Source organism: Streptomyces sp. NPDC060064 (genome assembly GCF_042736455.1).
GTDB lineage: Bacteria > Actinomycetota > Actinomycetes > Streptomycetales > Streptomycetaceae > Streptomyces.
The window spans coordinates 113,306-170,976 of sequence record NZ_JBHWWF010000012.1 but is presented as its reverse complement, the minus strand read 5'-3'; the positions used below and the strand labels follow the sequence as shown (position 1 = coordinate 170,976).

Genomic DNA, 57,671 nt, shown 5'->3' with positions numbered 1-57,671 from the left:
AGATGCGGTGAGCGGGGGGTGGGGCGGCTGCGCCCTGCTGCGGCAGCTTCGCGCCGCGGTAGCGCCCGGTGTCGCGGGTAGGCCCCCGCACCCCGTCGCGGCAGCTTCGCGCCGCAGCAGCCCCCTGCCGTCCCCCTCTGCGCCGGGGTCCGTGCGCCGCCCGCCCGCTTGGCTCGGCTCCGTGCCCCATCCGGTGTCGGGATCCTCCCCGCCCCGTCGCGCCGGCTTCGTGCGGCGCCTCCGCGAGGCAGAGCGCCCCCTGCGATGGGCCCTGCTCCGCTGACGCCCGGTGTCGGGGGCTCTGCGCCCGTTTCGGCGGCCTCGCGCGGCGGCTTCGCCCGCAGCTTCCCGCGGCGGCGGACTCTCCTGCCCCTGCGATGGGCTCGCGGCCCGCTCCCGTCCGGTGTCGCGAGTCCACCCCGGCCCGGGCAGCCGCGCCGGCAGCCCGCGGCACCGTGCCCCTTCCGTCGGGCTCGTACGCCCGGTGTGGAGAGGGTCCCGCCCCAGGCCCCTTGTGCAGCTTCGCACCGTGGCAGCCCGCCGTACCGCCCTGCGCCGGACTCGCGCGCCACCCCCGCCCGGTGTCGGGATCCTCCCCGCGCCCCTCGCGGCAGCAGCGGGCCGTGCCTCCATGCGCCAGGCTCCCCCGCCCCGCGGATCGGGCCCCGCACCGTCGCGGCAGCTTCCCGCGACAGCAGGCCGCGGTGCCCCCTGCGCGTCGAGCTCGACCTCGCTCCGCCCGCCCGGGCACCCTCCCCGCCAAACGCCGCCGTGTCCCCTGGGCAGGACGAGCCGGGGGAAACCGAGCGAGGCATGTGAGGTGTCCCTCACCGTAGCGGGAGGTTGACAGGCCGAAGCGCTCAATGCCCGCGTGAGCCTCCTGAAGCCCCTTCCCGGATATGGGGAGTCGGACCGATACGGTTCAGGGCGGCACATGCGGACTCAGCTACCGGCAAACCCCCATTCGGGTCGGCGGTACCGGTAGACTGATGGACAATCCCGCCCAGTCGCGGAACATGTCGAACGACGCAGCCGCTCCCGCTTGCCCGGAGAACGGCTTGTGCTGTGCCAGAAAGGGCGCTTCGTGGCCGATTCCGGCAACCCCAACGAGAACATTCCGTCCACTCCTGCCGGCGGCAACGGCGAGGTCAAAGCCTCGTACGACGCCAGCGCGATCACCGTCCTCGAGGGTCTGGACGCGGTCCGCAAGCGCCCCGGCATGTACATCGGCTCGACCGGTGAGCGTGGACTTCACCACCTTGTGCAAGAGGTCGTCGACAACTCCGTCGACGAGGCCCTCGCCGGGCACGCGGACACCATCGACGTCACGATCCTTGCCGACGGTGGCGTACGCGTGGTCGACAACGGCCGCGGTATCCCGGTGGGCATCGTCCCGTCCGAGGGCAAGCCGGCCGTCGAGGTCGTGCTGACCGTTCTGCACGCCGGCGGCAAGTTCGGCGGCGGCGGCTACGCCGTCTCCGGCGGTCTGCACGGCGTCGGCGTATCGGTCGTCAACGCCCTGTCGTCCAAGCTCTCCGTCGAGGTCAAGAGCGACGGCTACCGCTGGACACAGGAGTACAAGCTCGGCGTCCCCACCGCCCCCCTCCAGCGGAACGAGGCCACCGACGAGACCGGCACCACGGTCACGTTCTGGGCCGACCCGGACATCTTCGAGACGACCGAGTACTCCTTCGAGACGCTCTCCCGCCGTTTCCAGGAGATGGCCTTTCTCAACAAGGGCCTGTCCCTGACGCTGACCGACGAGCGCGAGTCGGCCAAGGCCACCGCGGGCGCGGACGCCCCTGAGGAGCCGGACGAGGAGCCGCCCGCCAGGACGGTCACGTACTACTACGAGGGCGGCATCGTCGACTTCGTGAAGTACCTGAACTCCCGCAAGGGCGAGCTGATCCACCCGACTGTCATCGACATCGAGGCGGAGGACAAGGAGCGGCTGCTCTCTGTCGAGATCGCCATGCAGTGGAACTCCCAGTACACCGAGGGTGTGTACTCCTTCGCGAACACGATCCACACCCACGAGGGCGGTACGCACGAAGAGGGCTTCCGGGCCGCGCTCACGGGTCTGGTCAACCGGTACGCGCGCGACAAGAAGCTGCTGCGCGAGAAGGACGACAACCTCTCCGGCGAGGACATCCGCGAGGGTCTTACCGCGATCATCTCGGTCAAGCTGGGCGAGCCGCAGTTCGAGGGTCAGACCAAGACCAAGCTGGGCAACACCGAGGCGAAGACCTTCGTCCAGAAGGTCGTGCACGAGCACCTCACCGACTGGTTCGACCGCAATCCCAACGAGGCCGCGGACATCATCCGCAAGTCCATCCAGGCGCAGACGGCGCGTGTCGCGGCCCGTAAGGCGCGCGACCTGACCCGTCGCAAGGGCCTGCTGGAGTCGGCTTCGCTGCCGGGCAAGCTGAGTGACTGCCAGTCGAACGACCCGACGAAGTGCGAGATCTTCATCGTCGAGGGTGACTCCGCCGGTGGTTCGGCGAAGTCCGGCCGTAACCCGATGTACCAGGCGATCCTGCCGATCCGAGGCAAGATCCTGAACGTCGAGAAGGCCCGGATCGACAAGATCCTGCAGAACACCGAGGTCCAGGCGCTGATTTCGGCCTTCGGTACCGGAGTCCACGAGGACTTCGACATCGAGAAGCTCCGCTATCACAAGATCATTCTGATGGCGGACGCCGACGTCGACGGTCAGCACATCAACACCCTGCTGCTGACCTTCCTGTTCCGCTTCATGCGGCCGCTGGTCGAGGCCGGGCACGTGTATCTCTCGCGCCCGCCGCTCTACAAGATCAAGTGGGGCCGGGACGACTTCGAGTACGCGTACTCGGACCGTGAGCGCGACGCGCTCGTCGAACTCGGCAAGCAGAACGGCAAGCGGATCAAGGAAGACTCGATCCAGCGCTTCAAGGGTCTCGGCGAGATGAACGCCGAGGAGCTGCGCATCACCACGATGGACGTGGACCACCGCGTGCTCGGCCAGGTCACCCTGGACGACGCGGCGCAGGCCGACGACCTGTTCTCCGTGCTGATGGGCGAGGACGTCGAGGCGCGGCGCTCGTTCATCCAGCGCAATGCCAAGGACGTCCGCTTCCTCGACATCTGAGTCGGTCTCAGCTGACCGCTTTGAAAGGATCTTGACCAGCAATGGCCGACGAGAACACTCCCGCCACCACTGAAGAAGAAGAGCAGGTGCTGCGGATCGAGCCCGTGGGGCTCGAGACGGAGATGCAGCGCTCGTATCTCGACTACGCGATGTCCGTCATCGTCTCGCGTGCGCTGCCCGACGTACGGGACGGTCTCAAGCCCGTCCACCGTCGTGTGCTCTACGCGATGTACGACGGCGGATACCGGCCTGAGAAGGGCTTTTACAAGTGCGCCCGCGTCGTCGGTGACGTCATGGGTACGTACCACCCGCACGGCGACTCCTCGATCTACGACGCCCTGGTCCGCCTGGCCCAGCCGTGGTCGATGCGGATGCCGCTGGTGGACTCCAACGGCAACTTCGGTTCCCCGGGCAACGACCCGGCCGCCGCCATGCGGTATACCGAGTGCAAGCTGATGCCGCTGTCGATGGAGATGCTCCGGGACATCGACGAGGAGACCGTCGACTTCCAGGACAACTACGACGGCCGCAATCAGGAGCCGACGGTTCTGCCGGCCCGGTTCCCGAATCTGCTGGTCAACGGGTCGGCCGGTATCGCGGTCGGTATGGCCACCAACATTCCGCCGCACAATCTGCGTGAGGTCGCGGCGGGCGCCCAGTGGGCGCTGGAGAACCCTGACGCCACCCACGAGGAGCTGCTCGACGCACTCATCGAGCGGATCAAGGGCCCGGACTTCCCGTCCGGCGCGCTGGTCGTGGGCCGCAAGGGCATCGAGGAGGCGTACCGCACCGGCCGTGGCTCCATCACGATGCGCGCGGTCGTCGAGGTCGAGGAGATCCAGAACCGCCAGTGCCTGGTGGTCACGGAGCTTCCGTACCAGACCAACCCGGACAATCTCGCGCAGAAGATCGCCGACCTGGTGAAGGACGGCAAGATCGGCGGCATCGCGGACGTACGGGACGAGACCTCGTCGCGTACCGGCCAGCGCCTGGTCATCGTGCTCAAGCGCGACGCCGTCGCCAAGGTCGTGCTGAACAACCTCTACAAGCACACCGATCTGCAGACGAACTTCGGCGCGAACATGCTGGCGCTGGTCGACGGTGTGCCGCGCACGCTGTCGCTGGACGCCTTCATCCGCCACTGGGTGCACCACCAGATCGAGGTCATCGTCCGGCGTACGAAGTTCCGCCTGCGCAAGGCGGAGGAGCGGGCGCACATCCTGCGCGGTCTGCTCAAGGCGCTGGACGCGATCGACGAGGTCATCGCGCTGATCCGGCGCAGTGACACGGTCGAGATCGCGCGCGAGGGCCTGATGGGCCTGCTGCAGATCGACGAGATCCAGGCCAACGCCATTCTCGAGATGCAGCTGCGCCGACTGGCCGCCCTGGAGCGCCAGAAGATCGTCGCCGAGCACGACGAGCTGCAGGCCAAGATCAATGAGTACAACGCGATCCTGGCCTCGCCCGAGAAGCAGCGTCAGATCGTCAGCGAGGAACTGAACGTCATCGTCGAGAAGTTCGGCGACGACCGGCGCTCCAAGCTGGTGCCCTTCGACGGTGACATGTCCATCGAGGACCTGATCGCCGAGGAGGACATCGTCGTCACCATCACGCGTGGCGGCTATGTGAAGCGTACGAAGACGGACGACTACCGCTCGCAGAAGCGCGGCGGCAAGGGCGTACGCGGTACGAAGCTGAAGGAAGACGACATCGTCGACCACTTCTTCGTCTCGACGACGCACCACTGGCTGCTGTTCTTCACCAACAAGGGCCGGGTCTACCGTGCCAAGGCGTACGAGCTGCCGGATGCCGGCCGGGACGCGCGCGGCCAGCACGTCGCCAACCTGCTGGCCTTCCAGCCGGACGAGCAGATCGCCGAGATCCTGGCGATCCGTGACTACGACGCCGCGCCCTATCTGGTGCTCGCCACCAAGGGCGGCCTGGTGAAGAAGACGTCGCTGAAGGACTACGACTCGCCCCGTTCGGGTGGTGTCATCGCGATCAACCTCCGGGAGACGGAGGACGGCAGCGACGACGAGCTGATCGGCGCGGAGCTGGTGTCGGCGTCGGATGATCTGCTGCTCATCAGCAAGAAGGCGCAGTCGATCCGGTTCACCGCAACGGACGATGCGCTGCGTCCGATGGGGCGTGCGACATCGGGTGTGAAGGGGATGAGTTTCCGTGAGGGAGACCAGCTCCTCTCGATGAATGTTGTCCGGCCGGGTACGTTCGTGTTCACTGCCACCGACGGCGGGTACGCGAAGCGGACCGCTGTCGACGAATACCGCGTCCAGGGTCGTGGCGGCCTCGGTATCAAGGCCGCCAAGATCGTGGAGGACCGCGGGTCGCTCGTGGGTGCGCTGGTGGTCGAGGAGACGGATGAGATCCTCGCCATCACGCTCGGCGGCGGTGTGATTCGTACGCGAGTCAATGAAGTCAGGGAGACGGGCCGTGACACCATGGGCGTCCAACTGATCAACCTGGGCAAGCGCGATGCCGTGGTCGGTATCGCTCGTAACGCCGAGGCCGGTCGCGAGGCCGAAGAGGTCGAAGCGGCCGCAGAGGTCGAAGGGACCGAAGAGGTCGAAGGGACCGAAGGGGCCGAAGAGGTCGAAGGGGCCGACATCGACACGGCCGAGGCGGCAGTCGAGGGCGCTCAGCCCTCGGCCGGGGAGCACGAGGAGTAAAGCGTGAGTGGAGCCACGGGCGCCGGATCGGCCGCTTCCGGAGCGAACGGTGCCCGTGGCCCTGCCGCGGACTCCCAGGGAGTTACGGTGACGGACACCCGGGGGCCTCAGCCCCCGTACGAGACGCACGGCGGCGAGCAGCCGGCGCCGCAGCAGCCAGCGCAGCCGTACCACCCGCCTCAGGCGTATCCCTCGCCGCAGGGCGTGGGTCAGATGCAGGGCGGGCAGCAGGCGGGCGCCGCTGTGCGGCGGCCGCGGACCGGGGCGCGTACGACGCCGCGTACCCGCAAGGCGCGGCTGCGGGTGGCCAAGGCCGACCCGTGGTCGGTGATGAAGGTCAGTTTCCTGCTCTCCATCGCGCTGGGCATCTGCACGGTGATCGCGGCCGCGGTGCTGTGGATGGTCATGGACGCCATGGGCGTCTTCTCCACCGTCGGCGGGACGATCAGCGAGGCCACCGGCTCGAACGAGAGCAATGGCTTCGATCTTCAGTCGTTCCTGTCGCTGCCGCGGGTGCTGGTCTTCACCTCGGTCATCGCGGTGATCGATGTGGTGCTGGCCACAGCGCTGGCGACGCTCGGGGCGTTCATCTACAACCTGTCCGCCGGTTTCGTGGGCGGTGTCGAGCTCACGCTGGCGGAGGACGAGTAACCGATTTTGGCGCTGCCAGGCACGTGCGCTAATCTTCAGAGGTCAGCGCAGAGCGCGGCGGGGCTATAGCTCAGTTGGTTAGAGCGCATCCCTGATAAGGATGAGGCCACAGGTTCAAATCCTGTTAGCCCCACAGTTGTGATTCGGCCCGGACGGGGATTCTCCGTCCGGGCCGATCGCTTTGTCCGAGACCGGAGTTGGCGCGTACGCAGGTCACCGATCGGTATCGGTCGGTGTGTATAGTCGGGCGCCAGAAGTCCTCATACGTCAAGGAAAGACGAGGTCGCGCGGTGAAGAAGCTTCTCCTGGTCGCACTGGCCGCCATCGGCGGGCTCCTCGTGTACCGCCAGATCCAGGCGGATCGCGCCGAGCAGGATCTGTGGACGGAGGCGACCGACTCCGTGCCCGCAGGTTCGGGTGTGTGAGACGCAGCAGTCTTGAATCATGGAGCCCCGGTCGCTGAAGCGGCCGGGGCTTCGTGTTGCCCGGGCCCGGGGGCCGGTGCCGTTGCGGGACCGTGATGCTGCCCCTCTTGAGTTCACCTCCGCAAATCGCTAGATTGCATAAGCAAACTTGGGGTTTCGGGGAGGGGACACGGGTGAAGGCACGACTGGGTTGCCGGGCGACGGGGGCAACGATCGGCGCGGTGCTGCTCGCACTGGCGGCCGGGCCGCTGTCCGCCGCAAGCGCGGCCGAGCAGGCGGAGCGGGCCGGGCAGACAGAGCAGCCCGGGCAGGCGCAGCAGGCGGAGCGGGCCGAAGCGCCGGACGGGAAGAGTGGCCTGGTGATGGTGCTCGACTCCTCCGGCTCCATGGCCGACGACGACGGCACGGGCCGGACCCGGATGGAATCCGCCCGCACGGCGGTCGGAACCGTCGTGGACGCCCTTCCGGACGGCTTTCCCACCGGCCTGCGGGTCTACGGCGCCGATCGGCCCAAGGGCTGCACCGACACCCGGCTGGCCCGGCCCGTGCAGCCACTGGACAGGGCGGCCATGAAGCAGGCCGTGGGCGCCGTACGGCCCAAGGGCGACACGCCCATCGGACTGTCATTGCAGAAGGCCGCCCAGGACCTGCCGAGGCCCGCGGACGGTGCGATCGGGACGCGCACGATCCTGCTGGTCTCCGACGGCGAGGACAACTGCGGCTCCCCGCAGCCTTGCGAGGTCGCCGAGCAGCTCTCCAAGGACGGTGTCGGACTGCGCATCGACACTGTCGGCTTCCAGGTGCGGGGCGCGGCACGGCAGCAGCTGGAATGCATCGCGAAGGCGGGCAACGGCCGCTACTACGACGCGCCCGACGCCAAGGCCCTCGCCCGCCAGCTGCAGCGCTCCGCACAGCTGTCCGCGGACGGCTACCGCTTCCGCGGCAAGCAGGTCGAGGGCGCCCTGAAGCGGGACGCGGCGCCCGCTCTCGTACCGGGGCAGTATCTGGACACCATCGGACCCGGCGAGCAGCGCTATTACGCGGTCGACCTGGATGCCGAATCGACTGTGGACTTCTCGGCGACGGCGGTGCCGCAGCCCGGGGCGGCGGTCGACACCTTCGACGTCCTGCGTACCAGCATCGCGTACGGCACTGACAGTTCCTGCGGGACCAGCACCGAGCGCTTCTTCCAGAAGGAGGGCGCGACCCCGCTCACCTCGGCGGTCGCCCGGATCCGGAGCGAGAAGGGCACGGATGGCTGTGACAGGGCGGGGCGGTACTGGCTGGTCGTCGGGCGGGAGAGCAAGAAGGGCTCGGACGCCGCACGGTGGCCGCTGGAGCTGACGTACGGGGTGGAGAAGCCGCTGGCCAAGGATGTGACGCCCGCTCAGTCGCAGCCGGAGTACGGGGAGGGCGACAAGGACGCCCTGCTGCCGACCGGGGACCCTCGGGACGTGACGGGCGGCACCGGCTTCAACGACGCCAAGGAGCTCGGACAAGGCGTGTGGCGGGACAAGGTCCTGCCGTCGCAGACGCTCTGGTACAAGGTCCCGGTCGGCTGGGGACAGCAGCTTCGGTACGACGTGGAGTTCGCCAACGAGCCGACCGTGGAGGGCTCTTCCTCGGTGTGGTCCTACGGAGCCACGCAGGTCTTCACGCCGGACCGGGCGCCGGTCGGCGGCGGCACCGGGGAGTTCAGCCCGCAGAGCATCTACAACGGCCGGCCCATGGCGCTGGAGATGGGCACCGTGCCGGTTGCCTGGACCAACCGCCACGAGTCCAGCCCCAACGTCGTCCCGGTACACACCATGGGCGGCTTCTACATCGCCGTCACGCTGGGTGCGAAGGCGGCCGAAATCGCAGAGAACCCTCACATCGGCGTGGTGGTACGGGTGGCGGTGCTGGGCGACGAACTGGCAGGGCCGCAGCACGACGCTCCCGCCCTGGCGAGGGAGACGGACAAGCAGGGTGATTCGGCCGCCCGCGCAGACAGCGAAGGGGCCGCCGGGGCAGGATGGACCGGCACTGCGGCCGCGGCGGCGGCAGGCGGCGCGGTCATCCTGATCGCGATCCTGGTACTCGTACTGGCACGACGCAGGTCGGCCACGGGTACGGCCACGGACACAACAAGGAGAAGCGCGTGAAGAGGCAGCGCGGCAGAGGCCGGGCGACGCTGGCCTGCATGGCGGCGATGTGCGCGGTGGCGGCGCTGCCCGGGCAGTCGTGGGCGGCCGGTGAGCCGAATCCGTACACCTTCGACAGCGCGGCGAAGCCCGTCCAGGGCACGGCGTCCAACACCGCCGGGCCGCCCCTGAAGGCCGGATCGACCTACAAGGACACGATCAAGCCCCGCGAGAAGCGTTTTTACCGCATCGATCTGGACGGCACGACCAACGCGTACATCTCTGCGGCGGCCGTCCCGAAGCTGGCCACGAAGGTCGCGTACTCGGACAAGCTCACGGTGAGCATCGAGGACCGCTCGGGCGCCAAGTGCAGCGACAACTATGCCCAGTTCGGCTCCGCAGAATACGCCCGGCCGGTCGCCGCGTACGCGGACCGGACGATCGCCAAGGAGAGCGGCAACTGCCAGGAGGCCGGCACGTACTACGTCCTCCTGGAGCGGACCAGCGACGCGACCTCCACGCCTGAGACATGGGACGTCGAGTTGCGTTTCGCCTCCGAGCCCGGGCTGAAGGAGGCCGCTCCTACCGCACCGCCCGAGACCTGGCCCTCCGCATCGCCGGCGGCACCCGCAGGCGGCCCGGAGAAGCGCCCGGGCGGCACGAGTTTCACGGACGCCACCAGCCTGAAGCAGGGCGAGTGGCAGGACGAGATCACCCCGGGCCAGACGCTCTTCTACCGGGTGCCGGTGAACTGGGGACAGCAGATCTTCGCCAGCGCCGACCTCGGTACGACCACGGCGGCCGACAGCGCCCAGAGCGTCAGCCAGGCCTTTGTGCTGTCCTTGCACAACCCGGCCCGCGGGTACGTGCAGAACAACGGGAACGTGTACTACGACGGCAAGCAGAAGTCGGTCGCGCTGGACCCGCTGCCTCCGGTGGCGTACGAGAACCGGTACGACTCCGACAGCGCCATCAGTGCCATGCGCTTCGCCGGCTGGTACTACCTGTCGGTCACGCTCAACCCGAAGATCGCCGAGGAGTACGGCAATAAGGCGATTCCGCTGACTCTGCGGGTGAACATCGAGGGCGAGGTGCAGCACGCCCCGGCATACGCGGGGCCGGCCGGGGACTTCGAGGTCACCGAGGACGACCAGGAGGCGGCGGACAGCGGGAAGAGCGCTCCCGAGGCGGCGAAGAGCGACACGATGAAGCTGGTCGCTGCTGCGGGGATCGGCGCGGGGACCGTGCTGGTGCTGGGGCTCGGGGCGTGGACGCTGCTTGCGCGGCGGCGGACGGCTGCGGTGCCGGAGGCATCCGCTCAGTCTTCGGCGCAGGGGCCGGCGCAGGGGCAGATGCCTGGGCAGCTACCCGGGCAGGTGTCGATGTACGGGCAGACGCCGGGGCAGGGTCAGGACCAGGCACCCGGCCAGGCGCCGGGGCAGTACGGACCGCCCCCCGCCTGGTAGTTCAGGCCCGGTGGTTCAGGCCCGGTGGTTCAGGCCTGGGTCAGCGCCCAGATGCCGACCGCGAAACAGAACAGCGCAATGAACAGCACCGGGACCGCAACCTTCGGGGGCGGTCCCGGTCGCTTGTGGGCCGCCTGCGGAATTGGTGCGTGCGAGAACGGAACCTGCGGGCTCTGAGCGGTGTAAGCACGAGTAAGAGCGTGTTCGTACTGCACCGGAGCAGTCGGGGCGGTCTGCGCGGTCGGGGACTGCGCGGGATGTTCGAGCGCCGGAGTGTGAAGGGGGGAGGCGCTGTGCACCGGTACGGGTGTGGGCGTGGGGGTCGGCGTTGGTTCCGCAGCCGCAGGCATGGGGGGAGGCGTGGACGGCTGTGCCGTGTACGGGAGTTGTGCGGGCGGCTGCTGGGGTGGCGGAGCCAGATGGAAGCTTCCCGTCTCCGACGGCGGGAGCGGCTGCTGCACGGGAGCCTGGGCGGACTGTTGTACGGGCGCCTGAGCGGCCTGCCGGCCTGCCTGGGGGTCCGTTGCGTGGCCGGTGGGGCCGGTGGGGCCGAATCCGGCGGGAAGCGGCCCGATCTGGTCGAAGACCTCGACCGGCTCTTCGTCGGCGCCGGCGTCCGGAAGCATCTCGACGGCGGCCGTGAGCGCCTTGCGCGCTCCCGTGGCGGTACGGAACCTGACCTGCGGATCGGGCTGCAGCAGACCGGCAAGCACCTGCCACAGCGGCTCCGGGATGCCTTGGGGAGCGCCCGGGGTGCCGTTGTTGGCGAAGTGCTCGACCAGAGCCCTGGAGTCGGGCTTCTGGCCCTGGAGGAGATAGAGCGCGACCAGACCGACCGCAAAGAGATCGGCCGTGAAGTCCGGCTCGGCACCGAGCATCTGCTCGGGCGCGAAATAGCCGGGCGTGCCCACCACGTAGTTGGTCTCGGTGAGGCGCGGCTCGCCCTTGCGCATGGAGATCCCGAAATCGGACAGCCGTAGATGCGGCCGCCCGGTTCCGGTCGCCTCGAGCAGGATGTTGGCCGGCTTGATGTCGCGGTGCACGACCCCCTCCGCATGCACCGCGGCCAGTCCGGACAGCAGCTGATCGAGCAGGGTGCAGACAAAGCGGGGCGGCAGCGGTCCGTAGTCGCCGATGACGTGCGCCAGCGATCCGCCGCTCACCAGATCCATGGTGAACAGCACCTTGTCGTCGTCCGCGGCCCAGCTGGCCGGGGCGAGGACATGCGGGTGATCGATCCGCAGGGCCTGCTCGCGGACGAAGCGCAGCAGCGTGTGCGCATCGCTCTGCTGCAGCACCTTGGCTGCGACATAGCGTCGGCGCCGGTGGTCCCAGGCACGCCAGACCGCGCCGACACCACCGCGTCCGATCGGGTCGATCAGTTCATACCGACCAGCGAAGACCTCACCCATTGCGCTGCGCCCGCTCCCCGTTCCCTAGTGAGGCCTTCCGCCTCGGTCAGCTCTGGTGCGACTCGTAGTGGGCGACCGCGTCGGCGGTGCGCCCCGCGCCGTACACCCGGAGGAACTCTGCCAGTTCCGGGTGGCTCGGTGCGAGGGAGTCCGCCGCATCGATGATGTCGCCCGCGGCCGCCACCGACCGCAGCAGCGACTGGATCTCGCGTACGACACGGCGCACCGTCGGCGCCCCCGAGCTGCTGGTGCTCTGGCTGGTGCCGGTCAGAACGGAGCCGCCCTGCGACTTCTTGACCTCTTCCATCCGGTCGGTGGCCTCGACCGCGCTGACACTGCCGTCGGCGACCTGACTCGCCAAGTCCTGCAGCGCCTGGACTCGTTGGACCACCGCGGGGTTGCCGATCTTGGCGCGCTGGCCGCTCATCAGCTGGGAGAGCATCGGAGCCGAAAGACCGAGCACCGCCGCGAGCCGGGCCTGATTCAGACCCAGATCATCGATGAGCCGGCGGAAGAGCGCCCCCAGCGGCTCTCCGTACCAGCTGCGCTGCAGCTCTCTGGCTCTTGCGGTCGTTTCCTGCTGAGCTGCGTCCATCGCGTCTCCCCATCGCTTCCCCAAGCGGGCTTCGCTGCTGCGAACCACGTCGAGCATCCTACGGAGAGTGGTCGCCGACCGGGAGTCCCAATCCTTTTGCAGAATCCCGGGGGTGACCCGGTACTCTGGTCTGCGGCGGTGGCCGAGGATGTTGTGCTCGGTCGTGCCCACCCATCCGGGGCCTTAGCTCAGTTGGTAGAGCGCTGTCTTTGCATGGCAGATGTCAGGGGTTCGACTCCCCTAGGCTCCACACCTTGAAAACCCCCTCTGACCTGCGGAAACGTAGATCGGTGGGGAGTTTTGCCCGATAGTGCAGACGTGAAACGGTCCGCATCATGATCATGATGCGGACCGTTTCGCTGTGTCCGGTGGCCTTTGGGCGATGTCCGGTGGCGCTGTTGCCCAAGCCGACTTCCGTGCGGTGGCCCCCGGGCCTGGGACGGGGGCGGCACGGTGATCAGCGGCCTGCGGGACTGCGGACCGTGCGACGTTGGCCCGCCCGTTCTGTCCAAGTCCACTTCTGGCCTGTCTCTTTGTGGACATCGCATTCCCGCGTCCCGTCCTGCCCATTGGTGACAGTATTTGGGCCAATTGCAATTCGCCGCTGTCGACAGGCGGCCAATTGATGGGGGAAACGCATGTCAGGTCGTATTCACCTGGCCGCGATCGCGGCATTCACGAGTGTGCTGATCACAGGCGGTGGCGCTGCAGCCTCGGCCGCAGGTGGCGGCACCGTATGGGGCAGTGTGCGTCCGGCTTCCGGGGGTGTTGTCGCTGATACGGGATGGGACGTTCCTGTTCCGCATTCCGGCGGATTCACCGATGACACAGGGTGGGACTGAAACACCTGAGGTTTCGGCGTGAGTGATCCATCGGCCCGGGCGGGGGGAATTCCGGCCCGGGCCGTGTGACGGAAACTCCGAGAGGGGCAGGATGGCGGCCGAGTCACCACGGTCGGAGCGAACCGACGAGAACTACGGGGGAATGGACCCCCGGGAAACGATGCGGGTCCTGCCCGGATTTCTGCAGCACCGGCTGACATTGTTCACTGGAAAACCAATTATTGGCCAGAAATCGCCCGGGTGGACTCCCAGCTACCACCTGATCGCCGCCGCGGGGGCGATGGCGGCCGGTGCCGCCCTCTCCGCCGCGGCCTGGACGCTGGCGGGCTGGTGGCTGCTCCTGCTGCCGGCCGGCTGGGCCGTCACGCTGCACGGTATGCGCAATCTGCGCATGATGATCTTCCACCAGTGTTCGCACCGCAATATGTACCGCCGCCGCACCGCCGACCTTGTCATCGGCCGGGCCGTCTCCTCCGTGCTGGTGATCCAGAACTTCGAGCGCTACAGCCGCGAGCATGTGGCCGACCACCACGCCGCGCACCACATGACGCTCCGCGACCCCACCGTGCAGGCCTTCCTGATCAGCCTGGGCCTGACGCCGGGGATGACGCGGGAGGCGATGTGGCGGCGGGTGCTGGGCAGGATGTTCTCGCCGCTCTTCCACCTCCAGTTCGCGGTGGCACGGGCGCGGTCCTTCTGGAGCGCCTCGGCGTCGGCCGAGAAGGCCACGGCGGGAGTGCTGTACGGAGGCCTGACCGTCGCCACCGCCGTCACGGGCACCTGGCCCGCCTTCCTGGTCGTGTGGTGCGTGCCGCTGATTCCGCTGTTCCAGATGAGCAACATCCTGCGGCTCTGCGTGAAGCACACCTTCCCCCCGGTCGGCACCGAAGTGCGGCGTGGCCGGGAGTACTTCGCGAGCCTGACCAACGCCATATTCATCGGCGAGGCCGCACCCGCGCGGCAGGGGGCCGGCGCGTGGTGCCGGTGGACGGTGCGGATGCTCTTCGTGCACGCCCCTGCCCGCTACCTGGTGCTCACCGGTGACACCGTCGTGCACGACTACCACCATCGGTATCCGGCGAGCAGGGAATGGCACGACTACCTCTTCGCCCGGCAGCGCGACCTGGAGACGGGGCACCACGGATGGCCCGCGTACGAGCACGTCTGGGGGCTCGTCCCGGCGATCAACAGGGTCTTCGACTCGATCGCCGTGGCGGACCCGGAGGAGTACGACGCCGGGCGCATCGCCTCGGTGAGCAAGCGGGAACTCTTCGCCGCGTTCGACGACTGACGGGCCGGCATCAGCCATCAGGAACGGATCACCATGACGGAGCAGCCGGTGCACCAGCACGATCAGAACCAGGAGCGACGGTCGGTCATCCTCGGCGTCGCCGCCAGTGACGCGCACGCCGTGGCCAACCATCTCATCGCCCACTCCCTGCGCAGTATCGGCTTCCAGGTGATCAACCTGGGTACCTGCACCCCCGTGAGTGAGTTCGCGGCCGCCTGCGCCGAGCACCCGGAGGCCGAGGCGGTGATCATCGGCAGTCTCAACGGTCATGCCCAGGAGGATCTGCGGGACCTGCCGGCGGCCAAGAAGTCCGGCGCCATCGCCTGCCCGGTCGTGCTCGGCGGGAACCTCTCGGTGGGCAGCCACAAGGAGACCGCCGCGCTGGACAGGCTGTACGCGCTCGGAGTGGACCACATCCTCGATGACCCCTCCGAACTCCCCGACGTACTCGACCGGTTGCGTGACGAGCGAAGGTCTGCCGCCGACGCAGCCGCCCGGTCGCGCGCCGCGTCATGATCGACGGAGCACGGCTGCCGCCCCTCGCGGAGTCGGTCGGCTACATCCGGTCGCTGGGCAAGGAGTCCGCAGCCGACGTACTGTCCCGGGCCCGGGAGTCCGGCCGCCTGGCGGTGCAGCCCCGCTGCGGGGTCGGCAGCCACGACGCCATGCGCGAGCTGCTGACGGAGCTGGCCGCGGAGGGCGCCCCCGATCTGCTCACCATCACCATCGACTCCCACACCCGGCTGGGCAACTTCGAGCGGGCCCGCCGGCTCGCCCATCTCAGCCCGCGCGAACTCAACGGCTATCCACTGGTGGCACACGGCTGGCAGCGCGGCCGGGAGCTCAACGAGTCGGTGGCCCCGCCGCTGCAGATCCGGCACGGTTCCCCCGACGCACGGCTGATGTTCGAGGTGGCGGTGGCCGCCGGCATCACCTCGTTCGAGGGCGGTGGCATCTCGTACAACCTGCCCTACTCCAAGGACGTCCCGCTCGCCGATTCGCTCGCCGCCTGGGATGTGGTGGACCGGCGCTGCGGCGATCTCGCGGAGCTCGGGGTCGTCGTCGACCGGGAGCTGTTCGGCACCCTCACCGCGGTGCTGGTGCCGCCCTCCGTCAGTCTCGCCATCAGCGTGCTCGAGGCAGTCTTCGCCGCGCGGGCCGGGGTGCGGTGCATCTCGATGGCGTACCCCCAGGGCGGACAGCTCGCCCAGGACGTCGCCGCGCTGCGGGCGATTCCGCTGCTGGCCGAGCGCTATCTGCCCGACGGCGTGGACGTCCACGCCGTACTCCATGAGTTCATGGGAGTTTTCCCCAAGGAGCGGGGCAACGCCGAGGACCTGATCTTCTACGGGGCGCTGGTCGCCAGGCTCGGGGGCGCGTCCAAACTGCTCACCAAGACCTACCAGGAGGCGTACGGCATCCCGGACGCCGCGGCGAACGCGGCAGGCATCCGGCTGGCCCAGCGCGCCAATTCCCCGCTGCTCGGCTTTGTCGCGCCGAACGAGGAGGAGACTGCCGAGGAACTGGGCTGGATCCTGGCGGAGGTGGCGGAGATTGTGGAGCCCGTCCTCGAACGGCCCGACACGAAGGCCGCGGTGATCGAGGCCTTCGCCGACGGCCGGCTGGACATCCCCTTCAGCGCCAGCAAGCACGCCCGGTCCGAGGTGATTCCCCGACGGGACGCCTCGGGAGCGATCCGCTACCTCTCGGCCGGCCGGCTGCCGCTCTCCGGACGCAGCCTGCGCCGCCATCGCGAGCAGCTGCGCGCCGGTCCGGGCGCGGCGCCCGCGATCGGCTCGCTGCTGGCCGAACTCACCGGTGACATCAACTACTTTCCGCTGTTGTTCGGTGAGACTTCCGGGAGTACCGGAGCGAAGCCGCGTGACAAGCCCTTGGGAGGACCCCATGAAAGCCGTCCGAGTACACCGGCCGGGAGGACCCGAGCAGCTCGTGCCCGAGGAGCCGGCGCCGCCCGTCCCTGAGCCCGGCCAGGTCCTGGTGCGCAACGACGCGGTGGGCGTCAACTTCATCGACGTGTACTACCGCGACGGCAGTTACCCCAGCGAACTCCCTTTCATCCCCGGGCAGGAGGCCGCCGGCACGGTCATGGAGACCGGCGAGGGTGTCACCGGCTTCGCGCCGGGCGACACCGTGGCCTACGCGACCCACCGCGGCGCCTACGCCCGGACCGCGGCGGTGCCCGCGGGCAAACTGGTCCCGGTGCCCGACGGGGTTGTGGCGCGCGATGCCGCCGCCGTGCTGCTGCAGGGCCTGGCCGCCCACTATCTGACCCATGACACCCACCCGGTCGGCGCGGGCGAGACGGTCGTGGTGCTGGCCGCCGCGGGCGGCCTCGGCCGACTGCTGGTGCAGCTGGCGGCGCACCGCGGTGCGACGGTGGTCGCGGTGGTGTCCGGTGCGGAGAAGGAGAAAGCGGCCCTGGAGTCGGGAGCCCGGCACGCCCTGCGCTACGAGGGCTTCGGCGAGCGGGTGCGCGAGCTCACCGGTGGCGCGGGCGCGCAGGTCGTCTACGACTCCGTGGGCGCGGCCACGTTCGAGGACAGTCTGCGTGCGCTGGGGCGGCGCGGGATGCTCGTGCTGTGCGGGGCGTCCAGCGGGCCGGTACCCCCGCTCGACACGGGGCTGCTGCGCTCCGGCGGATCTCTGTATGTGACGCGGCCGACGCTCGGCGACCATGTGCCGGACAGCGACGCGCTGCGGGCCCGCGCGGCGCAGGTCTTCGCCCTGCTCGCGGCGGGCGCGATCCGGCCGCTGGTCTCGCGGGAGCTGCCGCTGGAGCGGGCGGCGGAGGCACACCGTCTCCTGGAGGACCGCGCCACCATCGGGAAGCTGCTGTTGCTGCCATGAGCGCTGAGCGCTGAGCGCTGAGGTCTGAGCAATGAGCGCAAGAGGTCCGAGCGCCGAGATCTGACCGCCGAGGTCTGAAGACACGTGTGGCCGCCGGTTTCGCCGGCGGCCACCCGCTCGTTTCGGGAGGAAGGCGGGTCCGGATCAGTTGGAGTCGGCAGCCCCGCTGTCCATCTGCGGGCTGGGTTCCGGCTTGACCAGGCCCTGCGCTGCGGCCCGTACCCCGGCCTGGAAACGGCTGGTGGCGCCGAGTTCATCCATGATGCCCGCCATGTAGCGGCGGCAGGTGCGGGTCGCCATGCCCAGCTTGCGGGCGATGACGTCGTCCTTGAGCCCGGTCGCCATCAGCCGCAGTATGGACGTCTTGATCTCTTCCGAGGTACTGGTGTATTCGACATCGCGCGGGTCGTAGGGACTGGCGGAGAGCCACATCTTGTCGTGCATACGCCATAAATGGCCGACGGTGGTCTCATCCGTCACGATCGCGGCCCCCGGCGGGCGACCGCCCACCCGCTCCTGTGGAACGAAGGCCGTCGACCGGTCGAAGATGATTAACCGCTCGTAGATCTCCTCGGCCGTGCGCACCTCGGCTCCCAGGTCGGTGACCTTGCGGGTGTAGGTACGGGTGGCCAGGTTGGCGCGTGCGGTGTGCTGGTAGAGGATCCGCATGGTCACGCCCCGTTCCAGCATCGCCGTGTCACGGGCGACGGCCTCGTTGAGCGCCTCGGGGCTGCGTCCACCACCGGGCTGAATGGTGAACGCCTCACTGGTGCAGCTGCGGGTGGCGGCGGCCAGTTCGCGTCGCACTTCCGCCGGGTCCTCGACCAGCCGCACGGTGGGTGCGCTCTGATGGAGCTGCCGGTACTTGACGTAGATCGGGGCGATCGACCGCATCTGCCGGTGGATCTGGGCGAGTTGCTCGCGGCGTTCGCTGATGCCGGCCTCCAGATGGGCGGAGAGTTCGGCTTCGGCCACTTCCGGGTTGGCGGGGACCGGCGGCTGGTCCGTGCCGGGGAAGATCAGCAGTCTCATCTGGGTCAGTACGGTACGAATGCGCACGGCCTCGGCTGCATCGCACGAGAGTTGCTCGGCGATGTCGCTGTCGGTGAAGACGCCCCGCCGTACTGCGTGGTCGTACGCGGCTACACAGGAAGCGTCCAGTTTGGGAGCATTTTGCCGGTTTGATGTCGCCATATGCCCGTTCCGTCCGAGTCCACTAGTGGACTGGCCATCTTAGGACAGCGCTATACCGCCTGTATTCCTTTTGTCGTGGCCTCGCCGATGGCAGAGTTGCGCTCGGGCCCGCGGAATGTCGTCGAGTAATCCGGAATTGGAAGGAAGACGGCACAGGTATGCGCGAACTTGAGATATCAGACCGCCGAATAGCCGATGACACCGAGGCGTACGTCATCGCCGAGATCGGGCACAACCACGAAGGCAGCCTGGAGAAAGCGGAAGAGCTCTTCCGGCTGGCTGCAGCGGCCGGAGCGTCGGCAGCGAAACTTCAGAAGCGCGACAACAAGGTGTTGTTCACGCGCGAGATGTACAACCAGCCGTACACCGGCCGCAACAGCTACGGCGCCACTTATGGCGCACACCGTGAATTTCTGGAGTTCGGGCGCGACGAGTATCTGCACCTCGCCAAGCTGGCCCAGGAGCTGGGCATCGATTTCTTCTCGACCGCATTCGACATGCCGTCTGTGGATTTCCTGATGGAAATCGATCTCCCGGCGATCAAGATCGCCTCCGCGGACCTCACCAACACCCCGCTTCTCGCCTATGCCGCCAAGACCGGCAAGGCACTGGTCGTCTCCACCGGCGGTGGGACGATGGACGAGGTCAGGCGGGCCGTGGACACGATCCTGCCGATCAACGACCGGCTTGCGCTGCTCCAGTGCACCGCCGTCTACCCGGCCGGCGCCGAGGATCTGCATCTGTCGGTGATCGAGACCTACCGGCGGGAGTTCCCCGACGTGGTGGTCGGCTTCTCCGGCCACGATCTGGGCAACGAGGCGAGCTGCCTGGCGTACGCCGTCGGCGCCAGGGTGATCGAGAAGCACTTCACCCTCGACCAGACCCGTCCCGGCAGCGACCACCACTTCTCGCTCGACCCGCCACTGCTGGCCGATCTGACCGCGTCCCTGGAGCGCACGCGCCGGACGCTCGGTTCGCCGGAGAAGATGTGCAGCGAGCGCGAGGCCCCGGCCGTGCGCAAAATGGGCAAGAAGCTCGTGGCGGTCCGCGATCTGCCGGCCGGCCACACGGTCACCGCCGAGGACGTCATCGCCAGGTCACCGGGCGACGGCATGAAGCCGTACCGGCTCGACGAGGTGCTGGGCCGCACGCTGCGCGAACCGCTGTCGGCCGACGGTGCCTTCGCGCCCGAACTGCTCGACAGAGCCGACACGGCCGCCGGCGTAGGACGGGCGGGCTGACGCCGTGCTGTCCGACCTGACCGGCAGAACCGCTGTGGTCGCCGGGGTGGGCGGCAAGCTCGGCAGGGTGTGGACCAAGGCGTTTCTGCAGGCGGGTTCCGATGTCTTCGGGTTCGACCGGGTCGAACCCGAAGAAGAGGTGCTCAAGGAGTTCACCGAGCACAGCCAGGAGGAGGGAGCCGGCCGGTTCGCCTTCCACTACGGGGACGTCACCGACCGGAGCAGCGTCCAGCGTGCCCTCGACGAGTGCCTCGCCCGGCACGGCCCGCCCAGCATCCTCGTCAACAACGCGGGCATCGACCAGCCGCCGTCCGCCGCATCGGGCAGCTGGCTGTTCGAGGACATCCCGGAGGAGCTCTCCAGCGCTGTTCTGGACGTCAACGCGGCGGGGGTGCTGCGCACCTGCCAGGTGTTCGGCACGGAAATGGCCCGGCGCGGGCGCGGCTCGGTGATCAACATCGGTTCGCTGTACGGAAGCGTGGCGCCGGACCCGCGCTTCTACGACCACATCGAGCTGGATCCGCCGTTCCTCAAGCCGCCCGCCTACGGCATGTCCAAGGCCGGAGTCGCCGCTCTGACCCGCTATCTGGCCACCTTCTGGGGGCCGTCCGGGGTCCGGGTCAACACCTTGTCGCCCGGCGGCGTACTGGGCGGGCAGGACCCGCAGTTCCGCGAGAAGTTCACCGCCCGCGTCCCGCTGCGACGGATGGCCACCGAGGACGACCTCGTCGGGCCACTGCTGTTCCTCGCCTCCGACATGAGCCGGTACGTCACCGGGACCGAACTCGTCGTCGACGGCGGGTTCGTGTGCTGGTGACCACCCACGACCAACGGAGTCAGCCATGACCACCACCCTGCACTGGGTGCCGGCGGCCGAGTTCGCCCGCGTACGGGAGGGGATCTCCGATCCGTACGACGGCTCGCGTGCTGTGAGCGCACTCAGCCGGATCAACACCCTCTACATGATCATGCGGGCCGGGTCCGGGCACCTGGGCTCCAGTTTCAGTGCCGCCGATATCGTCACGCACCTCCATGTCCACGAGATGCGGCGGCCGTTCGAGGACGACGGTGACGTCTACTTCTCCTCCAAGGGCCATGACGCACCCGGTCTGTACGCGGCGCTCATCGGCCTCGGCGCACTCGACGAGAATCTGGTGCACGGGCTGCGCCGGATCGACGGGCTGCCCGGACACCCCGATGTGCACACCCCGCACATGCCCTTCAACACCGGCTCCCTCGGTATGGGCATCTCCAAGGCCAAGGGCCTGATCCTCGCCGACCGGCTGCACGGCCGGGACCGCCGCATCTACGTGCTGACCGGCGACGGCGAGCTCCAGGAGGGCCAGAACTGGGAGGCGCTCGCCGGAGCCGTACGACACGGGATGCGCGAACTCACCGTCGTCGTCGACCACAACAAGATCCAGTCCGACACCTGGGTGGCCGACGTCAGTGATCTCGGCGACCTGGAGGCGAAGTTCCGCTCCTTCGGCTGGGGGACGCTGCGCTGCGACGGCAATGACCCGCTCGAGCTGGAGGCCGTCTTCCGCAAGCGTGCGGAGAGCTTCCCCGACGGGCCGGCGGTGATCATCGCCGATACGGTCAAGGGCGCCGGCTGCGAGACGTTCGCCGCCACCACGTCCCTGCGGGACGGCGAGTGGATGTACCGCTTCCACAGCGGTGCGCCCTCCGCCGAGGACCACCGTTCCGCATACGCCCAACTGAGCGCCACAGCGACCGAGCTGCTGGACCGCCACGGCCTCGGGCCGCTGCGGGTCGAGGACGTGGTCCCCGGTCCCGTCCCGGCTGTCGAGGTGGCCGCGAAGCGGCTGCCGCAGGTGTACGGCGAGGCGTTGGTGGAGCTGGCACGCCGGGACGTGCGGGTCGTCGCGCTCGACGCCGACCTGGTCCTGGACACCGGACTCATCCCCTTCTCCGAGGAATTCCCGGACCGCTTCTTCGAATTCGGGATCGCCGAGCAGGACATGGTGTCGGCGGCGGGCGGCCTCGCCGCGGGCGGGCAGCTGCCCTTCGTCCACTCCTTCTCCTGCTTCCTGCACTCGCGGCCCAACGAACAGATCTACAACAACGCGACCGAGGGCCGCAGGGTCGTCTACACCGGCTCCCTCGCCGGTCTGCTCCCGGCCGCACCCGGCCACTCCCACCAGGCGGTACGGGACATCAGCGCCCTCGGCGCCGTACCGGACCTGCTGGTCCTGGAGCCGGCCAACGCGGCCGGGGTCCGGGCCGCCGTCGAGTTCTGCGCCACCGCCGAGGAGAGCGTCTACCTGCGAATGGTCAGCGCGCCCGTACGCAGCGAGGTCGACGCACTGCCCGCGGTGCCGCTTCGGGCCGGCCACGGCCGGGTGATACGGGAGGGCGGGCGCACCGTCGCCGTCGGCTCGGGACCTGTCGTCCTCGCGCAGCTGCTGTACGCGGCCGAACTGTTGACCGCCGACGGCATCGAGCTGACGGTGGTCGAGCTCCCCTGGCTCAACCGGGTCGACCCCGAGTGGCTCGCCGAACTGGCCTCCGGGGCCGACACATTGACCGTCGTCGAGAACCACTACACGCAGGGCGGGCAGGCAGACACTCTCGCCCGCGCCCTGCTGGAGCTGGGCCTGGCCGCGACTCCCCGCTTCCACGGGATCGGCCTCACCGAGGTTCCCCGCTGCGGCACCGAGTCGGAGGCACTCGCCGCGCACGGCCTGGACGCCGCGGCGCTCGCCGCCGCACTCCGTAACGACACCCGCTGACACCGGCTGACACCCGCTGAGACGCGCCGATCCGCGCCGAAATCCGCGCTGAACAGGAGTACGTACTGATGGAAACCGTCTACAACGACCTCGTACGGCCGCCCAAGGAGATCGTGGACGCCTTCCGCGCGGTCCTGGACGAGTACAGCCCCAGCTGCCTCGTGACCGACGCCCGCCGCCGCGTCGGCGCGATCGGCGGCTTCCAAACCGTGCGCCACGAGCACAAGGTCGTCGGCCCCGCCCTCACCGTGAACCTCTCCATCGACGACCTCGTCGACTGCATGCCGGTACTTGCCCGCGCCCAGCCCGGCGACATCGTCGTCGTCGCCTGCCACGGCACCCCGCTCACCGCCATGTGGGGCGGGCTGATGTCCACCCTCTCCCTGAAGGCCGGGATCGGCGCGGGCATCGTCGACGGCGCCGTGCGTGACGTCGACGAGATCCGCGACCTGGACTTCCCGCTCTGGTACCGCTCCACCGTTCCGCGGCCCTCGCCGACCGCCGTGCACGACCGCACCGAGCCGGTCCAGGTCAACGTCCCCGTCGTGGTCGGCGGCCAGGTCATCAACCCCGGCGACATCCTCGTCGCGGACGAGAACGGCATCGCAGTCGTCCCGCCCGCGCTCGCCGAGGACGTACTGGAGGGCACCCGCCTCAACATCGGCAAGGAGCGCACCATCCGGGAGAAGATCTCCTCCGGCGCGACCGTGCTGGAACTGCTCGAAGAGTTCGGTCACCTGTGATGGGTGCCCCCACGCGGCTGTATCTGACCGGGGCGGACGGCATGCTGGGCACCGCCCTGGCCGCCGCCCTGGCCGCCGACCCGGCGACCGGCGGCTGGGACGTGCACGGCGTCTCGGTCAAGGACTTCGACATCGCGGACGCGGCAGCGGTCGGCCGCTCCATCGGGGAGTTCCGTCCCGATGTCGTCGTCCACACCGCCGCGCACGCCGTCGTCGACGACTGCGAGCGGGACCCCGGGCTGGCGCTGCGTGTCAACATCGCGGGCGTGCGCAATGTGGCCGACGCGTGCCGGCGTGCCGGCAGCCGGCTGGTCCACATCTCCAGCGACTACGTCTTCGACGGGGCCGCCCCGCCGGACGGCGGCTACCGGGAGACCGACCTGCCCAGCCCGCTGAGTGTGTACGGGCTGACCAAGCTGGCCGGCGAGCGCATCTGTGGCCTGCTGGGCGACCGGGCGCTGTCCGTACGCACCTCCTGGCTGTTCGGCGGGGCGGACGAGCGGGTGGACGTGGTGCTGGCCGCACTGCGGCTGGCCGCCGCCGGTGAGCCGGCCGCGCTGGTCGCGGACCAGTACAGCCTGCCGACGTACACCGGGGACCTGGCGCGGGCGCTGGTGTTCCTGCTCACCCGTCCCGAGCCGGTGGCCGGCACCGTCCATGTCGCCAACGCGGGTACGGCCAGCTGGTACGACGTCGGCCTGGCCATGCGCGAACTGCGCCCCGACATGCCCGAACCGAAGCCGCTGACCATGGCGGAATGCGGCTTCGTCGGCGGCCGGCCGCGCGACTCGTCGCTGTCCACCGAACGGCTGGCCGCCCTGGGGCTGACCCTGCCGCACTGGCGGGACGCCCTGGAACGGTTCTGCGCCCGGCACTGACCCGGAGTTCGAGCAGATCAGTCCGAGCAGATCAGAGTCCGAGCAGATCAGAGTCCGAGCAGACCAGAGTCCGAGCAGACCAGAGTCCGAGGAGAGGAATACGGTGCAGCGATCCACCTGGCGCACCTGGTCCGGCACGGTCGGCTGCGCTCCCGCGCAGCTCGTCCGCCCCACCGGCGAGGACGAGATCGTCCAGGCGGTACGGGCCGCCGCAGGCAGCGGACTGACCGTGCGGGCGGCCGGTACCGGCCATTCGTTCAACCGCCTGGCGACCACGCCCGGCGTGCTGCTCGACCTCACCTCGTACTCCGGGGTCGTCGCCGTGGACCGCGCGGCCGGGGAGGTCACGGTCCGCGCCGGCACCCCGATCGGCGTCCTCTGCAGGGAACTCGACCGCCAGGGACTGGCGCTGGAGAACATCGGCACTCTCGCCGAGCAGACCGTCGCGGGCGCCCTGTCCACCGGCAACCACGGCACCGGACTGGCCCATCCGCCGCTGTCCGGCCAGGTCACCCGGGTCCGGCTGGTCACCGCCGACGGCGTCGCCCGGGACGTCGGCCCGGGTGACGACCCCGACCTGTGGGGGAGCGTACGGACCGCGCTGGGCACCCTCGGCGTACTCACCACCGTCACACTGCGCTGTGTGCCCGCGTTCAACCTCCGGCTGCGGCTGCACTCCGAGCCGCTGGACGCGCTGCTCGAGCGCTTCACACACTGGGCGGGGCAGAGCGAGCACCCCAGCCTCAACTGGCTGCCCTGGACCGACCGGGTGAGCGTGCGCTCCATCGATCGCACCGACGAACCGGCCACCCCCCGGGCCCCGTTGCGCCGTTATGCGTCCACTCTCGACGAGGTGCGCTGCGGGATCACCGGGCAGGCCGGCCGGGTCGGCGGCGCGGGCACGGTGCCCTGGCTCACCAGCCGCGTCGGCGGCCTGTGGCCCGACTCCCCGTACATCGACACGAGCCACCGGGTCTTCACCTTCCCGCAGCCGGTGCGGTTCCTCGCCATGGAGCACGCACTGCCGCTGGCGCGCACCGCCGACGCGCTGCGCGCCCTGCGGCCCGTGCTGCGCAGGCTGGGCGCGTACTCCCCGTACTCGGTACTGGTACGGGTCAGTGCGGGCGACGACCTGCCGCTCAGCCTCGCGCACGGCCGCGACACCGGCTATGTCAACGTCACCGTGCCGCGGACCGCGGGCCAGATCGAGATTCTGCGCGCCGCCGAACATGTGCTGCGCGAGTACGAGGCCCGCCCGCACTGGGGCAAGGCGCACACGGCGACCGCCGAAGTGCTCGCGCCGCGCTATCCGCGCTGGAAGGACTTCCAGCGGATACGGACGCTGCTCGACCCGGCCGGGGTGTTCTCCAACGAGTACGCGGACAAGGTCCTCGGCCCGGTGCCGGCCACCGCACGCGACAGGGCACCCGCAGGGGCGGCCCAGTGACGGCGGCCGCGGCACCCGGCGCCGTACTCCTCGACTTCGACGGCCTGATCTGCGACACCGAGAGCGCGGGACACCGCGCCTGGCGGGAGATCTACGCCGAGTGCGGCCTGGAGTTCCCGGACGGGCTGTGGCGTTCCATGGTGGGCCGCGCCGACGGCGAACGGCTCGCCGCCGGCCATCTCGCGGACCTGATCGGCGGTGGGGACACGCCTGCCCTGGTGGCCCGCCGGAAGCAGCGCAAGCTGGACCTGTGCCGGAGCGAGCCGCTGCGGCCGGGGGTACGCGAACTGCTCGACGCCGCCCGGGACGGCGGGGTGCCGGCCGTCGTGGTCTCCAGTGCGCCGCACGCCTGGGTGGCTCCGCATCTGGACCGGCTCGGGGTGCGGGACCGCTTCGCGTTCCTGGTGACGGGCGATCTGACGGACCGCCACAAGCCGCACCCGGACCTGTACGAACTGGCGTTGAGCCGCCTCGGCTGCCCGCCCGCCCGGGCCGAGGCATTCGAGGACTCGGCGATCGGGGTACGGGCCGCCCGCGCCGCAGGAGTGCGCTGTGTCGCCGTGCCCAACGCGGTCGGTGATCCGGCGGAGCTCGTCCATGCCGACGCCGTACTGCCCTCGCTGATCGACTACGACCCGAGCCACTACGACCTGAACGACTACGACCCGAGCCACTACGACGTGACCGGCCCCGACCCGACCCGTTACGACCCGCAGGCGGACGGCGTCCGCACCGAAGGGACACCCGCCGTATGACCACCGCAGCCGCACTGGAGGCCCTGGCCAGCCCGGACGCCTCGAACCCCGAGTGGATCTGGCGCTCCGGCGAGCTCGTGCCCTGGGAGCAGGCCGCCGTTCATGTCAACGCGGTCGGCCATGCCTCGGTCGCCGCCGTCTTCGAAGGCATCAAGGCCTACCTCGCCGCCGACGGCCAGCGGCTGCTGGTCTTCCGGCTCGACGACCATCTGCGCCGGCTAGCCGACTCCGCCCGGCTCTGCCGCCTCTCCCTGCCGTACTCCGCGGCGGAACTGCACCGGGCCGTCGTGGAACTGCTCACCGTCAACGGCTACCGGCAGGACGCCTATCTGCGGCCCTGGGCCTTCCCCGGCGGCATCATCAGGGAGCAGATGGTCCCGGCCGACGCGGTCTGCGAAGTGATCGTCGACTCCTGGCCGTTCCGCAGCGCCCTGGACACCGAGCGTGGCTGCCGCGCCGCAGTCAGCTCCTGGCTGCGGGTCGGCGAGTCCTCGATGCCACCGCGCGCCAAGGCGTTCTCGAACTACCACAACGGCCGGCTCGCGATGATGGAGGCCAGGGAGAACGGCCACGACTGGCCGGTCATGCTCAACGAGCGGCACAAGGTCAGCGAAGGCGCGGGCGCCTGCCTCGCCCTGGTACGCGACGGAGTCGTCGCCACCCCCTCACTCAGCAGCGGCGTCCTGCCGGGCATCACCCGGGACACCGCGCTCGTCCTGCTGCGCGGTCTCGGCCTGCCGGTCGAGGAGCGCGAGGTGGACCGCAGCGAGCTGTATCTCGCCGACGAGATCTTCTTCATGGGGACGGCGTGGGAGATCCTGCCCGTCACCACCATCGACGGGCTGACGGTCTCCGACGGCACGCCCGGCCCGGTGACCCGCAGGCTCTCCCAGACGTACGGCCGGCTGATGCGCGGCGAGGACGACCGTTTCGCCGAGTGGATCACGGAGGTTCCGCTGTCGTGAAGGCCGTGCTGGTACGGGAGTTCGGCGCGCCCGAGGTGTTGCGCGCCGAGGAGGTGGCAGACCCGCGTCCGGCCGCCGGGGAGCTGCTGGTCGCGGTCGAGGCGGCCGGCGTCAACTTCATCGACGTCTACCGGCGGTCGGGCGCCTACCCCGGTCCACTGCCGTTCGTCCCGGGCGCCGAAGCGGCGGGCGTCGTCATCGCACTCGGACCGGAGACGGACGAAGCTGCCTGCCGCCACCGGCTCGGCGACCGGGTCGCGTGGGCCAACCAGCCCGGCGGCTACGCCGAACTCGCAGTGATCCCCGCCCACCGGGCCGTGCCCGTCCCGGACGACCTCACCTGCCGCTCCGCGGCCGCGGTGCTGCTGCAGGGCATGACCGCCCACTACCTGACCCACGACACCTACCCCGTGCGCCCCGGCGACACCGTGCTCGTGCACGCGGCCGCAGGTGGGATGGGGCTGCTGCTCACCCAGCTGGCGCGGCTGCGCGGCGGCCGGGTGATCGGCACCGTCTCCACCGCCGAGAAGGAGAAGGCCGCCCGCGCGGCCGGCGCCTGGCAGGTCCTGCGGCACGGCCAGGACGACATCGCCGCGGCCGTACGGGAGCTGACGGACGGAGAGGGGGTCGCCGCGGTGTACGACGGGGTGGGCGCCCCCACCTTCGACGCGAGTCTGGACTCACTGCGGCCCCGCGGCACCCTGGCGGTCTTCGGCCAGGCCGGCGGCCGGGTGCCGCCGGTGGACCTGCAGCGGCTCAACGCCGCGGGTTCGGTGTTCGTCACACGGCCGAATCTCGACCACCACATTGCCACTGCTGGTGAACTGGCTCACCGGGCCGCCGACGTCTTCGGACTCGTCGCCGACGGCCGGATCGACCTACACATCGGCGGCAGTTTCCCGCTGGAGCGGGCCGGGGAGGCCCACAGGGCCCTGGAGAGCCGCGCCTCCACCGGGAAGCTGCTCCTCACCACCAGCACCACGAACGGAGACACACCATGAGTGACCAGCCGGCCACCTTCGCCCTCGGCGGCGACCTCCCTGTCCACCGTCTCGGCTTCGGAGCCATGCGGCTCACCGGCGACGGCAACTGGGGCCTGCCCGACGATCCCGAGGGCGCGCTCAAGGTCGCCCGCCGGGCGGTCGAGCTGGGTGTCGAGTTCATCGACACCGCCGACGCCTACGGCCCGGCAACCAACGAGATGCAGCTCGCCGAGGCTCTCCACCCCTACCAGGACGGCCTGGTCATCGCCACCAAGGCGGGCCAGAGCCGGCCGTCCCGGCGCGAGTGGAAGCCGCTCGGCCGTCCCGAATACCTGCGCCAGCAGTGCGAGTTGAGCCTGCGGTGGCTGCGCGTGGAGCGCATCGACCTCTTCCAGCTGCACCGGATCGACCCGCAGGTGCCGGCCGCCGACCAGTTCGCCGCCCTCGCCCAGCTGCAGAAGGAGGGCAAGGTCCGCCACCTCGGCCTCTCCGAGGTCACCGTCGAGCAGATCGAGGAGGCAAAGGCCTACTTCGACGTGGTCAGCGTGCAGAACATGTTCAACCTGACCGACCGTTCGCACGAGGCCGTACTCGACTACTGCACCCGGGAGAACATCGCCTTCATCCCGTGGCTGCCCATCGCACGCGGCGAGCACGCCGCCCCCGGCAGCCCGGTCGCCGGTATCGCCCGGGAGCTCGGCGCCACCCCCGCCCAGGTGGCGCTCGCCTGGCTGCTGCGCCGCTCGCCCGTGGTGATCCCGATCCCGGGCACCTCCTCCATCGCCCACCTGGAGGAGAACATGCGCGCCGCCGAGATCGAGCTCACCGACGACCAGTTCGCGCGCCTGTCCCAGCTGACCTGACCGGAAGGCAGAAGACCACCGCCATGAGCATCCTCGTACTCCACAAGAAGAACCTCAGCCGCCGCCGTCATCTGGCCAGGGCCCAGCAGTACGCCCACGAGCACGGTGAGCGTCTGCTGCTGGTGATGAAGGACCCCGAGTGGGAGGCGGAGTACGTCGACCGGGTCGTCATCGCCGACACCAGCAGCATCGACGAGACGCTGGCGGCGGTGAAGGCCCTCGCGGCCGAGGAGAGCGAGGCGTTCTCCGCGGTGGTCACCTTCGCCGAGGCGCCCGTGCCCTCGGCCGCCCGGGTGGCGGCCGAGTTCGGGCTGGTCTCGGTGAGCGAGCAGACCGCGCGGCTGGCCCGCGACAAATGGGTCATGCGCGAGGCGTTCGCGGCCGGCGGCGTACCGCAGCCCCGCTACGGCATCGCGCACTCCCTCGACGAGGCCCGTGAGATCGCCCGCCACACCGGCTTCCCGCTGGTGATGAAGCCGGTGCTGGGCACCGGCAGCATGTTCGTACGCAGCGTCGACAACCAGGACGAGCTCGACGAGCACTTCGAGTTCTTCCTCAAGGGCGCCTGGGACGGCTTCACCTACGACCCGCTGCACAGCGCCGCGCACCAGGAGTACGAAGGCGGTCTGCTGCTGGAGGAGTTCGTGCCCGGCGCCGAGATATGCGTCGAGTCGCTCGTCCACGACGGCACCACCCGCACTCTCGCCATCCACGACAAGCCGCTGCCCACCGGGCCCACCTTCGAAGAGGTGTACGCCTGCACCCCGACCCGGCTCCCGGAAGCCACAGTGCGGGCGGTCGAGGAGGCCACCGTGGCCGTACACCGCGCGCTGGGCATCACCACCGGCGCCACCCATGTGGAGTTCCGGCTGCGCGGTGACGCCGAACCGGTGGTGCTGGAGGCCGCGGCCCGGATGGGCGGCGGCCCCATCTACCGGTCCGTCCTGCTCTCCACCGGCGTCGACATGGTCGAGGCGGTGCTGGACCTCGCGAGGGGGCGGGCGCCGCGCATCGAGCCCAAGGAGCGGGCCACCCCGGTCGGCTTCTGGAACATCTTCCCCGACAGGGCGGGCACGTTCACCGGCGCCGTCGGCCTCGACGAGGTGAGTGCCGACCCGCGCGTCGACGAGGTGCAGATCTACAAGACGCCGGGCGACCAGCTGCTCGTACCGCCGCAGACCTTCCAGGGCCACGGTCACCTCATCTTCACCGTGGACACCGAGGACGAACTCGACCCGGCCTTCCGGGAGATGACCACCACCCTTCGACTGGAGACCGAATGACCAGCCCCACCAGCACCAGGCGCCGTATCGCCGTCGTCGGCGGGCACTCCCACTCGGTGATGTCGGCGAAGGATCTCGACCTCGACGTGGTGCTGGTCCATATGCCCGGCATGTACGAGGAGATGCTGCAGGACCACTGCGAGCGCATCGTCCACGCCGACCTGTCCGACGCCGGCGCGTTGCTGGACGTACTGCGCCCGCTGCACGAGGAGCGCCCCTTCGAGCGGGTGCTCACCACCAGCGAGGCCGGGGCCGTCCCCACCGCCGTCGTCGTCGAGGAACTCGGTCTGCCGGGCAACAGCGTGGCCGCGGTACGCGCCCTGTACGACAAGGTGCTCACCCGCGAGGCGCTCGCCCGGGCCGGCGTCAGCCCGGTCCGGTACCAGGTCGTCGAGAGCGCGGAGTCCCTCACCGCCTTCCTGGAGACCATCGGCGGCCGGATCGTCGTCAAGCCCGTCGACGGCACCGCCAGCGCCGATGTGCACATCCTGGACGACAAGGAGGCGGCGACGGCTGCCTGGGACGCGCTCAGCGCCGCCGGCTACCCCAGGGCGCTCGCCGAGGAGTTCCTCGACGGCCCGGTCATCAGCGTCGAGGCGTTCTCCTTCGGCGGCCGCCATCTGCCGGTCGCCCTGATGACCTCGGTGCTGGACGAGTACCTGGTGGAAATGGAGCACTCCATCCCCGGGGCGTACGGCGCCGAGTGGACCGGCGAGCTGCACGCGCAGACCGTCGCCCTGCTCAACGAGGTCGGTCTCCAGGAAGGCCCCACCCACACCGAGTTCATCCTCACCCCGGACGGCCCGCGCATGCTGGAGTCCCACAGCCGCATGGGCGGCGGCGGCACCCCCTCCATCCTGCGGCGCGCCTACGGACTGGACTTCTCCCGGATGTTCCTGTCCGTCCCGCTCTCCATCGAGGAACTGCCCGAGCACGCGCCCCAGGCGGTGGGCGCCGGCCACATCCGCTTCTTCGCGCCCGAGCCCGGCGTGATCACCGGCTTCGACGGGATCGAGCGGCTGACGGAGTCCGGCATCGAGGTGCGGCAGGCGCCGGTCGGTACGAAGCTGCCCGGAGTGCCGGGGCTGGTGGAGCTCTCCGGCGCCGACACGGGTGTGCTGCTGCAGATGAACGTGGGCGACACCGTGCCCGCGATCCGGGCCGGCTGGGACCGGGCCATGGGATACGTCATCGCTACCGGCAAGGACACGCCGGACGCCGCGCGCCGCTGCGCCGAGGTCGACGAGATCCTCCGCTTCCACACCGCCCCGGCCGCGGACGGAGCGCGGGACGCCTGATGACCACACCGAGGAAGACCGGCAGCGACGACGCGGAGACCGCCGACAGCAAGGACGCGGCGGCCGCCGACAGCGCGGACGCGGAAGCCTCCGACAGCACCGAGACCGTGCCGCTCCTGCGCGACCACGACTTCCGGATGCTGTTCGCGGCGGCCGTGGTCAGCAAGGTCGGCACGCACATCGGCTACATCGCCCTGCCCCTGGTGGCCATCGAGGCACTCGACGCGTCACCGGGCCAGGTCGGCCTGCTGGGCATGCTGTCCACCGTCGCCTTCCTCCTCATCGGGCTGCCGGCCGGGGCCTGGGTGGACCGGATGCGCTACCGCCGGGTCATGATCTTCACCGACCTGGTGCGTACCGCGCTGCTCGCCTCCGTGCCCGCCGCCGCCTGGCTGGACCTGCTCACCATCGAGCAGCTCTACGCGGTGGTGCTGCTGTCCGGCTGCGCCACCGTCTTCTTCGACGTCGGGGCCCAGAGCTATCTCCCCCACCTCGTCGGCCGGGACCGGCTGGTCCAGGCGAACGCGCAGCTGGGCGCCTGGGACGCGGCACTCCAGGTGGGCGGCAGGGGCGGCGGCGGCTTCCTGGTGGGGGCCCTCACCGCCCCGGTCGCCGTGCTCGCCAACGCGTTCGGCTTCCTGTGCTCCGCGCTCTGCCTGACCCGGATCCGCAAGCAGCAGGACAAGCCGTCCCACATACGGAAGAACCTCGCCTCGGAGATCGGGGAAGGTGTCCGGTTCGTCTTCGGCCATGTCGTACTGCGGCCGGTCGCACTGGCCGGGGCCTGCACCAATCTCTCCGTCTTCGCCATCACCACGATGATCCCGGTGCTGTTCCGCGACGAACTGGACCTCTCGGTGTGGACCGTCGGCCTCTTTCTCTCCGTCGGCGGCGTCGGTGTCTTCCTGGGCGCGCTCGCGGCCCGCCGGGTGGGAGAGCGCCTCGGCGCCGGCCGGGCGCCCTGGATCCTCGGTCTGTCCACCGCCCCCTTCGCGCTGGCCGTACCGCTGTTGGTGGACCGTGGCGGGTGGCTCTGGCTCACGGCCGGCTGCTGGCTGCTGGTCACGATCCGCATGGGCGTCGACAACGTGCTGATGGTCAGCTTCCGCCAGCGCGTCACCCCGGACGCGCTGCTGGGCCGGATGAACGCCACCATGCGCTTCCTGTTCACCGGGGCGCTGGCGATCGGCGCGGCGCTCGCCGCGCTCATCGGCGAGTACGTCTCCGTACGTGCCGCCCTGGGGACCGGGGCCGTGGGCCTGGCCGTCGCCTGGCTGCCGGTGTTCCTCTCCCCGCTGCGCACGATGCGCGAACTGCCCTCCGAATAGACCGCACCGCATCAGCACCGCACGGCACCGCACCGCACTCCACCCAGACCGCCCAAGCCCGAAGGGGGGACGTGTCATGTCCGAGCGCGTCACCGAGACCTACAACCAGCAGTGCCTGAACGGGAAGACCGGGCTGCTCCACGCGATGGCCCGCGCCGAGTTCCCGCCGCTGTTCCACGAGTCCTGCGGCCACCGGCTGCTGCCCCGGCCGTTCTTCATCGACGAGCCGCAGATGCGCGGCTTCGCCGCCGACATACGATCGGTCTTCGACCTCCTCACCCAGCTCCCGGACCGCCTCTTCGGCGGCGACCTCGACGCGTACTGCAAGGCCCTGGGAATACCGGAGCGGCAGGCCGCCCTGATGTGCCGCTTCTCGGGCGGCGAGCCCGTCCCGTACGGCCGCGCCGACATCTATCACGACGGCACCTCCTTCAAGCTGCTGGAGTTCAACGTCGGCAGCGAACTCGGCGGAGCCGACCGGGCAGAGATCCAGAGGGCCCTCCTCGACGTCCCGGACTTCCGGGACTTCGCCGAGGAACAGCGGCTGACCTACGTGCACACCGGCGAGCGGATCGCCGCCGCCCTGCGCACCGCCGCAGCCCCGCTGACCGGTGGGGCGGACCCCGTCGTCGCGCTCGTCGAAGGGGACGGCGGCCTCGCCCCGTACCTGCATCTGGTCCGCTCCTTCCAGGAGATGATGCAGCGCCTGGGGATCGACCTGCGGGTCGGCGAGGTCAGCCAGATCCGTGAGCAGGACGGCCGACTGCTCCTCGACGGCACCCCCGTCGATGTGGTGCTGCGCTACTTCTCCGCGGCACAGACCGTCCGGACCCCCGGCGGCGAGGAGGCGATCGAGCCGATCCTGCGCGCCCACGAGGAGGGCCGGGTGGTGCTGTTCACCACCTTCCAGAGCTCGCTGTACGCCAACAAGGGCTGCCTCGCGCTGCTGTCCGACGAACGCGGCCGGGAGGCGTTCACCGCCGCGGAGCAGGACCTGGTCGACCGGGTGCTGCCATGGACCCGGGAGCTGACCCCCGCGCTGGTCGAGCACTGCCGCGAGCACCGGGAGCAGCTGATCGTGAAACCCCGTGCGGACTTCGCCGGCTCCGGCATTCACGTCGGCTGGGAGCTCACCGACCTCGAATGGCGCCAGGTGCTCGACGAGACCGCGGGCCGCGGCTTCATCGCCCAGGAGCGGGTGGTGCCGCGGCGCGAGCCCGTGGTTTCCCCCGAGACCGGCCGCACCGAGGACTGGATGGCCGCCTGGGACGTGTTTCTGACTCCCGACGGATACGCGGGCTCACACATCCGCGCCCTGCCGTACGGAGAGGGAGCCGTGGTGGGGATGGGAGCCAACCCCGCCTGCCGGACCAGCGGCCCGTTCCTCGTGCCGGCGTGATCCCGTTCGTCCCCGGCCGCCTGCGCGTCCCGCGTGCCCTTGCGTACCGCCGGCTGCATACATCACCCATGCCGCCACGCAACTCCGGACGCGGCCGGCTCCGGTCACTGCCGGGCTCGGCTCAACCGCGCCTTGCCCTCTCCCAGGGCCGTCATTGGACCGTCCGGGTGGTGTTCATCCGAAGAACTGCACAGCGGTGGCGTCGCTCCCCCACTTCTCGAGATGCGTACACATCATGAGAAAGGTATGTAGATCGCTCAACCCGAAAGCGAGGGGTCATGGCCGCCTTCAAGGTCAGGAATCTGTGGACCGCATTCATTGCCGCGTTCTTCGCGCTGCTTGCCTCGATGGGGCTGACCACCGCGGCCACCGCCGCGCAGCGGGCCGCCCTGCAGACGCCGGACCAGCCGGTCCTGCCGCGTCTGCCGAAGCAGGTGCCCGCACGAGCCCTTCGGGCGACATTGCCGGCGCCGAATACGCGATGGAGCCCCACGGCACGCGACAGGTCGCTGCCGCCCACGATCAAGCAGCGTATTCGCGCCGAAGCCCATGGCTCCTCGCCCGTCACACGGCATCTGCAAGCGATCGACGCCGACAGTGCCTACGGTTCACTGAGCTTCGCCCCCGCACCACGGTCCGCATCAGGGTATGCATCCGCACCCGCCTCCAGGTCCGTCCCCGCCCCCGTCGCGGAACCGGCGCTCGCCGCGGCATGAGGCGCCGGGAGCACTCACGTCTCCCGGCGCCACAGGCCACAAGGGCGGTACCCGGTCAGCGGCGATCGTCGCGATCCGAACCCTCCGCCTCATCCTGCTTCGCCTGCACCTCAGGGTCGAGATCATCCTGTCCACTGCCGTCGACGGACGCCAGCGGGGCACGGTCGGAGACCTCCGTGGCAGCGGGCGGTTCCACCAGCCAATCGGGATTGGCCTGCTTGTCCCACCACTTCCAAGCGGCGAAAGCTCCGCCGACCACCGCGCCGATGATGACGACACCCTTGGCGAGGCGTCCGGCCTTGGACCGCCGTTCGTGCTTCCTCACCAGTTTCTGAATCTCCTTGGGCGTCACCTGTCCGCGCAGTGCGGCCAGCGCGGCAGCCGAACGGGCCGCAGCCTCTTCTCGTACGGGCTGAGCGACCGCCACCGCGTGCTCGACACGCGGAACGGTGTAGTCCGCCGCCTGACGAGCGGCCTTCCGGGCCCTGGTCGCGGCTCGGTGCGCGGCCTTGTCCACTTTCGGTGGCACATGCGGCGCGACACGTACGTAGTACTGAACACGGGCCTGATCAGCGGCCTTCGAGACTTTGGGCGCGAGTCGCGCGCCGGCCTCGTGCGCATAATGCGCGGCGTGCTCCTTGGCCGTCCCGGCGTAGGGCGCCACCACTTCCGCGGCGTGCTGCACGCTCTCCTTCGCCGTACCGGTCGCGGCGCGCACGCTGTCCATGCGGGTCACGGGATCCTCCTCATCGGTGGCGTTCTGGGGTCTGGGGTTTATCCCCAGTTCGGCACAGTTTCGCCTTTCCACCCGTTTGAAAATCATGCCTGTTGAGTGCCGCCCCGGCATGTGGGGCGGGCATCCGGGTCATGTCGGGAGCTTGTGGACGACAATGCCACGGTTCGCCTCACAACGCGCCGCTCCGGCGGCGACTCGGCGGCTTTTATCCGTAGGCGTCTCTCGCGTGCGAGGATCGTTGGACGTCAGAGAAGACTTACGGAAGGCAGATCGTGGCCGAGCAGCTGTACGCCACCTTGAAGACCAACCAAGGCGACATCGAGATCCGGCTTCTGCCGAACCACGCGCCCAAGACGGTCAAGAACTTTGTCGAGCTCGCCCAGGGCGAGCGTGAGTGGACCCACCCGGCGACCGGCAAGAAGTCCACGGACAAGCTGTACGACGGTACGGTCTTCCACCGTGTGATCAGCGGCTTCATGATCCAGGGCGGTGACCCGCTGGGCAACGGCACCGGCGGCCCGGGCTACGAGTTCCAGGACGAGTTCCACCCCGACCTCGCCTTCGACAAGCCCTACCTGCTCGCCATGGCCAACGCCGGCCCGGCCACCAACGGCTCGCAGTTCTTCATCACCGTGTCGCCCACCGCCTGGCTGACCCGCAAGCACACCATCTTCGGTGAGGTCAGCAACGACGCGGGCAAGAAGGTCGTGGACGCCATCGCCGGCGCCCAGACCAACCCGCGCACCGACCGCCCGCTCAACGACGTCGTGATCGAGTCGGTCGTCGTCGAGACCCGCCAGGGCTGATCACCGGGGCTTGGTCCCCGGGTGCGGTCCCAGGCGGGGACCCGGGCTCGGTTCTGCGCTGATCCTGTGTGTGAACCCGTGCCTGGCCTCCGGGGGAACCAATTCGCCCCGTCCGTCCGTAAGGATGGACGGGGCGGTGTGTTGAGCTAGGGAGATTGAGGGGACCTCATGGACCAGGCGCCAGGCAGTCCACAGGAGCCGCAGGCCGAACACGGCCTGCCGAGCTGCTACCGGCATCCGGGCCGCGAGACCGGCATCCGCTGCACCCGCTGCGAGCGGCCGATCTGCGCGGACTGCATGGTCAGCGCCTCGGTCGGATTCCATTGTCCCGAATGCGTCCGTACCGGATCCGGTACGGGACACGGCCCGACGGCGAACCAGCCGCGCACGCTCGCCGGCGGTGCGGTGGCGGCCCACCCCCACCTCGTCACCAAGATCCTGCTGGCCATCAATATCGCGGTGTTCATCGCCGCGGTGGCCAGCGACCGCGTGGTCAACGATCTGGCTCTGATCGCACAGTGGCCGCCGGCGCCGTTCGTCCCGGTGGACGGTGTCGCCGAGGGCCAGTGGTACCGGCTCTTCACCTCGATGTTCCTGCACCAGGAGGTGTGGCACATCGCCTTCAACATGCTGGGCCTGTGGTGGCTCGGCGGCCCTCTGGAGCAGGCGCTGGGCCGCGTCCGCTATCTCGCGCTCTACCTGCTCTCCGGACTGGCCGGCAGCGCCTTCACCTATCTGATCGCGTCCCCGAACCAGGCCTCGCTGGGCGCCTCCGGCGCCATCTTCGGGCTGCTGGGTGCCACCGCCGTACTGATGCGCCGCCTCAACTACGACATGCGGCCGGTCATCGCGCTGCTCGCGCTGAACCTGCTCTTCACCTTCACCTGGTCGGGCATCGCCTGGGAGGCGCACGTCGGCGGCCTGATCGCGGGCATCGCCATCGCCTTCGGCCTGGTGCACGCCCCCCGCGAGCGCCGGAACCTGGTGCAGCTCGGGACCTGTGCCGCGGTCTTCCTGGCCATCGCCGTGACCGTGCTGGTCAGGACCGCTTCGCTCACCTGAGCGAGACCTTTCCCCAACGTTGTCCACAGCGTGTGTCGGATCTTGTGCATGCCGTGGGGAACAAGCGTGCCCCTTGTCGCTGAGCTGGGCTTTTCCCAGCACGGACAAGGGGCGGGTCGCTTCACCAACATGGCCGATGCAGTCACACCGGCGTCAATGCTGTGAGAGTTATCCACAGATCGTCAGACCTTTTCCCCCGCTTGTGGATAACGCTGGGGATAACCTCAGGGCAGTGCTTGACGGGCGGGCTGCGAAACAGCTACTTCCACTGGGTCGAGACGCCGAAGCCGGCGGCGATGAAACCGAAGCCGGCGACGATGTTCCAGTTGCCGAAGCTCTTGATCGGCAGATCGCCCTCGGTCACATAGAAGAGAACGATCCATGCGAGCCCGATGAGGAACATCGCGAGCATCACTGGTGCGACCCAGCTGCGACTCGTCAGCTTGATGGTTGTCGCCTGCTTCGATGCCGGCGGCGGCGTGAAGTCGGCCTTCTTGCGGATACGTGACTTCGGCACGAGGGACTCTCCTGTCGATGCGCTGCGTGACCGCGCAGGGAACTGTGGCTGGCGCCGGGGCTGGAGCGAGGGGGACCACTGCCGCCCCCGGGCGTCCGTTAGCGTAGTGCTTCCGCGGGGCCTGAGGAGATAAGGGTACGTTGAGCAATTCTGCCGACTCCCCCCAAGGGCCGGTTCACCGCTTCGACGGAGAGGAAGAGGGGCGAAGTCCGATGAGGGGTGGTGGCTGGGTGACGGGCGGGACGGTCCGGCTGTTGACGGCTGCCGTGTTCGCTCTTGCCGGACTGATCTTCGTCACCAGCTTCAACACCGCCAAGGGCACCAATATCCGTACGGACGCCTCGCTGCTGAAGCTCTCCGACCTGATCCAGCAGCGCAGCACCAAGAACGGTGCCCTCGACGAGTCCACGGCGGCGGTACGCGCCGACGTCGACGCCCTGGCCCGGCGCGACGACGGCTCCACCAAGGCCGAGGATGTGAAGCTGAACGCCCTGGAGCAGGCCGCGGGCACCAAGAAGCTCAGCGGTCCGGCCGTCACCGTCACCCTCAACGACGCCCCGCCGAACGCACAGGCCGCCCCCGGCTACCCCGAGCCGCAGGCCAATGACCTGGTCATCCACCAGCAGGACCTGCAGGCCGTCGTCAATGCCCTGTGGAAGGGCGGCGCCGAGGGCATCCAGGTCATGGACCAGCGGCTGATCTCCACGAGCGCCGTGCGGTGCGTGGGAAACACGCTGATCCTTCAGGGCCGCGTCTACTCCCCGCCGTACAAGATCACCGCTGTCGGTGATCAGAGCGCCCTCAAGAAGGCGCTCACCGCATCCCCGGCGATCCAGAACTACCAGCTGTATGTGAAGGCGTACGGCCTCGGCTGGAAAGTCGGGGAGCAAGAGCCGGTGACTCTCCCCGGCTACTCGGGCACAGTGGATCTCCACTACGCGAAGCCCGTTGGGTAGTACTGGGTAGAGCGGGGCAGGGGCTGGGCTGGGCAGCGCTTGGGGGAGCCGGTGTCGGTGCGTCTGATCGTCAGGACCGTCAGCGAACTCTGCATCACCGTCGGCACCTTGATCGTGCTCTTTGTGGTGTACGTGCTCTTCTGGACCGGTATCAAGGCCGGTAGCGCCACGGACGGCCAGATCGATCAGCTCCAGGACACGTGGTCGCAGGGCCCGGTCGCGGCCCCCGCGCCCGGTCGCGCCGCGACTCCCGCCCCGAAGGCGTACGAGGACGGAAAACCCTTCGCGGTCATGTACATCCCGCGCTTCGGCAGGAGCTGGGACTGGCCGGTTCTGGAGGGCACCGAGGCGCGCACCCTCCACAAGGGCCTCGGCCACTACATCTCCACCGCCGCGCTCGGCGGCAGCGGCAACTTCTCGGTCGCCGGCCACCGCCGCACGTACGGCGATCCGTTCAAGGACTTCCCGAAGCTGGGTCCCGGGGACGCGGTCGTGCTGACGGACGGTACGACCTGGTTCACGTACCGCATCGACAGGAAGCCGTACCGGACCGTGCCGAGCGATGTCGGCGTCATCGCCCCCGTCCCGGGCAAGTCCGGATTCGACGGCCCGGGCCGCTATCTGACGCTGACCACCTGCGATCCGGAATGGGGCAGCAGCCACCGGCTGATCGCCTGGGCGCATCTGGACGCCACCCAGCCTGTGACCGACGGCAAACCGGAAGCTTTGCACAGCTGACCCATGTGCCCCTGCCGCCCTTTAGTCTGGTGCGGTACCGAACGGAAAGGGACAGCATGTACGGCTGGATCTGGCGGCATCTGCCGGGCAACGCATGGGTGCGGGCTTTCATCTCGCTCGTGCTCGCTCTGGCGGTCGTCTACGTGCTGTTCCAGTACGTCTTCCCGTGGGCGGAGCCGCTGCTTCCGTTCAATGATGTGACGGTCGACGGAGCGGGGGCGCCCCGATGAGCGCACGCATCCTCGTCGTCGACAACTACGACAGCTTCGTCTTCAACCTCGTCCAGTACCTGTACCAGCTCGGCGCCGAGTGCGAGGTCCGCCGCAACGACGAGGTCGAACTCGCGCACGCGCAGGACGGTTTCGACGGCGTACTGCTGTCCCCCGGTCCCGGAGCGCCCGAGCAGGCCGGTGTGTGCATCGACATGGTGCGGCACTGCGCGGACACCGGCGTTCCGGTCTTCGGCGTCTGTCTGGGAATGCAGTCGATGGCGGTGGCGTACGGCGGTGTGGTGGACCGCGCCCCCGAGCTGCTGCACGGCAAGACCTCGCTGGTCACGCACGAGGGCAAGGGCGTATTCGCCGGGCTGCCTTCGCCCTTCACCGCGACCCGCTACCACTCGCTGGCGGCCGAGCCGGCGGATCTTCCCGCCGAGCTGGAGGTCACGGCGCGGACGGCGGACGGCATCATCATGGGGCTGCGCCACCGTGAACTGGCCGTCGAGGGCGTGCAGTTCCACCCCGAGTCGGTCCTCACCGAGCACGGCCATCTGATGCTCGCCAACTGGCTGGAGCAGTGCGGCGACACCGGGGCGGTCGGCCGTTCGGCGGGGCTCGCACCGGTGGTGGGCAAGGCCTTGGCGTGAGTCCCGTAGGCCCTGAGGACGAGTACGACCCGCTGACGGGCCCGCTGCCGCCGAGGGGGCACGGCTCGCCGTGGTTCCAGGCCCCGAGCGTTCCGGAGGCGGAGGAACCGCAGCCGCAGCCTCAGGAGTGGTCCGGGTACGGCCAGTACGCCGTGGACGATCCTGAGGGCTATCAGCGGGACTGGTACGCACAGCCGGAGCCGGTTCCCGAGCAGCAACTCATGTCCGCGCCCGCGCCGATACCGGTGTCCGAGCCGATACCCGTACCGGACGACGAGACCGTCGCGCTGCGTACGTCGGACACGCGTCGCGCCGCGGAGACCCCTGCAGGTCCGGGGCGGGCCGAGCGCCGCAAGGCGGCCAAGGGCGGCCGGGGCCGTAGGCGTGCTCAGCCCGCTGCCGCCGCCTCGGCCGGGGCCGACGCCGCGCCCGCCAAGCCTCTTTCGCGCGTCGAGGCCCGCCGTGCCGCGCGTGCGCTCAAGGACAGCCCCGCCGTCATCGCCAGCCGCGCCATCGGCGAACTCTTCATCTCCTTCGGCGTGCTGATGCTGCTGTTCGTCACGTACCAGCTCTGGTGGACGAACATACGCGCAGGTCAGGAGGCCGGCAAGGAGACGAACAAGATCCAGGACGACTGGGCGAAGGGCCGCAAGCCCGGTGCGTTCGAGCCCGGGCAGGGCTTCGCCATCATGTATATCCCCAAGCTGGACGTGGTCGTCCCGATCGCCGAAGGCATCAGCAAGCACAACGTCCTCGACCGCGGCATGGTCGGCCACTACGGCGAGGGCAAGCTCAAGACCGCGATGCCCGCGGACAAGTCGGGCAACTTCGCGGTCGCGGGCCACCGCAACACTCATGGCGAACCGTTCCGTTACATCAATCGTCTCAACCCGGGGGACCTCGTCGTCGTTGAGACCCAGGACGCGTACTACACGTACAAGACGGTGCGTACCCTCCCTCAGACCTCGCCGTCGAACGTGGGAGTGATCGGTCCGGTGCCGCCCGGCTCCGGATTCACCGAGCCGGGCCGGTACATCACGCTGACGACGTGTACGCCGGAATTTACGAGTACGTATCGAATGATCGTGTGGGGCAAGATGGTCGAGGAACGGCCGCGCAGCAAGGGCAAACCCGACGCGCTCGTCGGCTGAACGCTGTGGGACTTCAAGACGGGAACAGGTGCAGTGGCACGTGCGCGTAGCCGGATCGCCGGCGTCATCAGTGTCTTCGGCGAACTGCTGATCACCGCGGGCGTGGTGCTGGCGCTCTTCGTCGTCTACTCGCTGTGGTGGACGAACGTTCTCGCCGACCGTGCGGCCTCCAAGCAGGGCGACCAGATGCGCGAAGGCTGGAACGGCGTTCCTGGCGCGCTCGACACCAAGGACGGCATCGGCTTCCTCCACGTACCTGCCATGAGCAACGGCGAGGTGCTGGTGAAGAAGGGCACCGACACCAAGAGCCTCAACGACGGCATCGCGGGCTACTACGCGGACCCGATCAAGTCGGCGCTCCCCTGGGACAGCAAGGGCAACTTCACGCTGGCCGCGCACCGGGACGGGCACGGAGCGAAGTTCCACAACATCCACAAGCTGAAGAACGGCGATCCGATCGTCTTCGAGACCCGGGACACCTGGTACGTCTACAAGGTCTACAACGAGCTCAAAGAGACCTCGAAGTACAACGTGGACGTGCTGCAGCCGGTCCCGAAGGAGTCGGGGAAGTCGAAGCCGGGCCGCTACATCACACTGACGACGTGCACGCCGGTCTACACCTCGGACTACCGCTACGTCGTGTGGGGCGAGCTGGAGCGTATGGAGAAGGTCGACAAGGACCGTACGCCGCCGGCGGAACTGCGCTGACGGAGTTGTCCACCGGGGGGCTGCATGCCATGTACTCGCTGACCAGCGACTTCGCTGTCACGGAGCAGCATCGCGATGTTGAGTGATGGTGTACGCGACTGCATCTGACTGAGGTCCTTGAAGGACCTCGGTCCAGTCAGGAGGCCGTAGCCACTGGCTCGAAGCTCGTCTCAGTGCAAAAGAGGAGCCCCGGCACCCATCAAGGGTGCCGGGGCTCCTCGTTGTGCCCGCCGTACGGCGGGCGGAGGCTGCTAGCCGCCGCCGAAGATTCCGCCGTTGCCGCCGCCGCCGTTGTTCCCGTTGCCCCCGCCGTCACCGGCGATGGTCTTCACATTGACCGGCTGATTCGGCGTCGCCGGCTGACCGGCCTGCGGGTCCTGGGCGACGACCCGGGCGTTGTCGTCGTTCGGACCGTCGACGGTGCCGAGCTGCAGTCCCGCCTGGGCGAGGAGCTGCTTGGCCTCGCCGAGCGTCCGCGTGAACAGCTGGGGCACCTGGGCGGTCTGCTGCGGTGGTCCCTTGGAGACCTTCAGCGTGACCGTGGCTCCCTTGGCGGCCTTCGAGTTGCCCGACGGGTCCTGCTCGATGACCTCGCCCAACGGCTTCTCCGAGTCGACGTCGCTCCGGACAACCACGAACCCGAGGGTTTCGAGCTGGTTCTTCGCGGCGTCGAACTGCTGGCCCACGACCGGAGGCACGTTGATCTTGGTCTGCTTGGCCACGGTGAGGGTGACCGTCGAGTTCTTTTCGGCCTGAGAGCCGCCCTGTGGGTCCTGCTTGAGGACCGTGCCCGGCTCCCGGTCGGACTCGACCTCCTTGGTCTCGACCTGGAAGACCTTGCTCACCAGGATGTCCTTGGCCTTGTCGACCGGCTTGTCGGTGACGTCGGGGACCTCGATCTTGGGGGCGCCCTCGGAGACGACGACCTCGACCGTCTCCCCCTGCTTCATCTTGCCGTCCTTGGGAGTCTGGCTGCAGACGCTCCCCTTCGGCTGGTCGCACCGCTGAGTGCCGGACTTCTGGATCTTGACACCGGCGTTGATCACCAGCTGCTCGGCTTCCTGGTACGGCTTGCCCACGAGCAGTGGCACCGGAACGGTGCTGTTGTTGCCGTCGCTGCCGCCGAAGACCGACTTGCCGATCAGTACGGCTCCGACCAGCACCAGGATGCCCGCGAGTACCAGCAGGATCGTCGAGGTGTTCGACTTCTTCTGGCGGCGGCGGTCCGGGCGGTCGTCGAAACCGCCGTAGCCGCCGTCGTCCGGGTTCACCGGCGGGAGCATCGAGGTCTGGCCGGCCGGGTCGGCCTGGCGCAGTGCCGTGGTCGGCTGGTCGTCCGGGGCGTAGCCGCCGTAGCCGACCGCGCCCATCGCCGCCGTTGCCGCGACCGGCTGGCCGTCGAGGCAGGCCTCGATGTCGGCGCGCATCTCGTCGGCCGACTGATAGCGGTAGTCGGGGTCCTTGACCAGCGCCTTCAGCACGATCGCGTCCATCTCGGGCGTGATCTCGGGGTCGAAGTTGCTGGGCGGCTGCGGCTCTTCCCGTACGTGCTGATAGGCGACCGCGACCGGGGAGTCCCCGACGAACGGCGGTCTGACCGTCAGCAGCTCGTAGAGCAGACAGCCGGTGGAGTAGAGGTCGGAGCGGGCGTCGACCTGCTCGCCCTTGGCCTGCTCCGGGGAGAGGTACTGGGCGGTGCCGATGACTGCCGCGGTCTGCGTCATGGTCATTCCGGAGTCGCCCATCGCGCGGGCGATGCCGAAGTCCATGACCTTGACCTGGCCGGTGCGCGTCAGCATGACGTTCGCCGGCTTGATGTCGCGGTGGACGATGCCGGCGCGGTGCGAGTACTCCAGCGCCTGGAGGATGCCGATGGTCATCTCGAGCGTGCGCTCGGGCAGAAGTCTGCGCCCGGAGTGCAGCAGCTCTCTGAGCGTGGACCCGTCGACGTACTCCATGACGATGTACGGGATCGAGACCCCGTCGACGTAGTCCTCGCCCGTGTCGTAGACCGCGACGATCGCCGGGTGGTTGAGCGAGGCGGCCGACTGGGCCTCACGGCGGAACCGGGCCTGGAAGGACGGGTCGCGGGCAAGATCGGCCCGCAGCGTCTTCACGGCGACGGTGCGGCCGAGCCGGGTGTCGTGGGCGAGGTAGACCTCCGCCATGCCACCACGGCCGAGCACCGAGCCCAGTTCGTACCGGCCGCCGAGGCGACGCGGCTCTTCCATAGCTGTTCCAGCCCTCTCCGTCAGTCCTGACCGCACCCGTGTGTGGTCCGGCGGTGTGCTGTTCGCGCATACGCTACCGGGCACGCCGTGCCTGATCCGCCCGCGACGGTCACCTGATACCCGACCGGTATCGCAATGTGCAGGTATGGACAGTGGACGTGATTCGCGTCACTTCTTGCTCTCCAGTACCGCCTGCATCACATCGCGGGCGATGGGACCGGCGAGACCGCCACCGGTGATGTCGTCGCGAGAGACGCCGCTGGAGTCCTCGACGACGACCGCTACGGCGACCGGCGATCCGCTGTCGGTCTTCGCGTACGAGATGAACCAGGCGTACGGCCGCTTGCTGTTGTTCTCGCCGTGCTGGGCGGTACCGGTCTTGCCGCCGACCGTGGCCCCGTCGATCTTGGCCTTGCCGCCGGTGCCGCTGGGGCTCTCGACGACGTTCTCCATCATCTGCTGGAGGAGCTGCGCGTTCTTCTGGGAGAGCGGGCGGCTCATCTCCTCCGGTTCGTTCTTCTTGATGACGTCGAGGTTGGGCGATTCCAGCTGGTCGATCATGTACGGCTTCATCAGCTTGCCGTCGTTGGCGATCGCCGCGGCGACCATGGCCATCTGGAGGGGGGTGGTGGCGGTGTCGAACTGGCCGATGGAGGACAGCGCGTTGCTGGAGCGGTTCATTGTCTTGTTGTAGACGGAGGCGGCCGCACGGACCGGGGTGTCGATCTCCGGGTTGTTGAAGCCGAACTTCTGCGCCGTCTCCAGCATCTTGTCCCGGCCGACCTGGTCACCGAGCTTGGCGAAGACGGAGTTGCAGGAGACCTCGAGTGCCTTCATCAGGCTGGCGTTCTTGCAGCCGTTGGCGTGGTTGACCATCGGCGTGCGGGTGTTGGGCAGGATGTACGGCTCCGGGGTGTCCGTCGCCGCGTTGATGTCGTCGATCTCGCCGTGCTCCAGCGCGGCGGCGGCGGTGACCACCTTGAAGGTGGAGCCGGGCGGGTAGACCTCGCGCAGAGCGCGGTTGAGCTTCGGCTTTTCCTTGTCCTTCTCGAGCGCGTTCCACGCCTTCTCGTCCTTGCCCGCGTATCCCGCGAACGAGCTCGGGTCGTACGAGGGGGTGGACGCCAGCGCGAGGATCTTGCCGGTCTTGGGGTCGATCGCGGCGACGGCACCCTTCTTGGAGCCGAGGCCCTTGTAGGCGGCCTTCTGGGCGGCGCCGCTGAGGGTGGTGACGACGTTGCCGCCGCGCTTCTGGTCGCCGGTGAACATCGCCATGGTGCGGTCGAAGAAGAGCTGATCGGAGTTGCCGGTGAGGACGCCGTCCTCGAGCTTCTCGATCTGGTTGGCGTCGAAGGCCTGTGAGGCGTACCCGGTCACCGGCGCCCACATGGGGCCGTCGACGTAGGTGCGCTTGTATTTGAAGTCCGTGTCGTTCGTTTCGGCGGAGCCGGTGATGGGCTTGCCGTCGACAATGATGTTGCCGCGCTCGTAGGCGTACCGCTCGATCTGGACGCGACGGTTGTACTTGTGCGAGTTCAGCTCGTCGGCACGCACGTACTGGAGCCAGTTGTCCCGGATCAGGAGGGCGAGGACGAGAAGCCCGCAGAAGATCGCGATTCGGCGCAGGGGCTTGTTCACGGTCGGACCACCTGGGTCATCTCGGCGTCGGGGGACGGGGCGGGTGCCGGCGCGGGACGGCGCGCGGTGTCGCTGATACGGATCAGGATGCCGACAAGGGCCCAGTTGGCGATCACGGACGAACCGCCCTGCGCGATGAACGGCATGGTCATGCCGGTCAGCGGGATGAGGCCCATGACACCGCCGGCGACGACGAAGACCTGGATGGCGAAGGCGCCGGAGAGGCCGATCGCCAGGAGCTTGCCGAAGGGGTCGCGGGCGGCCAGGGCGGTGCGCACCCCGCGCTCGACGATCAGGCCGTAGATGAGCAGGACGGCCATCATGCCGGCGAGACCGAGTTCTTCGCCGACCGTGGCGAGGATGAAGTCGGAGTTGGCGGCGAAGCCGATGAGGTCGGAGTGACCCTGACCGAGGCCGGTGCCGAGGGTGCCGCCGGAGCCGAAGGCCATGAGGGACTTGGCGATCTGCTCGCTGGCAGCCTCCTTGCCCCAGCCGGCGAAGGGGTCGAGCCAGGCAGTCACGCGCTGCTGGACGTGCGGTTCGAAGGTGGCGACGCTGACGGCGCCGGCCGCTGACATCAGCAGACCGAAGACGATCCAGCTGGTCCGCTCGGTGGCGACGTACAGCATCACGACGAACATGCCGAAGAACAGCAGCGAGGTACCGAGGTCGGTCTCGAAGACCAGGATGAGGATGGACATCGCCCAGACGACCAGGATGGGTCCGAGGTCGCGGCCGCGGGGCAGGTAGAGGCCCATGAAGCGGCGGCTGGCGAGGGCCAGGGCGTCGCGCTTCACCATCAGATAGCCGGAGAAGAAGATCGCAATGATGATCTTGGCGAACTCGCCGGGCTGGAGCGTGCCGACGCCGGGAATGTTGATCCAGATCTTGGCGCCGTTCACTGCGGGGAAGAAGACCGGCAGAACCAGCAGGAACAGCGAGACCACCATGGAGATGTAGGTGTAGCGCTGCAGGATGCGATGGTCCTTGAGCAGGATCAGTACGCCGACGAAGAGGGCGACGCCCACTGCGGAGAACATCAGCTGCTTGGATGCGGCGGGGGCGAAGGTCTTGAGTGCCTGGAAGCGCTCGGACTGGTCGAGACGCCAGATGATCGCCAGGCCGAAGCCGTTGAGGAGCGTCGCCAGCGGGAGCAGCAGCGGGTCCGCGTACGGGGCGAATTTACGGACCACCAGGTGGCTGACGGCCGCCAGCAGGCTGAGCCCGATTCCGTATCCGAGCATGCCGGCCGGGAGCGCGCCGTTGATGGCGAGGCCCACGTTGGCGTACGCGAACACGGAGATCGCTACGGCGAAGACGAGCAGCATCAGCTCGGTGTTGCGGCGGCTCGGTGCTTCGATCGCGCCGATCGTGGTGGTGTTGGTGACAACGCTCATGGTGGAGAAGGCCCCCTACGGCCGATTACTGCTTTCCGCAGTTCGAGGCCAGCTTCTGCTCCTCCTCCGAGAGGGTGGGACCCGGAGACGGAGTAGCTGCGGTCGGCTTGGTCTTGGCGTTCTGGGTGGTGGGCTTGCCGGTGGTGCCACCGGCCTCGCCCTCACCGGGCGGTGGAGTGCTCGCGCGGTCGGCGGCGTCGCGGCGCTGCTCGTCCTTCTTGCAGGCAGCGGCCTGGTCGGCGAGCTCCTGGACCTTGGTTCGCGCCTTGTCGAGGCTGTCCTCGGTGATCGTCGCCTCGACCTGCTTGCGCTGGTAGGGCGGGAGGTACTTGAGTTCGATCTCGGGGTGGTCCTTCTGGACCTTCGAGAGCGAGACCCAGGCGAGGTCCTGGCTGATGCCCTGGTAGAGGGCGACGTGCTCGTCCTTGGAGCCGACGAAGTACTGCGTCTGGGTCCAGCTGTAGCCGCCGTACAGACCGCCGCCGACGACCGCCAGCGCGAGCACGCTGTAGAGAGACCTCTTCAGCCACTTGCGGCCGCCGCGGGGCTTGATGAAGTCCTCGTCGGTGTACGCGCCGAAGCTGCCCTCGGGCGGCATTCCGCCGTACCCCATGCCGTCGCCGCTGCCGGGCGGGCCGAAGCCGCCGGAGGTCTGCGGCGGGACGGGGCGGCCGAGGCCGGCCGCGCGGCCCGCCGGGGTCTGCATGGCGCCGCCGTCGTTCAGCTGGAGCTGGTTCTCGGCGACCGCGCCGACGACGACCGGGGTGTCGCTGAGCTGCCCGGCCAGGGTGTCGTTGGAGTCGGTGTCGAGGACGTCCGCGACGATGCAGGTGATGTTGTCGGGGCCGCCGCCGCGCAGTGCGAGCTGGATCAGCGCCTGCACGGTCTCCTGCGGGCCCTGGTAGTCGGCGAGAGTGTCCTCCATCGTCTGGTGGGAGACGACGCCGGACAGTCCGTCGGAGCAGATCAGGTACCGGTCGCCGGCACGGACCTCGCGGATGGAGAGATCGGGCTCGACATGGTCGCCGCTGCCCAGCGCGCGCATCAGCAGGGAGCGCTGCGGGTGGGTGGTGGCTTCCTCTTCGGTGATCCGGCCCTCGTCGACCAGCCGCTGCACCCAGGTGTGGTCCTGGGTGATCTGGGTCAGTACGCCGTCGCGGAGCAGATAGGCGCGGGAGTCGCCGACGTGCACGAGGCCGAGCCGCTGGCCCGTCCAGAGCAGGGCGGTGAGCGTGGTGCCCATGCCCTCGAGCTGGGGATCCTCCTCGACCATCAGCCGCAGCTGGTCATTGGCGCCCTGTACGGCCGTACCGAGCGAGGTGAGGATGTCCGAGCCGGGCACGTCGTCGTCGAGCGTGACGAGTGTGGAGATGACCTCCGAGGAGGCGACCTCGCCGGCGGCCTGGCCGCCCATGCCGTCGGCGATGGCCAGGAGGCGGGGTCCGGCGTAGCCGGAGTCCTCGTTGCCCTCCCGGATCATGCCCTTGTGTGACCCGGCGGCGAAGCGCAGAGACAGACTCATGCGCACCTCGCCCGTCGGCTCGGGGTACAGCCGGTCTCGAGCCACACTGCCCACCCTCCGGTCGGGAGCCCGTGCCGGTCCGCTGTCGGGACCGCTGCGGCTCGCTCGCTCCGCTCGCTCATTGTCGTACTACTTCCGCAGCTCGATGACGGTCTTGCCGATGCGGATCGGCGCGCCCAGCGGAATCGGTGTCGGGGTGGTGAGTCGGGTCCGGTCGAGATATGTGCCGTTGGTGGACCCGAGATCCTCGACGATCCACTGGCCGTCACGGTCCGGGTAGATCCTGGCATGCCGGCTGGACGCATAGTCGTCGTCCAGCACGATCGTGGAGTCGTGTGCCCGGCCCAGGGTGATGGTCTGGCCCTGCAGCGCCACCGTGGTGCCCGTGAGGGTGCCCTCGGAGACGACGAGTTTGCTGGGCGCACCGCGGCGCTGGCGGCCGCCGGTGGCCTGCTGGCGCTGCTGCGGTGGCGCAGCGGCCTGGCGCGTCTGCTGCGGACGCGCGTCGGCATTGCGGCGTGAGCCGCGCTGCGTGACGCGCGTACCGAACAGATCGCTTCGGATGACCTGAACGGCCACGATCACGAACAGCCACAGAACGGCCAGGAAACCTAGCCGCATGACCGTCAGGGTCAGCTCTGACATTGCCCCCGCTTCACCCTTCGGCTTGCCGGTAAACGATGGTGGTGCTGCCCACGACGATCCGCGAGCCGTCGCGGAGCGTAGCGCGGGTGGTGTGCTGCCCGTCTACCACGATGCCGTTGGTAGACCCGAGATCCTGGATCGTCGAGGGCGTTCCGGTCCGGATCTCACAGTGCCGGCGCGAGACGCCGGGGTCGTCGATCCGCACATCGGCGTCGGTGCTGCGACCCAGCACCAGCGTCGGGCGGGAGATCTGATGGCGGGTGCCGTTGATCTCGATCCAACGTCGTACTTGGGTGCTCGGCAGCGGTCCGGGACCGGGTGCCGGGCGTCGGTCCGCGACGGGCGCGGGGCCGGTGCGGCCGGCGCCCGGAGGGGGCGCGGCCGGCATGGGAGGTGCGGCGGTGGGCGGGTAGCCGTAGCCGCCGCGGGCGCCGCCCTGGGGGGCGGCGGGGCCGGGGCCTGCCGGAGCCCGTTCCGGGGACTGTGACGTACTCGACGCGAGAGTGCGGCTGCGCACCCGGTACAGACCGGTGTCGAGGTCGTCCGCCTTCTCCAGGTGGACCTTGATGGGTCCCATGAAGGTGTATCGCTGCTGCTTGGCGTAGTCGCGGACCAGTCCGGAGAGTTCGTCGCCGAGCTGGCCGGAGTACGGGCTCAGACGCTCGAAGTCGGGCGCGCTGAGCTCGACGATGAAATCGTTGGGTACGACGGTTCGCTCGCGGTTCCAGATCGTCGCGTTGTTGTCGCACTCGCGCTGGAGGGCGCCGGCGATCTCGACGGGCTGGACCTCGGACTTGAACACCTTGGCGAAGGTGCCGTTGACCAGACCTTCGAGTCGCTGCTCGAACTTCTTCAGGACTCCCATGGGGCACCTCCTCCGTCGTTGCCGTCCTGGTACTGCTTACTGATCGTATCCACGCGTCGGGAAATCGGCTGGTTCCCCTTGTCTGCCCCGTCGATGAGTGTCACCTCTCACACGGATCGTAGAGGCGGCCTTATGACAGTGTCCCGCACCCAGGGTGCACCCAGAAGGAGTGGGGGGCTGCCGCCCTCCGTTCCCTCTGTTCGCCGGCCGGGTCCGCCAAACAATCGGATGTGAATCCACCCTGTGCTGCGTGCTAATCTTCTGGAAGTCGCCAGGCGCTCGCACCGAACAGGTGGGGGACGGGCGGCAACACCCAATGCGCGGGTGGCGGAATAGGCAGACGCGCTGGATTCAGGTTCCAGTGCCCGAAAGGGCGTGGGGGTTCAACTCCCCCCTCGCGCACAAAGAGAAACCGGTGAAACGGGTCTCTGCCAGTGACGAAAGTCATGGTGGGGGCCCGTTTCTCGTTGTTCGGAGCGCGTAGCTGTCCGAACGTGGAGCGATTAGGGACGTTTTTACGTGAAAGAGCCCACACCGTGGCATACCTCACGATGCGGGCCCTGATCTTCAGATGATTCTCATCCGGTGCGACTGGGAGCTGATCGCCGGCCGGTCGGTGCGAGGCAGCCGTTGGGGGTCCAGCTGCCCAGTAGGGTCTCGACCCAATTCTTGATCTTCCTGCGGTTGGCCGAGCTGGTCGACCCGGTTAGTCATGGACGGCTTGCAGCCCCGGTCGCGGAGCCTGCTGTGAGGATCTTGAGCCCGTTGTGGGCAGGACGCCGGCCGGCTTGTCGAGGGAGACACCGAGGACGAGTGCGGGCAGGACGTCGGGGTTGTGGGGTGTTGTCGTCGAGGAGCACCTCGTCGAAGCGGGCGTCTCGGGCGACGGCGAAGGCTGAGTCGTACCCGAAGAGGCTGCTCAACTCTCCGTCGACGCGTTCCGCGTAACGCCTTCGGCCAAGGACTCGGCTGCCGTGGCGAGGTATGCCCAGGGCCGTTGCCGTCCGCCGCTCACGGCGGCGATCCCGGCCACGTCGTAGCGGGACGTCGCGAGCGACCAGGCGAGGTTGCCCGCCATCAGGTGACCCATGCCCTCCACATAGTGGTCGATGTGCCCGCGCACCTCCGCAGGCACACCCCGTTCGCTCAGCGTCCTGGGAAGGGTGGCGGCGAGCTGGGCGAATCGGGCCGTCCGCGCATTGGCGAGGGCGGCGATGCGCTCGACGGACCGCTCCAGGGAGCAACCCTCCTGTTGGCGGAGGACGATGACGCTGTTGTTCACATCCCCGGCGGCCAGTTCCTTGGCGAGCGAGACGATGTCGTTGACGAAGATCACCACATCGCCGGTGATCTCACGCATCTCCCGGAGTGGGGAAGAGTCGTGCAGCTCGTCCGGCAGGGTGTATCCGCCGCACCTCTCGGTGAAGTCGAGGCAGGGCTGTACGCCTATGGAGTCCCGCCGGACCTTGAGGAGCTGCTCAACAGAAGGCAGACGGTCGGCGTTCCGGTGGTGTGCTTCCCCTTGATAGGCGGCCATGTAGGCCTGCCAATGTGTACGGAACCGACGCTGCCAGCCGTACGGAGTACCTGCGGTGGCCCGGCGCCAGATGTCTCGGAAGCCCTGGACGAGCGGTGGGCCCGCCCTGCCGGGCACCGCGGGCGTGCCATCCGCCGTCATGGTCCGTACGAGGGTGGTCACCAAATGCTCGATCGCCGCGGGCCGCATCCCCAGCCGACCGTCGAACTGGTCGTCGAAGATGAAGAACCATGCGTTGAAGTCGGCCGCGAGCTCAAGGTTGTTGCCTGTGGCGTCGGGATAGAAGTACGCCATCAGTCGCTCGAGCCGCAGCGCGTCGTACTCTGCCGTCTCGGCCTCCCCCGTCAGCAAGCCCGTCTCCTGCAGCCACTGCAGTGTGTGTCGCCGTGCGCGCTCCGCGTGCGGGCTGAAGCGGGCAGGGAACGGAATCCTGATGGCCGCGGTGCGCCGGGTCGGGTCCGAGGGGACCGGGTGAAGGCCGGAAGGGCCGGAAGTCATCGTGTTCGCCATACGCACCCCCTGGGTGTCGCGGCGCATCCCACCGGCTCGGCGGTACTGGTCTGACGCGTTCTCGCCGCCCTACGAGGCTAGGCGCCGCATTGCCCGAGCGACCTAGAGCGACGGGTGTCATGTGGCGTGATACCGGCGTACGCGACCGCGTACGCGCCCCCTACGGAGGCGCATCGGGAGGTGGGGACAGAGGAACCGCCGTGCGGTTGCCGGTATTACCAGAATCCATTCGTCTCCGCGGGCAAGGCCTCCGCCGAGGACTACGGAACGTCTCGGCGGGCGTACGCTTCGCATACTTGGGGACGGACACGCGGCCGAAGGAACGGATGTGGCCTACACGGGAGACCGGCCGGGGCGACCGCGCCGACTGCTACTGGAACGTGACGCGGAACTCGCGGCACTGGATGCCCTGTTGACCGACCTGGGAGCGTCGTTCACCGGGCCGGTCGCACCCTGCACGGGCGGTTTGGTGGCCTTAGCCGGGCCGGCCGGACTCGGCAAGACCACACTCCTCACCGAGGTGCGCAGGAGGGCCGTGGCCCGCGGCTGCACGGTGCTCTTCGCCTGCGGAGGAGAGCAGGAGCAGGGCGTGGCATTCCATGTCGTACGCCAGCTCGTCCAGCCCGTACTTGCGGCAGGTTCCGAGAAGGAACACCGCAAGATGCTGGGCAGTTGGTACGACATCGTCGCCCCTGCTGTGGGTTTGGTGGCGGGGAACGGCAACGTCTCCCCCGATCCGCAGGGGGTGCGGGACGGCCTGGACTGGATCGCCACCCGCTTCGCCGTGCAGCACGCGCCGCTGGTGGTCATGCTGGACGACGCCCACTGGGCCGACGCCGAGTCGCTGGCCTGGCTCACCGGCTTCGCGCCGCGGGTCACCGAACTCCCGATGCTACTCGTCGTGGCCTACCGCTCCGATGAACTCCCCGTCGATGCGGTGGCGTTCGGCAAGCTGGCCGAACGCCTTGGATCGCGCCCCTTCGACCTCATTCCGCTCACCCCCGGCGGGGTCAGCCGCATCGTCCGGGAAACTCTGGGTGAGGAAGCCGATGAGGCGTTCTGCCGCGAGACCTGGGCAGTCACCGGAGGGAACCCCTTCGAGACCGTCGAACTGGTCGCCAAGGTCGCCGATCGCGGGCTGAAGCCGCAGGTCGTACACGTTCCCGAACTGCGGGAACTCGCCTCCGCGGTGAAGGGCGGCGGACTCGTGGAGCGGCTGGAACGGCTCGGCACCTCCGCCGTCCGGTTCGCCTGGAGTGCCGCCGTGCTGGGCTCCGAGGCATCCCGGAGCCTGGCCGCGAGCGTCGGGGGACTGGGCGAGGCCGAGTCCGCAGACGCCGTCGCCCGGCTGCGCGAGGCCCGCATCCTCGCCGAAGCAGCTCCGGACGCCGCCGAAGACGACCGTCTGGAGTTCTTCCACCCGCTGGTCGCCACCGCCGTCTACCGGGCGATTCCCGCGGCGTTCCGTGTCGCCATGCACGGCCAGGCCGCCGCGATCGTGTCGAGTGCGGGCCTGGGCGCCACCACGGCTGCCCGGCACCTGCTGGAGATGCACCCCGAGAGCGACCCTTGGGCCGTGCGACAGCTCCGCGAAGCCGCCCGCGAGTACCTCAGGGCAGGTGCTCCCGAGGCCGCCCGGCGCTGCCTCGCCCGGGCGCTCCGCGAGCCACCCGCCCTGGAGGAGCGGGCCGACCTCCTCTTCGAACTCGGCTGCTCCGCCCTGCTGACCGAACCCGCGACCACGGTCAACCATCTGCGGGCCGCACTGGACGAGCCCGTCCTGGACCCGGCACTGCGCGAGGCAATCGTCTACCGGCTGGCACAGGCCCTCGGCCACTCGGACCGGATGGCCGAGGCCGCCGTGACGGTTGCCGAAGCTGCCCGGGGGGCCACCGACACAAGCACGCGGCTGCGCATGCAGGCGGAGCAGTTCATGTGGAATGCCTTCCGGGCCGACGAACAGGACTCGCCCGCCCGCTCGCGCAAGCTGGCCCGGCTCGCCGAGCACCTCACCGGCCGGGGCATCGCGGAGCGCTACATCCTGGGGCTGCGCGCCTGGGACGCCATGGTGCGCGGCGAGCCTGCGGCCACCGCGCTCCACTACGCGGAAGAAGCCCTCGGCGAGGGCCTCAAGTGGACCGACGAGCAGTGGGGTTTCGAGGTCCCGGTCCTGGTCGCTCTCACCTTCATGTACTGCGACCAGCCCGGACGAGCGGAGGAACTCTTCAACGGGGGCATCGCGGAATGCGAGAGCAAGGGCTGGCGCGGCGCCCATCTCTCGTTCGGTTACACGCTTCTGGGCTATATCCGCCATCGTCGCGGACGCCTTGACGAGGCCGAGACCCTGGTCCGCGCCGGACTGCGGATCGCGGACAGGGTCGGGCGCCAGGTGCCCGCACAGTACTTCGCCATCGGCATCCTCATCGAGATCCTGCTCGCCCGCGGTCGCACCCGGGACGCCCAAGAACTCGCCACCACGTACAGCTACGGCGAGGTCGTGCCCAGCGCCGTGGTGTACCCGGACTCCCAGACCGTCTACGGCGAGCTGCTGCTCGCCTTGGGCATGCGGCGGGAAGCTGAGCAGCAGCTCGTCCGGGTCGGCGAGCGGCTCGAACCGCGCGGCATGCGCAACCCCGCCTGGTGCCCCTGGCAGCTCCACCTGGCCCAGGCACTGGAAGCCTCCGACCCGGAACGGGCGCTCGAGCTCGCCTCCGAAGGTGTTCGCAGGGCCCGCCGATTCGGTACCCAGTCCGCCATCGGGCAGGCGTTGCGTGCCATGGCGTCGGTGACCCACGGTGCGGAGCGGGTCACCCTGCTGGCCGAGGCTGTCGTACATCTCGAGCGCTCCCCTTCCGGCTATGACCTGGCGTGTGCGCTGGTGGACCACGGCGTCGCACTGCGCCGTGCCGGGCTGCCGCAGGGCGCCGCCGAGCAGCTTCACCGTGGACTGGAAGGCGCCGTGCAGGGCGGGGCCGACGCCCTCGCGGCGCGGGCCCGCGAGGAGCTGGACGCCGCCGGTCTGTGGCCGCTCCAGCTGCGCACCGCGGCCACGGAGTCGCTCACCGCGCAGGAGCGGACAGTGGCCGAATGGGCCGCTCGCGGGTGGTCGAACGCCCGCATCGCCGAGGCGCTGGGTGCCCAGGAGCAGATGGTGACCCGGCTGCTTTCGGACATCTATCGCAAGGTCGGCTCCGATCAGGCGGGATTGCCGAGGCTGATCGGGATGCAGGGGGGTGCGTCGCCGACACCGCATGACTGAGCCGTTCGCGTGCGGAGCCAGGTGTCCCTTTCGCCGGCCCGTACGGTGAAGATGAAGGCCCGTACGGTGAAGATGAAGAGGGACTTCTCGAGCCCGGCGAGCAACGCCCGCCGCGACCGGGAAACCCTCGGGGCCGAGCACGCCTTCTCGCTCCTCACCCGTTCCGTACCGGTGTGAGCCCAGGAGCATCGCGGAAAAGGTTGGTGACGATGACCTCCGACGGCCGAACCCCGCAACGGGCCACGCTCGGCACGTGGCCGACCCCGCTCGAACCCATGCCGCGGCTGGCCGGTGCACTCGGCCTCAACCCGGACGATCTGTCGATCAAACGCGACGACCTCACCGGCTTGGGCGGCGGCGGCAACAAGATCCGCAAACTTGAATGGCTCTGCGGCGCGGCACTGGCCGACGGCGCGACGACCCTTGTGACCACCGGCGCGCCGCAGAGCAACCACGCGCGGCTGACCGCGGCAGCCAGCGCCCGGCTGGGGCTCGACGTCGTACTCGTGCTCGCCGGCTCCCCCGGCTCGTCGGCCTCCGGCAACCTCGCCCTCGACGGGCTCTTCGGCGCCACGGTCGTGTGGGCCGGTGCCGTCGACGCCGAGGCCCTCCGCTCCGCCGCCGAGCAGGTGGCGGAGCAGCTGCGACGGCGCGGCGCTGTCCCCGCGCTCATCCCCTTCGGTGGTTCGAGCGTGCTCGGTGCGCGCGGGTACGTCGAATGCGGACGCGAACTCCTCACCCAAGCTCCCGACTTGGCGACTGTGGTCGTCGCTCTCGGCTCCGGTGGCACCATGGCCGGCCTGGTCGACGTGCTGGGTCCCGCGCGCGTCCTCGGCGTCCACTGCGGTGCCGTCACCGACCCCGCCCGGACCGTGTCCGAACTGGCCTCCGGCCTGTCCGGCACGCACCGCGCGCCGGAGGAACTCAGGCTCCGGCTCGACCAGGTCGGCGACGGTTACGGTGTTCTGACCGAGCGGGTCATGGCCGCGATGACGCTGGCCGCACGCACCGAAGGCATCGTGCTCGACCCGATCTACACCGGACGCGCGATGGCCGGCCTGATCGCAGCGACCGAAGACGGCGACATCGTTCCTGGACAGCGCACGATCCTTCTGCACTCGGGCGGCCTGCCCGGACTCTTCGGCCACCCGGCGACGCTCGCGCAGGCGGAAGCCGCACTCACCGTCGGAGGCTA

48 protein-coding genes and 3 tRNA genes (1 of these 51 cut by a window edge) are annotated in these 57,671 nt (G+C 69.2%); 39 read left to right on the top strand and 12 right to left on the bottom strand.

Annotation, left to right across the window (positions count from 1 at the left end; genetic code table 11):
* Positions 1-1,060 precede the first annotated feature (1,060 nt).
* From gyrB to ACFWDI_RS16865, 7 genes are all read left to right on the top strand, one after another.
* Positions 1,061-3,127 (top strand): DNA topoisomerase (ATP-hydrolyzing) subunit B, encoded by a 2,067-nt coding sequence (gyrB, locus tag ACFWDI_RS16895; protein WP_385304668.1) that lies wholly within the window; start codon positions 1,061-1,063, stop codon positions 3,125-3,127.
* Positions 3,128-3,168: 41 nt separating this feature from the next.
* A complete protein-coding gene (gene gyrA / locus ACFWDI_RS16890; protein ID WP_385304665.1) occupies positions 3,169-5,814 on the top strand; it encodes a DNA gyrase subunit A in 2,646 nt (881 codons plus the stop codon).
* An 87-nt stretch (positions 5,815-5,901) separates the two neighbouring features.
* The gene (locus ACFWDI_RS16885) at positions 5,902-6,465 is read left to right on the top strand and encodes a DUF3566 domain-containing protein (protein ID WP_385304663.1); all 564 of its coding nucleotides are present in this window, start codon (positions 5,902-5,904) and stop codon (positions 6,463-6,465) included.
* A 59-nt stretch (positions 6,466-6,524) separates the two neighbouring features.
* Positions 6,525-6,598, top strand: a tRNA-Ile gene (locus tag ACFWDI_RS16880).
* A gap of 157 nt (positions 6,599-6,755) precedes the next feature.
* Complete coding sequence (locus ACFWDI_RS16875) at positions 6,756-6,890, top strand: DLW-39 family protein (protein ID WP_003958712.1); 135 nt, start codon at positions 6,756-6,758, stop codon at positions 6,888-6,890.
* A gap of 173 nt (positions 6,891-7,063) precedes the next feature.
* A complete protein-coding gene (locus tag ACFWDI_RS16870) occupies positions 7,064-9,034 on the top strand; it encodes a VWA domain-containing protein (protein ID WP_385304660.1) in 1,971 nt (656 codons plus the stop codon).
* Complete coding sequence (locus ACFWDI_RS16865) at positions 9,031-10,479, top strand: hypothetical protein (RefSeq protein ID WP_385304658.1); 1,449 nt, start codon at positions 9,031-9,033, stop codon at positions 10,477-10,479. Before ACFWDI_RS16870 ends, ACFWDI_RS16865 begins: the two co-directional genes overlap by 4 nt.
* A gap of 29 nt (positions 10,480-10,508) precedes the next feature.
* Here the strand turns inward: ACFWDI_RS16865 and ACFWDI_RS16860 are convergent, their stop codons facing one another.
* Both ACFWDI_RS16860 and ACFWDI_RS16855 read right to left on the bottom strand, forming a co-directional pair.
* Entirely contained in the window at positions 10,509-11,891 is a 1,383-nt protein-coding gene (locus tag ACFWDI_RS16860; RefSeq protein ID WP_385304655.1) for a protein kinase, read from the bottom strand.
* A gap of 46 nt (positions 11,892-11,937) precedes the next feature.
* Positions 11,938-12,486, bottom strand: coding sequence for a DNA-binding protein (locus tag ACFWDI_RS16855; RefSeq protein WP_327324787.1), 549 nt, complete (start codon positions 12,484-12,486; stop codon positions 11,938-11,940).
* Between the two features lie 177 nt (positions 12,487-12,663).
* On the opposite strand from ACFWDI_RS16855, the gene ACFWDI_RS16850 reads away from it, so the two are divergent.
* The 5 genes from ACFWDI_RS16850 to ACFWDI_RS16830 all read left to right on the top strand — a co-directional run bounded on the left by ACFWDI_RS16850 (position 12,664) and on the right by ACFWDI_RS16830 (position 17,487).
* Positions 12,664-12,736 (top strand) — tRNA-Ala (locus ACFWDI_RS16850).
* Positions 12,737-13,470: 734 nt separating this feature from the next.
* On the top strand, positions 13,471-14,619 hold the full coding sequence (locus tag ACFWDI_RS16845) for a stearoyl-CoA 9-desaturase (RefSeq protein ID WP_385304653.1): 1,149 nt from the start codon (positions 13,471-13,473) through the stop codon (positions 14,617-14,619).
* Positions 14,620-14,652: 33 nt separating this feature from the next.
* Complete coding sequence (locus ACFWDI_RS16840) at positions 14,653-15,135, top strand: cobalamin-dependent protein (protein ID WP_362677379.1); 483 nt, start codon at positions 14,653-14,655, stop codon at positions 15,133-15,135.
* Complete coding sequence (locus ACFWDI_RS16835) at positions 15,132-16,601, top strand: methylaspartate mutase (protein WP_385304652.1); 1,470 nt, start codon at positions 15,132-15,134, stop codon at positions 16,599-16,601. Before ACFWDI_RS16840 ends, ACFWDI_RS16835 begins: the two co-directional genes overlap by 4 nt.
* Positions 16,570-17,487 carry a quinone oxidoreductase family protein gene (locus tag ACFWDI_RS16830; RefSeq protein WP_385304649.1) on the top strand — a complete coding sequence of 306 codons (918 nt, stop codon included), beginning with the start codon at positions 16,570-16,572 and terminating at the stop codon, positions 17,485-17,487. The genes ACFWDI_RS16835 and ACFWDI_RS16830 overlap by 32 nt, the downstream gene beginning before the upstream one ends.
* Positions 17,488-17,631: 144 nt before the next feature.
* Here ACFWDI_RS16830 and ACFWDI_RS16825 read toward each other — a convergent pair whose 3' ends face one another.
* The gene (locus tag ACFWDI_RS16825) at positions 17,632-18,681 is read right to left on the bottom strand and encodes a LuxR C-terminal-related transcriptional regulator (protein WP_385304648.1); all 1,050 of its coding nucleotides are present in this window, start codon (positions 18,679-18,681) and stop codon (positions 17,632-17,634) included.
* A gap of 158 nt (positions 18,682-18,839) precedes the next feature.
* Between ACFWDI_RS16825 and ACFWDI_RS16820 the strand changes: the two genes are divergently transcribed.
* From ACFWDI_RS16820 to ACFWDI_RS16750, 15 genes are all read left to right on the top strand, one after another.
* A complete protein-coding gene (locus ACFWDI_RS16820; protein ID WP_385304646.1) occupies positions 18,840-19,922 on the top strand; it encodes an N-acetylneuraminate synthase family protein in 1,083 nt (360 codons plus the stop codon).
* A gap of 4 nt (positions 19,923-19,926) precedes the next feature.
* Positions 19,927-20,739: an SDR family oxidoreductase gene (locus ACFWDI_RS16815; protein ID WP_362677389.1), complete on the top strand. Its 813-nt coding sequence runs from the start codon at positions 19,927-19,929 to the stop codon at positions 20,737-20,739.
* 25 nt (positions 20,740-20,764) lie between these two features.
* Positions 20,765-22,675 carry a transketolase C-terminal domain-containing protein gene (locus ACFWDI_RS16810; protein WP_385304644.1) on the top strand — a complete coding sequence of 637 codons (1,911 nt, stop codon included), beginning with the start codon at positions 20,765-20,767 and terminating at the stop codon, positions 22,673-22,675.
* Between the two features lie 68 nt (positions 22,676-22,743).
* Positions 22,744-23,418, top strand: a complete 675-nt coding sequence (locus ACFWDI_RS16805; RefSeq protein WP_327324796.1) for an RraA family protein — start codon at positions 22,744-22,746, stop codon at positions 23,416-23,418.
* Positions 23,418-24,296 (top strand): dTDP-4-dehydrorhamnose reductase, encoded by an 879-nt coding sequence (gene rfbD, locus ACFWDI_RS16800; RefSeq protein WP_385304643.1) that lies wholly within the window; start codon positions 23,418-23,420, stop codon positions 24,294-24,296. Before ACFWDI_RS16805 ends, rfbD begins: the two co-directional genes overlap by 1 nt.
* Before the next feature lie 103 nt (positions 24,297-24,399).
* Positions 24,400-25,743, top strand: coding sequence for a D-arabinono-1,4-lactone oxidase (locus tag ACFWDI_RS16795; protein ID WP_385304642.1), 1,344 nt, complete (start codon positions 24,400-24,402; stop codon positions 25,741-25,743).
* Positions 25,740-26,498, top strand: coding sequence for an HAD family hydrolase (locus ACFWDI_RS16790; RefSeq protein WP_385304641.1), 759 nt, complete (start codon positions 25,740-25,742; stop codon positions 26,496-26,498). The genes ACFWDI_RS16795 and ACFWDI_RS16790 overlap by 4 nt, the downstream gene beginning before the upstream one ends.
* Positions 26,495-27,463: a branched-chain-amino-acid transaminase gene (gene ilvE, locus ACFWDI_RS16785; RefSeq protein ID WP_385304639.1), complete on the top strand. Its 969-nt coding sequence runs from the start codon at positions 26,495-26,497 to the stop codon at positions 27,461-27,463. The genes ACFWDI_RS16790 and ilvE overlap by 4 nt, the downstream gene beginning before the upstream one ends.
* Positions 27,460-28,464: a quinone oxidoreductase family protein gene (locus ACFWDI_RS16780; RefSeq protein ID WP_385304637.1), complete on the top strand. Its 1,005-nt coding sequence runs from the start codon at positions 27,460-27,462 to the stop codon at positions 28,462-28,464. The genes ilvE and ACFWDI_RS16780 overlap by 4 nt, the downstream gene beginning before the upstream one ends.
* A complete protein-coding gene (locus ACFWDI_RS16775; protein WP_385304635.1) occupies positions 28,461-29,309 on the top strand; it encodes an aldo/keto reductase in 849 nt (282 codons plus the stop codon). The genes ACFWDI_RS16780 and ACFWDI_RS16775 overlap by 4 nt, the downstream gene beginning before the upstream one ends.
* A gap of 23 nt (positions 29,310-29,332) precedes the next feature.
* Positions 29,333-30,592 carry an ATP-grasp domain-containing protein gene (locus ACFWDI_RS16770; RefSeq protein WP_385304632.1) on the top strand — a complete coding sequence of 420 codons (1,260 nt, stop codon included), beginning with the start codon at positions 29,333-29,335 and terminating at the stop codon, positions 30,590-30,592.
* The gene (locus ACFWDI_RS16765) at positions 30,589-31,890 is read left to right on the top strand and encodes an ATP-grasp domain-containing protein (RefSeq protein ID WP_385304630.1); all 1,302 of its coding nucleotides are present in this window, start codon (positions 30,589-30,591) and stop codon (positions 31,888-31,890) included. Before ACFWDI_RS16770 ends, ACFWDI_RS16765 begins: the two co-directional genes overlap by 4 nt.
* Positions 31,890-33,218 (top strand): MFS transporter, encoded by a 1,329-nt coding sequence (locus ACFWDI_RS16760; protein WP_385304628.1) that lies wholly within the window; start codon positions 31,890-31,892, stop codon positions 33,216-33,218. Before ACFWDI_RS16765 ends, ACFWDI_RS16760 begins: the two co-directional genes overlap by 1 nt.
* Before the next feature lie 76 nt (positions 33,219-33,294).
* Entirely contained in the window at positions 33,295-34,617 is a 1,323-nt protein-coding gene (locus ACFWDI_RS16755) for a hypothetical protein (RefSeq protein WP_385304625.1), read from the top strand.
* Between the two features lie 278 nt (positions 34,618-34,895).
* Positions 34,896-35,333, top strand: a complete 438-nt coding sequence (locus tag ACFWDI_RS16750; RefSeq protein ID WP_385304622.1) for a DUF6344 domain-containing protein — start codon at positions 34,896-34,898, stop codon at positions 35,331-35,333.
* Positions 35,334-35,388: 55 nt separating this feature from the next.
* Here the strand turns inward: ACFWDI_RS16750 and ACFWDI_RS16745 are convergent, their stop codons facing one another.
* On the bottom strand, positions 35,389-36,069 hold the full coding sequence (locus ACFWDI_RS16745; RefSeq protein WP_385304621.1) for a DUF5324 family protein: 681 nt from the start codon (positions 36,067-36,069) through the stop codon (positions 35,389-35,391).
* 272 nt (positions 36,070-36,341) lie between these two features.
* On the opposite strand from ACFWDI_RS16745, the gene ACFWDI_RS16740 reads away from it, so the two are divergent.
* Positions 36,342-36,875 carry a peptidylprolyl isomerase gene (locus ACFWDI_RS16740; RefSeq protein WP_385304620.1) on the top strand — a complete coding sequence of 178 codons (534 nt, stop codon included), beginning with the start codon at positions 36,342-36,344 and terminating at the stop codon, positions 36,873-36,875.
* Positions 36,876-37,043: 168 nt separating this feature from the next.
* Positions 37,044-37,937, top strand: coding sequence for a rhomboid family intramembrane serine protease (locus ACFWDI_RS16735; protein WP_385304619.1), 894 nt, complete (start codon positions 37,044-37,046; stop codon positions 37,935-37,937).
* A 259-nt stretch (positions 37,938-38,196) separates the two neighbouring features.
* Here ACFWDI_RS16735 and crgA read toward each other — a convergent pair whose 3' ends face one another.
* Positions 38,197-38,454 (bottom strand): cell division protein CrgA, encoded by a 258-nt coding sequence (gene crgA, locus ACFWDI_RS16730; RefSeq protein ID WP_362677421.1) that lies wholly within the window; start codon positions 38,452-38,454, stop codon positions 38,197-38,199.
* A 140-nt stretch (positions 38,455-38,594) separates the two neighbouring features.
* Between crgA and ACFWDI_RS16725 the strand changes: the two genes are divergently transcribed.
* From ACFWDI_RS16725 to ACFWDI_RS16700, 6 genes are read left to right on the top strand one after another with little or no spacing between them, the layout of a single operon-like run.
* Positions 38,595-39,410 carry a DUF881 domain-containing protein gene (locus ACFWDI_RS16725; RefSeq protein ID WP_385304617.1) on the top strand — a complete coding sequence of 272 codons (816 nt, stop codon included), beginning with the start codon at positions 38,595-38,597 and terminating at the stop codon, positions 39,408-39,410.
* Between the two features lie 51 nt (positions 39,411-39,461).
* Positions 39,462-40,148 (top strand): class E sortase, encoded by a 687-nt coding sequence (locus ACFWDI_RS16720; RefSeq protein WP_385304615.1) that lies wholly within the window; start codon positions 39,462-39,464, stop codon positions 40,146-40,148.
* 56 nt (positions 40,149-40,204) lie between these two features.
* Positions 40,205-40,378, top strand: coding sequence for a hypothetical protein (locus ACFWDI_RS16715; RefSeq protein ID WP_327324814.1), 174 nt, complete (start codon positions 40,205-40,207; stop codon positions 40,376-40,378).
* A complete protein-coding gene (locus ACFWDI_RS16710) occupies positions 40,375-41,013 on the top strand; it encodes an aminodeoxychorismate/anthranilate synthase component II (RefSeq protein ID WP_385304613.1) in 639 nt (212 codons plus the stop codon). Before ACFWDI_RS16715 ends, ACFWDI_RS16710 begins: the two co-directional genes overlap by 4 nt.
* Positions 41,010-42,164, top strand: a complete 1,155-nt coding sequence (locus ACFWDI_RS16705) for a class E sortase (RefSeq protein ID WP_385304612.1) — start codon at positions 41,010-41,012, stop codon at positions 42,162-42,164. Before ACFWDI_RS16710 ends, ACFWDI_RS16705 begins: the two co-directional genes overlap by 4 nt.
* A 33-nt stretch (positions 42,165-42,197) precedes the next feature.
* A complete protein-coding gene (locus ACFWDI_RS16700) occupies positions 42,198-42,872 on the top strand; it encodes a class E sortase (RefSeq protein WP_327324817.1) in 675 nt (224 codons plus the stop codon).
* A gap of 251 nt (positions 42,873-43,123) precedes the next feature.
* Here ACFWDI_RS16700 and pknB read toward each other — a convergent pair whose 3' ends face one another.
* The 6 genes from pknB to ACFWDI_RS16670 form a co-directional block, all read right to left on the bottom strand.
* On the bottom strand, positions 43,124-45,103 hold the full coding sequence (gene pknB / locus ACFWDI_RS16695; RefSeq protein WP_385304609.1) for a Stk1 family PASTA domain-containing Ser/Thr kinase: 1,980 nt from the start codon (positions 45,101-45,103) through the stop codon (positions 43,124-43,126).
* Between the two features lie 168 nt (positions 45,104-45,271).
* Entirely contained in the window at positions 45,272-46,741 is a 1,470-nt protein-coding gene (locus tag ACFWDI_RS16690) for a peptidoglycan D,D-transpeptidase FtsI family protein (RefSeq protein WP_385304607.1), read from the bottom strand.
* Positions 46,738-48,138, bottom strand: a complete 1,401-nt coding sequence (locus tag ACFWDI_RS16685) for an FtsW/RodA/SpoVE family cell cycle protein (RefSeq protein WP_385304605.1) — start codon at positions 48,136-48,138, stop codon at positions 46,738-46,740. The genes ACFWDI_RS16690 and ACFWDI_RS16685 overlap by 4 nt, the downstream gene beginning before the upstream one ends.
* Positions 48,139-48,163: 25 nt before the next feature.
* Complete coding sequence (locus tag ACFWDI_RS16680; protein ID WP_362677438.1) at positions 48,164-49,660, bottom strand: PP2C family serine/threonine-protein phosphatase; 1,497 nt, start codon at positions 49,658-49,660, stop codon at positions 48,164-48,166.
* A 129-nt stretch (positions 49,661-49,789) separates the two neighbouring features.
* Positions 49,790-50,305 carry an FHA domain-containing protein gene (locus ACFWDI_RS16675; RefSeq protein WP_327324822.1) on the bottom strand — a complete coding sequence of 172 codons (516 nt, stop codon included), beginning with the start codon at positions 50,303-50,305 and terminating at the stop codon, positions 49,790-49,792.
* Between the two features lie 10 nt (positions 50,306-50,315).
* Positions 50,316-51,170 (bottom strand): FhaA domain-containing protein, encoded by an 855-nt coding sequence (locus ACFWDI_RS16670; protein WP_385304602.1) that lies wholly within the window; start codon positions 51,168-51,170, stop codon positions 50,316-50,318.
* A 318-nt stretch (positions 51,171-51,488) separates the two neighbouring features.
* Here ACFWDI_RS16670 and ACFWDI_RS16665 point away from each other — a divergent pair.
* Positions 51,489-51,572: transfer RNA gene (locus tag ACFWDI_RS16665), tRNA-Leu, on the top strand.
* Between the two features lie 517 nt (positions 51,573-52,089).
* Here ACFWDI_RS16665 and ACFWDI_RS16660 read toward each other — a convergent pair.
* A complete protein-coding gene (locus ACFWDI_RS16660; RefSeq protein ID WP_385304601.1) occupies positions 52,090-53,205 on the bottom strand; it encodes an isoafricanol synthase in 1,116 nt (371 codons plus the stop codon).
* 340 nt (positions 53,206-53,545) lie between these two features.
* Between ACFWDI_RS16660 and ACFWDI_RS16655 the strand changes: the two genes are divergently transcribed.
* The 3 genes in view from ACFWDI_RS16655 to ACFWDI_RS16645 are tightly spaced (at most 32 nt apart) and all read left to right on the top strand, a layout consistent with a single transcriptional unit that may run on beyond the window.
* Positions 53,546-56,476 (top strand): ATP-binding protein, encoded by a 2,931-nt coding sequence (locus tag ACFWDI_RS16655; RefSeq protein WP_385304598.1) that lies wholly within the window; start codon positions 53,546-53,548, stop codon positions 56,474-56,476.
* A gap of 21 nt (positions 56,477-56,497) precedes the next feature.
* Positions 56,498-56,653 carry a hypothetical protein gene (locus ACFWDI_RS16650; protein WP_385304596.1) on the top strand — a complete coding sequence of 52 codons (156 nt, stop codon included), beginning with the start codon at positions 56,498-56,500 and terminating at the stop codon, positions 56,651-56,653.
* 32 nt (positions 56,654-56,685) lie between these two features.
* Positions 56,686-57,671 carry the 5' portion of a D-cysteine desulfhydrase family protein gene (locus ACFWDI_RS16645; RefSeq protein ID WP_385304595.1) on the top strand. Its footprint extends 1 nt past the window's final position, so the window shows 986 of its 987 coding nt (coding positions 1-986); it begins with the start codon at positions 56,686-56,688; the stop codon is cut by the window's right edge — 2 of its three bases fall inside, at positions 57,670-57,671.

Bases quoted from the DNA above. Each gene is read 5' to 3' on its own strand.
- gyrA (WP_385304665.1), top strand. From the start codon at position 3,169: ATGGCCGACGAGAACACTCCCGCCACCACTGAAGAAGAAGAGCAGGTG.
- ACFWDI_RS16860 (WP_385304655.1), bottom strand. From the start codon at position 11,891: ATGGGTGAGGTCTTCGCTGGTCGGTATGAACTGATCGACCCGATCGGA.
- ACFWDI_RS16855 (WP_327324787.1), bottom strand. From the start codon at position 12,486: ATGGACGCAGCTCAGCAGGAAACGACCGCAAGAGCCAGAGAGCTGCAG.
- ACFWDI_RS16845 (WP_385304653.1), top strand. From the start codon at position 13,471: ATGGACCCCCGGGAAACGATGCGGGTCCTGCCCGGATTTCTGCAGCAC.
- ACFWDI_RS16840 (WP_362677379.1), top strand. From the start codon at position 14,653: ATGACGGAGCAGCCGGTGCACCAGCACGATCAGAACCAGGAGCGACGG.
- ACFWDI_RS16835 (WP_385304652.1), top strand. From the start codon at position 15,132: ATGATCGACGGAGCACGGCTGCCGCCCCTCGCGGAGTCGGTCGGCTAC.
- ACFWDI_RS16825 (WP_385304648.1), bottom strand. From the start codon at position 18,681: ATGGCGACATCAAACCGGCAAAATGCTCCCAAACTGGACGCTTCCTGT.
- ACFWDI_RS16820 (WP_385304646.1), top strand. From the start codon at position 18,840: ATGCGCGAACTTGAGATATCAGACCGCCGAATAGCCGATGACACCGAG.
- ACFWDI_RS16810 (WP_385304644.1), top strand. From the start codon at position 20,765: ATGACCACCACCCTGCACTGGGTGCCGGCGGCCGAGTTCGCCCGCGTA.
- ACFWDI_RS16805 (WP_327324796.1), top strand. From the start codon at position 22,744: ATGGAAACCGTCTACAACGACCTCGTACGGCCGCCCAAGGAGATCGTG.
- rfbD (WP_385304643.1), top strand. From the start codon at position 23,418: ATGGGTGCCCCCACGCGGCTGTATCTGACCGGGGCGGACGGCATGCTG.
- ilvE (WP_385304639.1), top strand. From the start codon at position 26,495: ATGACCACCGCAGCCGCACTGGAGGCCCTGGCCAGCCCGGACGCCTCG.
- ACFWDI_RS16775 (WP_385304635.1), top strand. From the start codon at position 28,461: ATGAGTGACCAGCCGGCCACCTTCGCCCTCGGCGGCGACCTCCCTGTC.
- ACFWDI_RS16770 (WP_385304632.1), top strand. From the start codon at position 29,333: ATGAGCATCCTCGTACTCCACAAGAAGAACCTCAGCCGCCGCCGTCAT.
- ACFWDI_RS16765 (WP_385304630.1), top strand. From the start codon at position 30,589: ATGACCAGCCCCACCAGCACCAGGCGCCGTATCGCCGTCGTCGGCGGG.
- ACFWDI_RS16760 (WP_385304628.1), top strand. From the start codon at position 31,890: ATGACCACACCGAGGAAGACCGGCAGCGACGACGCGGAGACCGCCGAC.
- ACFWDI_RS16755 (WP_385304625.1), top strand. From the start codon at position 33,295: ATGTCCGAGCGCGTCACCGAGACCTACAACCAGCAGTGCCTGAACGGG.
- ACFWDI_RS16750 (WP_385304622.1), top strand. From the start codon at position 34,896: ATGGCCGCCTTCAAGGTCAGGAATCTGTGGACCGCATTCATTGCCGCG.
- ACFWDI_RS16735 (WP_385304619.1), top strand. From the start codon at position 37,044: ATGGACCAGGCGCCAGGCAGTCCACAGGAGCCGCAGGCCGAACACGGC.
- ACFWDI_RS16715 (WP_327324814.1), top strand. From the start codon at position 40,205: ATGTACGGCTGGATCTGGCGGCATCTGCCGGGCAACGCATGGGTGCGG.
- ACFWDI_RS16710 (WP_385304613.1), top strand. From the start codon at position 40,375: ATGAGCGCACGCATCCTCGTCGTCGACAACTACGACAGCTTCGTCTTC.
- pknB (WP_385304609.1), bottom strand. From the start codon at position 45,103: ATGGAAGAGCCGCGTCGCCTCGGCGGCCGGTACGAACTGGGCTCGGTG.
- ACFWDI_RS16685 (WP_385304605.1), bottom strand. From the start codon at position 48,138: ATGAGCGTTGTCACCAACACCACCACGATCGGCGCGATCGAAGCACCG.
- ACFWDI_RS16680 (WP_362677438.1), bottom strand. From the start codon at position 49,660: ATGAGTCTGTCTCTGCGCTTCGCCGCCGGGTCACACAAGGGCATGATC.
- ACFWDI_RS16675 (WP_327324822.1), bottom strand. From the start codon at position 50,305: ATGTCAGAGCTGACCCTGACGGTCATGCGGCTAGGTTTCCTGGCCGTT.
- ACFWDI_RS16670 (WP_385304602.1), bottom strand. From the start codon at position 51,170: ATGGGAGTCCTGAAGAAGTTCGAGCAGCGACTCGAAGGTCTGGTCAAC.
- ACFWDI_RS16660 (WP_385304601.1), bottom strand. From the start codon at position 53,205: ATGACTTCCGGCCCTTCCGGCCTTCACCCGGTCCCCTCGGACCCGACC.